This window comes from Quadrisphaera sp. KR29 (assembly GCF_052644995.1).
Window position 1 is genome coordinate 1 of sequence record NZ_JBQXXG010000004.1, and the last position, 56,313, is coordinate 56,313.

The 56,313-nt window shown below is 76.3% G+C and carries 56 protein-coding genes, 1 tRNA gene and 1 riboswitch (1 of these 58 only partly in view); of the genes, 18 read left to right on the forward strand and 39 right to left on the reverse strand.

Annotated elements, in window-relative coordinates; all coding sequences use genetic code 11:
- Positions 1-85: 85 nt before the first annotated feature.
- The 7 genes from ACUN9U_RS04560 to ACUN9U_RS04590 form a co-directional block, all read right to left on the reverse strand.
- On the reverse strand, positions 86-1,579 hold the full coding sequence (locus ACUN9U_RS04560; protein WP_445483955.1) for a dihydrolipoyl dehydrogenase family protein: 1,494 nt from the start codon (positions 1,577-1,579) through the stop codon (positions 86-88).
- A gap of 53 nt (positions 1,580-1,632) precedes the next feature.
- Complete coding sequence (locus ACUN9U_RS04565) at positions 1,633-2,580, reverse strand: phosphoribosylaminoimidazolesuccinocarboxamide synthase (RefSeq protein ID WP_445483742.1); 948 nt, start codon at positions 2,578-2,580, stop codon at positions 1,633-1,635.
- Entirely contained in the window at positions 2,577-3,701 is a 1,125-nt protein-coding gene (locus ACUN9U_RS04570) for a hypothetical protein (RefSeq protein WP_445483743.1), read from the reverse strand. The genes ACUN9U_RS04565 and ACUN9U_RS04570 overlap by 4 nt, the downstream gene beginning before the upstream one ends.
- Complete coding sequence (locus ACUN9U_RS04575) at positions 3,698-4,492, reverse strand: hypothetical protein (RefSeq protein ID WP_445483745.1); 795 nt, start codon at positions 4,490-4,492, stop codon at positions 3,698-3,700. The genes ACUN9U_RS04570 and ACUN9U_RS04575 overlap by 4 nt, the downstream gene beginning before the upstream one ends.
- A 107-nt stretch (positions 4,493-4,599) precedes the next feature.
- On the reverse strand, positions 4,600-5,895 hold the full coding sequence (purD, locus tag ACUN9U_RS04580) for a phosphoribosylamine--glycine ligase (RefSeq protein ID WP_445483746.1): 1,296 nt from the start codon (positions 5,893-5,895) through the stop codon (positions 4,600-4,602).
- Positions 5,892-7,355: an aspartate aminotransferase family protein gene (locus ACUN9U_RS04585; RefSeq protein WP_445483747.1), complete on the reverse strand. Its 1,464-nt coding sequence runs from the start codon at positions 7,353-7,355 to the stop codon at positions 5,892-5,894. Before ACUN9U_RS04585 ends, purD begins: the two co-directional genes overlap by 4 nt.
- A 5-nt stretch (positions 7,356-7,360) precedes the next feature.
- Complete coding sequence (locus ACUN9U_RS04590) at positions 7,361-8,650, reverse strand: adenylosuccinate synthase (RefSeq protein ID WP_445483748.1); 1,290 nt, start codon at positions 8,648-8,650, stop codon at positions 7,361-7,363.
- 91 nt (positions 8,651-8,741) lie between these two features.
- Here ACUN9U_RS04590 and ACUN9U_RS04595 point away from each other — a divergent pair, with 91 nt between their 5' ends.
- The gene (locus tag ACUN9U_RS04595; protein WP_445483749.1) at positions 8,742-9,701 is read left to right on the forward strand and encodes a diacylglycerol/lipid kinase family protein; all 960 of its coding nucleotides are present in this window, start codon (positions 8,742-8,744) and stop codon (positions 9,699-9,701) included.
- 44 nt (positions 9,702-9,745) lie between these two features.
- On the opposite strand, the gene ACUN9U_RS04600 is transcribed toward ACUN9U_RS04595, so the two are convergent.
- Together ACUN9U_RS04600 and ACUN9U_RS04605 are read right to left on the reverse strand one after the other, a co-directional pair.
- On the reverse strand, positions 9,746-10,777 hold the full coding sequence (locus ACUN9U_RS04600; RefSeq protein WP_445483750.1) for an NAD(P)/FAD-dependent oxidoreductase: 1,032 nt from the start codon (positions 10,775-10,777) through the stop codon (positions 9,746-9,748).
- Positions 10,774-11,247 (reverse strand): DUF3151 domain-containing protein, encoded by a 474-nt coding sequence (locus ACUN9U_RS04605; protein ID WP_445483751.1) that lies wholly within the window; start codon positions 11,245-11,247, stop codon positions 10,774-10,776. The genes ACUN9U_RS04600 and ACUN9U_RS04605 overlap by 4 nt, the downstream gene beginning before the upstream one ends.
- Positions 11,248-11,338: 91 nt before the next feature.
- Here ACUN9U_RS04605 and ACUN9U_RS04610 point away from each other — a divergent pair, with 91 nt between their 5' ends.
- Complete coding sequence (locus tag ACUN9U_RS04610) at positions 11,339-11,695, forward strand: STAS domain-containing protein (RefSeq protein WP_445483752.1); 357 nt, start codon at positions 11,339-11,341, stop codon at positions 11,693-11,695.
- Positions 11,696-11,842: 147 nt separating this feature from the next.
- Positions 11,843-12,253, forward strand: coding sequence for an STAS domain-containing protein (locus ACUN9U_RS04615; protein WP_445483753.1), 411 nt, complete (start codon positions 11,843-11,845; stop codon positions 12,251-12,253).
- Between the two features lie 74 nt (positions 12,254-12,327).
- On the opposite strand, the gene fbaA is transcribed toward ACUN9U_RS04615, so the two are convergent.
- The 4 genes from fbaA to ACUN9U_RS04635 all read right to left on the reverse strand — a co-directional run bounded on the left by fbaA (position 12,328) and on the right by ACUN9U_RS04635 (position 16,250).
- Positions 12,328-13,356 carry a class II fructose-bisphosphate aldolase gene (gene fbaA, locus ACUN9U_RS04620; protein WP_445483754.1) on the reverse strand — a complete coding sequence of 343 codons (1,029 nt, stop codon included), beginning with the start codon at positions 13,354-13,356 and terminating at the stop codon, positions 12,328-12,330.
- A 49-nt stretch (positions 13,357-13,405) separates the two neighbouring features.
- Entirely contained in the window at positions 13,406-15,097 is a 1,692-nt protein-coding gene (locus ACUN9U_RS04625) for a sodium:solute symporter family protein (protein WP_445483755.1), read from the reverse strand.
- Positions 15,094-15,411 carry a hypothetical protein gene (locus ACUN9U_RS04630; RefSeq protein ID WP_445483756.1) on the reverse strand — a complete coding sequence of 106 codons (318 nt, stop codon included), beginning with the start codon at positions 15,409-15,411 and terminating at the stop codon, positions 15,094-15,096. Before ACUN9U_RS04630 ends, ACUN9U_RS04625 begins: the two co-directional genes overlap by 4 nt.
- A 95-nt stretch (positions 15,412-15,506) precedes the next feature.
- Positions 15,507-16,250: a TrmH family RNA methyltransferase gene (locus ACUN9U_RS04635; RefSeq protein ID WP_445483757.1), complete on the reverse strand. Its 744-nt coding sequence runs from the start codon at positions 16,248-16,250 to the stop codon at positions 15,507-15,509.
- 93 nt (positions 16,251-16,343) lie between these two features.
- Here ACUN9U_RS04635 and ACUN9U_RS04640 point away from each other — a divergent pair, with 93 nt between their 5' ends.
- From ACUN9U_RS04640 to ACUN9U_RS04650, 3 genes are all read left to right on the forward strand, one after another.
- Entirely contained in the window at positions 16,344-17,342 is a 999-nt protein-coding gene (locus ACUN9U_RS04640) for an intradiol ring-cleavage dioxygenase (RefSeq protein ID WP_445483758.1), read from the forward strand.
- Positions 17,343-17,435: 93 nt separating this feature from the next.
- Entirely contained in the window at positions 17,436-18,176 is a 741-nt protein-coding gene (locus ACUN9U_RS04645) for an HAD-IIA family hydrolase (RefSeq protein ID WP_445483956.1), read from the forward strand.
- Between the two features lie 23 nt (positions 18,177-18,199).
- The gene (locus ACUN9U_RS04650) at positions 18,200-18,868 is read left to right on the forward strand and encodes a DedA family protein (RefSeq protein WP_445483759.1); all 669 of its coding nucleotides are present in this window, start codon (positions 18,200-18,202) and stop codon (positions 18,866-18,868) included.
- On the opposite strand, the gene pyrE is transcribed toward ACUN9U_RS04650, so the two are convergent.
- On the reverse strand, positions 18,841-19,440 hold the full coding sequence (gene pyrE, locus ACUN9U_RS04655) for an orotate phosphoribosyltransferase (RefSeq protein ID WP_445483760.1): 600 nt from the start codon (positions 19,438-19,440) through the stop codon (positions 18,841-18,843). The two genes, ACUN9U_RS04650 and pyrE, sit on opposite strands and share 28 nt — an antisense overlap.
- Before the next feature lie 178 nt (positions 19,441-19,618).
- On the opposite strand from pyrE, the gene ACUN9U_RS04660 reads away from it, so the two are divergent.
- From ACUN9U_RS04660 to ACUN9U_RS04670, 3 genes are all read left to right on the forward strand, one after another.
- Positions 19,619-21,067, forward strand: a complete 1,449-nt coding sequence (locus tag ACUN9U_RS04660) for a multidrug effflux MFS transporter (RefSeq protein WP_445483761.1) — start codon at positions 19,619-19,621, stop codon at positions 21,065-21,067.
- 66 nt (positions 21,068-21,133) lie between these two features.
- Positions 21,134-21,934 carry an exodeoxyribonuclease III gene (locus tag ACUN9U_RS04665; RefSeq protein ID WP_445483762.1) on the forward strand — a complete coding sequence of 267 codons (801 nt, stop codon included), beginning with the start codon at positions 21,134-21,136 and terminating at the stop codon, positions 21,932-21,934.
- Positions 21,935-22,078: 144 nt separating this feature from the next.
- On the forward strand, positions 22,079-23,044 hold the full coding sequence (locus tag ACUN9U_RS04670) for an alpha/beta fold hydrolase (RefSeq protein ID WP_445483763.1): 966 nt from the start codon (positions 22,079-22,081) through the stop codon (positions 23,042-23,044).
- Positions 23,045-23,169: 125 nt separating this feature from the next.
- Here ACUN9U_RS04670 and clpB read toward each other — a convergent pair whose 3' ends face one another.
- From clpB to ACUN9U_RS04700, 6 genes are all read right to left on the reverse strand, one after another.
- A complete protein-coding gene (gene clpB / locus ACUN9U_RS04675; RefSeq protein ID WP_445483764.1) occupies positions 23,170-25,884 on the reverse strand; it encodes an ATP-dependent chaperone ClpB in 2,715 nt (904 codons plus the stop codon).
- A gap of 158 nt (positions 25,885-26,042) precedes the next feature.
- The gene (locus ACUN9U_RS04680; RefSeq protein WP_445483765.1) at positions 26,043-27,038 is read right to left on the reverse strand and encodes a manganese catalase family protein; all 996 of its coding nucleotides are present in this window, start codon (positions 27,036-27,038) and stop codon (positions 26,043-26,045) included.
- 139 nt (positions 27,039-27,177) lie between these two features.
- Entirely contained in the window at positions 27,178-28,581 is a 1,404-nt protein-coding gene (locus tag ACUN9U_RS04685; protein WP_445483766.1) for a DUF2786 domain-containing protein, read from the reverse strand.
- Positions 28,582-28,824: 243 nt separating this feature from the next.
- The gene (gndA, locus tag ACUN9U_RS04690) at positions 28,825-30,327 is read right to left on the reverse strand and encodes an NADP-dependent phosphogluconate dehydrogenase (protein WP_445483767.1); all 1,503 of its coding nucleotides are present in this window, start codon (positions 30,325-30,327) and stop codon (positions 28,825-28,827) included.
- Between the two features lie 79 nt (positions 30,328-30,406).
- On the reverse strand, positions 30,407-31,192 hold the full coding sequence (locus ACUN9U_RS04695) for an isocitrate lyase/PEP mutase family protein (RefSeq protein WP_445483768.1): 786 nt from the start codon (positions 31,190-31,192) through the stop codon (positions 30,407-30,409).
- A 31-nt stretch (positions 31,193-31,223) separates the two neighbouring features.
- Entirely contained in the window at positions 31,224-32,042 is an 819-nt protein-coding gene (locus ACUN9U_RS04700) for an aldo/keto reductase (RefSeq protein ID WP_445483769.1), read from the reverse strand.
- An 85-nt stretch (positions 32,043-32,127) separates the two neighbouring features.
- On the opposite strand from ACUN9U_RS04700, the gene ACUN9U_RS04705 reads away from it, so the two are divergent.
- Positions 32,128-33,078: an aldo/keto reductase gene (locus tag ACUN9U_RS04705; RefSeq protein WP_445483770.1), complete on the forward strand. Its 951-nt coding sequence runs from the start codon at positions 32,128-32,130 to the stop codon at positions 33,076-33,078.
- A gap of 56 nt (positions 33,079-33,134) precedes the next feature.
- Here ACUN9U_RS04705 and ACUN9U_RS04710 read toward each other — a convergent pair whose 3' ends face one another.
- The 9 genes from ACUN9U_RS04710 to ACUN9U_RS04750 form a co-directional block, all read right to left on the reverse strand.
- The gene (locus tag ACUN9U_RS04710; RefSeq protein ID WP_445483771.1) at positions 33,135-33,623 is read right to left on the reverse strand and encodes a DUF4262 domain-containing protein; all 489 of its coding nucleotides are present in this window, start codon (positions 33,621-33,623) and stop codon (positions 33,135-33,137) included.
- Positions 33,624-33,871: 248 nt separating this feature from the next.
- A complete protein-coding gene (locus tag ACUN9U_RS04715) occupies positions 33,872-34,339 on the reverse strand; it encodes a heat shock protein transcriptional repressor HspR (RefSeq protein ID WP_445483772.1) in 468 nt (155 codons plus the stop codon).
- A gap of 6 nt (positions 34,340-34,345) precedes the next feature.
- Positions 34,346-35,395, reverse strand: a complete 1,050-nt coding sequence (locus tag ACUN9U_RS04720) for a DnaJ C-terminal domain-containing protein (protein WP_445483773.1) — start codon at positions 35,393-35,395, stop codon at positions 34,346-34,348.
- Positions 35,396-35,464: 69 nt separating this feature from the next.
- Entirely contained in the window at positions 35,465-36,106 is a 642-nt protein-coding gene (gene grpE / locus ACUN9U_RS04725) for a nucleotide exchange factor GrpE (protein ID WP_445483774.1), read from the reverse strand.
- Positions 36,103-37,974, reverse strand: coding sequence for a molecular chaperone DnaK (dnaK, locus tag ACUN9U_RS04730; protein ID WP_445483775.1), 1,872 nt, complete (start codon positions 37,972-37,974; stop codon positions 36,103-36,105). The genes grpE and dnaK overlap by 4 nt, the downstream gene beginning before the upstream one ends.
- Before the next feature lie 161 nt (positions 37,975-38,135).
- On the reverse strand, positions 38,136-38,789 hold the full coding sequence (locus tag ACUN9U_RS04735; RefSeq protein ID WP_445483776.1) for a GNAT family N-acetyltransferase: 654 nt from the start codon (positions 38,787-38,789) through the stop codon (positions 38,136-38,138).
- 170 nt (positions 38,790-38,959) lie between these two features.
- On the reverse strand, positions 38,960-39,766 hold the full coding sequence (locus tag ACUN9U_RS04740) for an energy-coupling factor transporter transmembrane component T family protein (protein WP_445483777.1): 807 nt from the start codon (positions 39,764-39,766) through the stop codon (positions 38,960-38,962).
- Positions 39,763-41,421, reverse strand: coding sequence for an ABC transporter ATP-binding protein (locus ACUN9U_RS04745; protein ID WP_445483778.1), 1,659 nt, complete (start codon positions 41,419-41,421; stop codon positions 39,763-39,765). Before ACUN9U_RS04745 ends, ACUN9U_RS04740 begins: the two co-directional genes overlap by 4 nt.
- Before the next feature lie 7 nt (positions 41,422-41,428).
- Complete coding sequence (locus tag ACUN9U_RS04750) at positions 41,429-42,226, reverse strand: ECF transporter S component (protein WP_445483779.1); 798 nt, start codon at positions 42,224-42,226, stop codon at positions 41,429-41,431.
- Positions 42,227-42,294: 68 nt separating this feature from the next.
- A riboswitch (TPP riboswitch) is annotated at positions 42,295-42,407 on the reverse strand.
- A 54-nt stretch (positions 42,408-42,461) separates the two neighbouring features.
- On the opposite strand from ACUN9U_RS04750, the gene ACUN9U_RS04755 reads away from it, so the two are divergent.
- Both ACUN9U_RS04755 and ACUN9U_RS04760 read left to right on the forward strand, forming a co-directional pair.
- On the forward strand, positions 42,462-42,743 hold the full coding sequence (locus tag ACUN9U_RS04755) for a DUF4235 domain-containing protein (protein WP_139711091.1): 282 nt from the start codon (positions 42,462-42,464) through the stop codon (positions 42,741-42,743).
- Positions 42,744-42,758: 15 nt separating this feature from the next.
- A complete protein-coding gene (locus ACUN9U_RS04760) occupies positions 42,759-42,926 on the forward strand; it encodes a hypothetical protein (protein ID WP_445483780.1) in 168 nt (55 codons plus the stop codon).
- A 52-nt stretch (positions 42,927-42,978) separates the two neighbouring features.
- Here ACUN9U_RS04760 and ACUN9U_RS04765 read toward each other — a convergent pair whose 3' ends face one another.
- Together ACUN9U_RS04765 and dcd are read right to left on the reverse strand one after the other, a co-directional pair.
- A complete protein-coding gene (locus tag ACUN9U_RS04765) occupies positions 42,979-43,986 on the reverse strand; it encodes a hypothetical protein (RefSeq protein WP_445483781.1) in 1,008 nt (335 codons plus the stop codon).
- A 12-nt stretch (positions 43,987-43,998) separates the two neighbouring features.
- Entirely contained in the window at positions 43,999-44,601 is a 603-nt protein-coding gene (dcd, locus tag ACUN9U_RS04770) for a dCTP deaminase (protein ID WP_445483782.1), read from the reverse strand.
- A 229-nt stretch (positions 44,602-44,830) separates the two neighbouring features.
- On the opposite strand from dcd, the gene ACUN9U_RS04775 reads away from it, so the two are divergent.
- On the forward strand, positions 44,831-46,240 hold the full coding sequence (locus ACUN9U_RS04775; protein WP_445483783.1) for a TonB-dependent receptor: 1,410 nt from the start codon (positions 44,831-44,833) through the stop codon (positions 46,238-46,240).
- A gap of 52 nt (positions 46,241-46,292) precedes the next feature.
- Positions 46,293-46,363: transfer RNA gene (locus ACUN9U_RS04780), tRNA-Gly, on the forward strand.
- A 68-nt stretch (positions 46,364-46,431) separates the two neighbouring features.
- On the opposite strand, the gene ACUN9U_RS04785 is transcribed toward ACUN9U_RS04780, so the two are convergent.
- From ACUN9U_RS04785 to ACUN9U_RS04805, 5 genes are all read right to left on the reverse strand, one after another.
- Positions 46,432-47,121, reverse strand: a complete 690-nt coding sequence (locus tag ACUN9U_RS04785) for a hypothetical protein (RefSeq protein ID WP_445483784.1) — start codon at positions 47,119-47,121, stop codon at positions 46,432-46,434.
- 88 nt (positions 47,122-47,209) lie between these two features.
- Positions 47,210-47,431: a DUF6458 family protein gene (locus ACUN9U_RS04790; RefSeq protein WP_445483785.1), complete on the reverse strand. Its 222-nt coding sequence runs from the start codon at positions 47,429-47,431 to the stop codon at positions 47,210-47,212.
- Positions 47,432-47,579: 148 nt separating this feature from the next.
- Positions 47,580-48,674, reverse strand: coding sequence for a DNA polymerase domain-containing protein (locus ACUN9U_RS04795; RefSeq protein WP_445483786.1), 1,095 nt, complete (start codon positions 48,672-48,674; stop codon positions 47,580-47,582).
- Between the two features lie 165 nt (positions 48,675-48,839).
- The gene (locus tag ACUN9U_RS04800) at positions 48,840-49,172 is read right to left on the reverse strand and encodes an AzlD domain-containing protein (RefSeq protein ID WP_445483787.1); all 333 of its coding nucleotides are present in this window, start codon (positions 49,170-49,172) and stop codon (positions 48,840-48,842) included.
- On the reverse strand, positions 49,169-49,882 hold the full coding sequence (locus ACUN9U_RS04805) for an AzlC family ABC transporter permease (RefSeq protein WP_445483788.1): 714 nt from the start codon (positions 49,880-49,882) through the stop codon (positions 49,169-49,171). The genes ACUN9U_RS04800 and ACUN9U_RS04805 overlap by 4 nt, the downstream gene beginning before the upstream one ends.
- A 76-nt stretch (positions 49,883-49,958) precedes the next feature.
- Here ACUN9U_RS04805 and ACUN9U_RS04810 point away from each other — a divergent pair, with 76 nt between their 5' ends.
- Positions 49,959-50,540 carry a helix-turn-helix domain-containing protein gene (locus tag ACUN9U_RS04810; protein ID WP_445483789.1) on the forward strand — a complete coding sequence of 194 codons (582 nt, stop codon included), beginning with the start codon at positions 49,959-49,961 and terminating at the stop codon, positions 50,538-50,540.
- Between the two features lie 20 nt (positions 50,541-50,560).
- On the opposite strand, the gene ACUN9U_RS04815 is transcribed toward ACUN9U_RS04810, so the two are convergent.
- Together ACUN9U_RS04815 and ACUN9U_RS04820 are read right to left on the reverse strand one after the other, a co-directional pair.
- Positions 50,561-51,199 (reverse strand): LysE family transporter, encoded by a 639-nt coding sequence (locus tag ACUN9U_RS04815; RefSeq protein ID WP_445483790.1) that lies wholly within the window; start codon positions 51,197-51,199, stop codon positions 50,561-50,563.
- A gap of 127 nt (positions 51,200-51,326) precedes the next feature.
- Entirely contained in the window at positions 51,327-51,761 is a 435-nt protein-coding gene (locus ACUN9U_RS04820) for a hypothetical protein (protein ID WP_445483791.1), read from the reverse strand.
- 189 nt (positions 51,762-51,950) lie between these two features.
- Between ACUN9U_RS04820 and ACUN9U_RS04825 the strand changes: the two genes are divergently transcribed.
- Entirely contained in the window at positions 51,951-52,658 is a 708-nt protein-coding gene (locus ACUN9U_RS04825) for a response regulator (protein ID WP_445483792.1), read from the forward strand.
- A 17-nt stretch (positions 52,659-52,675) separates the two neighbouring features.
- The gene (locus tag ACUN9U_RS04830; RefSeq protein ID WP_445483793.1) at positions 52,676-54,592 is read left to right on the forward strand and encodes a sensor histidine kinase; all 1,917 of its coding nucleotides are present in this window, start codon (positions 52,676-52,678) and stop codon (positions 54,590-54,592) included.
- On the opposite strand, the gene ACUN9U_RS04835 is transcribed toward ACUN9U_RS04830, so the two are convergent.
- A complete protein-coding gene (locus ACUN9U_RS04835; RefSeq protein ID WP_445483794.1) occupies positions 54,573-54,953 on the reverse strand; it encodes a hypothetical protein in 381 nt (126 codons plus the stop codon). The genes ACUN9U_RS04830 and ACUN9U_RS04835 overlap by 20 nt on opposite strands.
- Positions 54,954-55,098: 145 nt before the next feature.
- On the opposite strand from ACUN9U_RS04835, the gene ACUN9U_RS04840 reads away from it, so the two are divergent.
- A protein-coding gene (locus ACUN9U_RS04840) for a histidine kinase (RefSeq protein ID WP_445483795.1) crosses the window boundary here: on the forward strand, positions 55,099-56,313 show its 5' portion. Its footprint extends 879 nt past the window's final position; the window shows 1,215 of its 2,094 coding nt (coding positions 1-1,215); the start codon lies at positions 55,099-55,101; the stop codon falls past the right edge of the window.

The following is a 56,313-nucleotide window of genomic DNA, read 5'->3' on the forward strand; positions in this document are numbered from 1 at the left end:
GCCCGAGTTCCGCCCGCCCCGGCGGGGATCCTGGGCGCCCCCCCCCCCCCCGGGGGGGGCACGCCCATGATCACGGAGCGGGCGGCTACAGGCCGTAGGCCTCCAGCAGGCGCAGCCACACCTCGCTGATCGTCGGGTAGCTCGGCACGGCGTGCCACAGCCGCTCCAGCGGCACCTCCCCGACCACCGCGACGGTGGCCGAGTGCAGCAGCTCGGCGGTGTCCTGCCCCACGAAGGTCACGCCCACCACGACGCGGCGGTCCTCGTCGACCACCATGCGCGCCCACCCGGTGTACCCGTCAGCGGCCAGCGAGGACCCGGCCACGGCGATGTCGAGGTCGACCACGCGGGTGCGCAGCCCCGCCTCCTCCGCCGCCGCTGCGGTCAGGCCCACCGAGGTCACCTCCGGGTCGGTGAAGGTCACCTGCGTGACCGCGCGCTGCTGGGCGGTGGTGGCGTGGGCGCCCCAGGCGCCGTCGCGCACCGGCTCGCCCTTCGCGCGGGCGGCGATGACGTCGCCGACGGCGCGGCCGGCGTACTTGCCCATGTGCGTGAGCGGCGCGTCGCCGGTGACGTCGCCGGCGCCGTACAGCCACGGCTGGTCGCCCTGGTCCAGGCCCGTGGCCGCGCCGGTGGTGTCCACGGCGAGCGGGGCGTCGGTGGGCAGCCCCACGGTGTCGAGCCCGACGTCGCCCGTGGCGGGGCGGCGGCCCGTGGCCACGAGCAGCTCGTCGGCGGTCAGCGCGGTGCCGTCGGCCAGCACCAGCGTCACCGGCCCGGCGTCGCCGTCCCGGGTCACGGAGGCGGCCCGCGCGTGCAGGCGGACGTCCACGCCGTCCTCGCGCAGCGCCTCGGCCACCAGCTCGCCGGCCCGCGCCTCGGCCTTGCCGAGCAGCGTCGAGGACGCCACCAGCGTCACGCGGGAGCCGAGCCGCGCGAAGGCCTGCGCCAGCTCGCACCCGACCACTCCGGCGCCGAGCACCAGCAGGCTGGCGGGCACCTCGGTGGCGCTCGTGGCCTCCCGGCTGCCCCAGTGCGCGACGGGCGAGGGCCCGCGCAGCCCGTCCACCGGCGGGAGGGCCGGGGTTGAGCCGGTGGCGACGACGACGGCGCGGCGGGCGGTGATGGTCGTCGTCGAGCCGTCGCCGGAGCCGCCGGCGGCGGGCGCGCTGACCTCCACGCGCCGCTCGCCGGCCAGGCGCCCGTGCCCGCGGACCACGGTGATGTCGGCGCCGACGGCCCACTCCACCTGGCTGCCGTCGTCCCACCCGGAGGTGAAGGAGTCGCGGCGGGCCAGGACGGCGGCGGCGTCGACCTCGCCGGTGACCGCCTCGCGCGCTCCGGGGAGCCGGCGCGCGGCGGCCAGCGCCTGGGTGGGGCGGATGAGCGCCTTGGACGGCATGCACGCCCAGTAGGAGCACTCACCGCCCAGCAGCTCCGTCTCGACGACCACGGCGCTCAGTCCGCCGCGGACGGCGCGGGCGGCGACGTTCTCCCCGACGGGGCCGCCACCGATGACGACGACGTCGGTCTCGGTGACCTCGCCCGCGGGCGTCGTCTGCTGGTCGGAGGGGTGCAGGTCGTGGCTGTGCGAGGGCGTGGGCACCCCGCCACGGTGCCCGATGGCCGCCGTCAGTGCCAGCGCCGCCCGGTGATCCGCTCGAACGCCTCCACGTAGCGGTCGCGGGTGCGCTCGACCACCTCCTCGGGCAGCAGCGGCGGGGGCTCGGAGGAGGCCCGCGACCACCCCGAGGCCGGGGAGGTGAGCCAGTCGCGCACGTACTGCTTGTCGAAGCTGGGCTGGGCGCGCCCCGGCCGCCAGGCGTCGGCCGGCCAGAAGCGGGAGGAGTCGGGGGTCAGCAGCTCGTCGCCCAGCACGAGGGAGGCGGGGTCGTCGGGGTCGCCGTCGGGGTCCAGGCCGAACTCGACCTTGGTGTCGGCCAGCAGCACGCCGCGCTCGGCGGTCACGGCAGCGGCGCGCGCGTACAGCTGCACCGTCACCTCGCGCAGCTGGGCGCCCCGCTCGGCGCCCACCAGGGCCGCGACGCCCGCCTCGTTGACGGGCTCGTCGTGCAGGCCGACGGCGGCCTTGGTGGTGGGCGTGAACAGCGGGGCGCGCAGCTGGTCGCCGTCCTGCAGGCCCGGTGGCAGCTCCGCCCCGGCCAGGGAGCCGGTGGCCCGGTACTCCGCCAGCCCGGATCCGGTCAGGTACCCGCGGGCGATGCACTCCACCGGCAGCATGTCCAGGCGGCGCACCACCATCGCGCGCCCGGCCACCTGCCGCGGCACCCCGTGCTCCGGGCCGGCGCCGACCACGTGGTGGCGCACCAGGCCCCAGTCCTCCAGCTGCTCGAACCACCACAGGCTCAGCGCGGTGAGCAGCGCTCCCTTGTCGGGGATCGGCGTGGCGAGCACGTGGTCGAAGGCGCTGATCCTGTCGCTGGCGACGAGCAGCAGCAGGGAGGGGTCGTCGTGGGCGGTGTACAGCTGGCGCACCTTGCCCGCGTGCAGCGGGCGCCAGCCCGGCGTGGTGGGCGCGTCGGGCGCGCCGGGGCGACCGGCCTGCTCGGGGGTGCTCACCCGGAGAACCCTGGCAGGGGCGTGCCGCGCAGCGGCGCGGGGGTGGGCCTGCCGCGTGCCGCCTCGGCGGCCCAGCGCACCGCCAGGGAGGCCTGGTCGAGGCTGAGCAGCGGCACCGAGGCCGCGCTGCCGGGGCTGCCGACGGCGGTCGCGGCGATCGAGAAGGTCCACCGCTGCTCGACCAGCAGCACGGCCTGGTGCACCGTCACCACGCGCACGGGGGCGGCGTCACCGGGGCTGCCCAGCAGCCGCTGCCAGGAGCGGACCGCCACGACCTGCTCCTCGCCGGAGGGGCTGGTGGTGGTGCGCACCGAGCAGACCGGTGCCTCCTGGCCGTCGCGGCCGTCGGGGACGGGCAGCGCGCCCGGCACCGCGCACGGGTCGCTGACCTGCGGAGCGACCAGCGGCGTGGAGATGCGCCAGCTGACCGAGGTGGCCGGGGACGCACCGAGGGCCAGGCCCACGACCTGCGTGCCGGCCGCCGCGGGCACCGCGACCGCGGCCACGGGTCCCTCGCCGTCGCCGGGTCCGGCGGAGGCCGGCCTGGCGGTGCGCTGGGCGTCGACGAGCCGCGGTGAGCCGTCCCCGAGCCGCTGGGCGGTCGTGCGCACCGTGCGCGTCGTGGCGGTGGACCAGTCGAGGTCGGGCAGGCGCGGCGCCGCGCCCTCCAGCGCCTCGACCACCACGCGCTGCTCGCGGGCCAGGTCCCCGGGCAGCAGCGCCAGCGCCTCCACCTCGCGCCGCTCGTGCTCGCGCGAGCGCTCCTGCAGCTGCCGCCACGCGGCGGCACGGGCGTCGGCGCGAGCGGCCTGGGCCGCCGTCCGTGCGGCCAGCGCCAGCTCCTCCTGCTGCTGCTGCTGGCGCACGAGGGAGCCGGTGAGGACGAGGGCGACCGCGGCACCCGCCGCGAGGAGCCGGCCCCGGCGCCGGCGCCGGACCGGTGAGGCCCCGCCGGGTCCGTCGTCGTGGGCGCGGCCGGGGTGGGCGCGGCCGGGGTGGGCGCCGGCGACGCCGCCGGGGCCGTCGTCGAGGTCGTCGATGTCGCCGATGTCGAGGTCGAGGACGAGGTCGTCGGCACCACCGCGGGCACCCGCCTCCGGTCGGGTCCGCAGCCGGCTCACGACGGGCTCCCGGTGGCGAGCAGCGCCGCCGCGGCCGCGCCCAGCAGCGGCCCGTCCAGCGGCAGGGGAGCATCCCCGGTGCTCCACACCGCCACCGACGCCGCCCGTCCCTCGCTGACCAGCACCACCTCGCGCACCTGGACCCGGGAGGCGCCCTGCCCGGCGTCCCCGGTGCGCACGGCCGTCCCGCGGACCCCGGCGGCCATGACCGTGCAGCGCGGCTGCGCCCCACCGGCGCGGGCAGCGCTCCAGTCGCCGACGCGGACGGCGGGCACCTCGCACGGCGCCGCGCCGGTGCTCTGCGGCAGGCCCGTGACCAGGCGGTAGCCGATGCGCTGGACGCCCGCCGCCTCGGGCGCCTGCGGCCAGGTGCCGACCACCTGCAGGTCCACGGGCTCGTCGGTGTGGGCGGCCCGCGGCCCGAGGTCGGCGGGCCACCACTCCGGCTCCCCCAGGACGTCGGCGCCGCCGCCGGAGCCGCTGGTGACGACCGTGGTGACGGCCCGGTTGGCGGACCTGACCTGCTGCAGGCGGTGCTCGACGGCGTTGGCCCCGGCGCGGGCCGCGCGCTCCCGCTGCTGCTCGTCCGCGGCGCGCGCGGCGGCGCGCTGGTCGGCCACGGCGCTGCGGTGCTGCCACGCGCCGGTGGCCAGCAGCGCGAGCACCACGGCGGTCGCGGCGGGCGCGGCCGCGCGCCGGCGGGGCCGGCGGCGCGGCCCGCGTGGTGGGGCGGGGGCGTCGTCGGCCGCTGACAGGTCGACGAGCTCGACCTCGCCTGCGCTGGCGGCCACAGCGCATCATCACCCCGCGGACCCGGCGGGGCCACCCCCGCGCCGGCCGCTGCCGCGCGGCGCCGGTCCTCCGCCGGTGGACCTGCCGGCGACCGGCCGGGGTGGGGTCAGGACGCGGTGAGGGCGCCCTCGGCGGCGGCGCTGGCGACGTCCGTGCGCCACTGGGCGCCCTCGAGCCGGACCGCGGCGAGCCGGTCGTAGGCGGCGGTGCGCGCAGCGGCGAGGTCCTGCCCGGAGCCGACCACGGACAGCACGCGCCCGCCCGCGCTGACCAGGGCGCCGCTGGCGTCGAGGGCGGTGCCGGCGTGCAGCACCCACGCCGCCTCGTCGGCGCTGGCGTCGGCTCCGGTGATCACCCCGCCGGTCGTCGTCGCGGCCGGGTACCCCGGGGCCGCGAGGACGACGACGACGGCGGCCCCGCGCGACCAGCGCAGCGGACCGGTGTCGGCCAGGTGGGCGCCCAGGCGCCCGGTGGCGCAGGCGTGCAGCAGCCCGCCGAGCGGCGTGCGCAGCCGGGCGAGCACCACCTGGGTCTCCGGGTCGCCGAAGCGGGCGTTGAACTCCACCACCCGCACCCCGCGCGAGGTCAGCGCCAGCCCGCAGTACAGGACGCCGGCGAAGGGCGTGCCGCGGCGGCGCATCTCGTCCACGACCGGCTGGGCGACCCGCGCCACCACCTCCTCGACGAGCCCGGGCGGGGCCCAGGGCAGGGGGGAGTAGGCGCCCATGCCACCGGTGTTGGGGCCCTCGTCGCCGTCCAGGGCGCGCTTGAAGTCCTGCGCCGGGGCCAGCGGCACCACGTCGGTGCCGTCGGTGAGCACGAACAGGGAGACCTCGGGGCCGTCGAGGAACTCCTCGACCACGACCTGCGCGCCCTCGCGCGCCAGGCAGGCCGCGGCGTGCTCCAGGGCGTCGGCGCGCGAGGAGGTCACCACGACGCCCTTGCCGGCGGCCAGGCCGTCGTCCTTGACCACGTGCGGGGCGCCGAAGAGGTCGAGGGCCTCGGCCACCTCCTCGGCGGTGGTGCAGACGCGCGCCATGGCGGTGGGCACGCCGGCAGCGGCCATGACCTGCTTGGCGAAGGCCTTGCTGCCCTCCAGCTGCGCGGCGTCGGCCGAGGGGCCGAAGCAGGCGGTGCCGGAGGCCCGGACGGCGTCGGCGACACCCGCGACCAGGGGCGCCTCGGGACCCACGACGACCAGGTCGACGCCCAGCTCCTGCGCCAGCGCGGTGACCGCGTCGCCGTCGCAGGGGTCGACGGGCAGGCAGCCGAGCACGCCGGGCTCGGAGGCGGGCCCGGGGCCGCCCGGCGCCACCCAGACCGCGGTGACCGCGGGGTCGGAGGCCAGGGAGCGGGCGAGGGCGTGCTCGCGGGCGCCGGAGCCGACGACGAGCACCTTCACGAGCGGCTCCCGAACGCCTCGCCGAGCGCGGCGTCGAGCTGGTCCAGGCCCCAGCGGGCCTCCTCGTCGCTGGTGGAGCACGGCGGGACGACGTGGGTGCGGCTGCCGTTGACGAACGGCAGCAGGCCCCGCGACAAGCACGCACTCGTGAAGGCCGCCATGGGCGCGTTCGCCGCGCCGGTGGCACCGGCGGGCACCACGGGCTCGCGGGTCTCGCGGCTCTTCACGAGCTCCACGGCCCAGAACACGCCGGTGCCGCGGACCTCGCCGACGACGTCGTGCCGCTCGGCGATCTCGCGCAGCGCCGGGCCGATGACGTCCTGGCCGAGGTGGCGGGCGTGCTCGACGAGGCCCTCGTCCTCCATGGCGCGGATGGTGGCCACGGACGCGGCGCACGCCAGCGGGTGGCCGGAGTAGGTGAGCCCGCCGGGGAAGGCCCGCTCGTCGAAGGTGGCGGCCACCTCGTCGGAGAGCACCACGGCGCCCAGCGGCACGTACCCGGAGTTCACGCCCTTGGCGATGGTCACGAGGTCGGGGTCGACGCGCTCGCCGTCGCCGTGCACGTCGTAGCCGAACCAGGTACCGGTGCGCCCGAACCCGGCCATGACCTCGTCGAGCACGAGCAGGATGCCGTGGCGGCGGGTGATCTCGCGCACCCCGGCGAGGTAGCCCGGCGGCGGGACCATGATCCCGGCCGTGCCCGGCACCGACTCCAGGACCAGCGCGGCGATGGTGCTCGGGCCCTCGAGCGCGATGACCTGCTCGAGGTGCTCCAGCGCCCGCTCGCACTCCTCGGCCTCGGTGCTCGCGTGGAACACCGACCGGTACAGGTAGGGGCCGAAGAAGTGCACGACGCCCTCGGCGCCGGAGTCGTTGGCCCAGCGGCGCGGGTCGCCGGTGAGGTGGATCGCCGTCTGGGTGTTGCCGTGGTAGCTGCGGTAGCGGGCCAGCACCTTGCGGCGGCCGGTGTGCTGGCGGGCCGCGCGCACGGCGTTCTCGTTCGCCTCGGCGCCGCCGGTGGTGAAGAACACCTTGTTGAGGCGCTCCCCCGGCAGGTGGGAGGTGATGAGCCGGGCGGCCTCGCCGCGCACGTCGACGGCGTGCTGGGGCGCGACCGTGGCGAGCCGGGCGGCCTGCTCGCCGATCGCGGAGACCACCGCCGGGTGGGCGTGGCCGACGTTGGTGAACACCAGCTGGCTGGAGAAGTCGAGCAGCGGGCGGCCCTCGCCGTCGTAGACCCAGGAGCCCTCCGCGCCGGTGACGACCATCGGCGAGATGAGCTTCTGGGCCGACCAGGAGTGGAAGACGTGGGCGCGGTCCAGCTCGCGGGTGCGGGCGACGGCGGCTGCGTCGACGGGGCGGGCGGGCGGGACCACCGAGGCGGCCGCCGCCCCCGCGGTGGCCGCTGGGGCCCCGGCGGCGCTCGGTGCGGTGGCGCTCGGCACGGCGGTGCTCGGCATCGGGATCAGCCCTCCAGCAGGTCGGTGCGCACGACGATCTGGTCGCGGTCCGGGCCCACGCCCACCGCGCTGATGCGCACGCCGGAGAGGTCCTCCAGCGCCAGCACGTACTCCTGGGCGGCCTTCGGGAGGTCGGAGAACTCCCGGGCGCCGCTGATGTCCTCGTCCCAGCCCTCGAACTCCTCGTAGACCGGCACGGCGTGGTGGAAGTCGGTCTGCGTCAGGGGGATCTCGGTGTGCTTGACGCCGTCGACCTCGTAGGCCGTGCACACCGGGATGCGCTCGTAGCCGGTGAGCACGTCGAGCTTGGTGAGCACGAGGTCGGTCAGGCCGTTGACGCGCGAGGCGTAGCGGGCGATGAGGGCGTCGTACCAGCCGGTGCGCCGGGGGCGCCCGGTGGTCGTGCCGAACTCGCCGCCGGCGCGGCGCAGGCCCTCGCCGACGTCGTCGAGCAGCTCGGTGGGGAAGGGCCCCTCGCCCACGCGCGTGATGTAGGCCTTGGCCACCCCCACGATCCTGTCCACGCGGTTGGGCGGGATCCCCGAGCCGGTGCAGGCCCCGCCCGCCGTGGCGTTGGAGGAGGTCACGAACGGGTAGGTGCCGTGGTCGATGTCCAGCATCGTGGCCTGGCCGCCCTCGAAGAGCACCGTCTGCCCGGCGTCGAGCATGCGGGTCAGCTCCAGGCCGGTGTCGCGCACCATGGGCCGCAGCCGGTCGGCGTAGGACAGCAGCTCGTCGACGACCTCGTCGACGGTGATCGCGCGGCGGTTGAACACCTTCACCAGCAGCTGGTTGCGGGTCTCCAGGGCGCCCTCGACCTTCTGCGCGAGGATCTTCTCGTCGAAGAGGTCCTGCACGCGCAGGCCGATGCGGTTGACCTTGTCCGCGTAGGCGGGGCCGATGCCGCGCCCCGTCGTCCCGATGCGGCGCACCCCGAGGAAGCGCTCGGTGACCCTGTCGACGGTGCGGTGGTACGGCGCGATGAGGTGCGCGCTGGCGGAGACCAGCAGCTTCGAGCAGTCGACCCCGCGGGCGGTGAGGCCCTCGATCTCCTCGAAGAGCACGGAGGGGTCGATGACCACGCCGTTGCCGATGACCGGGGTCACGCCGGGGGTGAGGATGCCGGAGGGGAGCAGGTGCAGGGCGTACTTCTCGTCGCCGACGACGACGGTGTGACCGGCGTTGTTGCCGCCGTTGAACTTCACGACGGCCTCGACGCGGGAGCCGAGGACGTCGGTGGCCTTGCCCTTGCCCTCGTCTCCCCACTGGGCCCCGACGAGCACGATCGCGGGCATGCGGACCCTCCTGCGGGTCTCGGAGTCGTTACCGGCCGAGGCTAGCGGGTGAGGCGCCCCCGACCCGAATCCGTGCTGCCACCCTGGCCCGGTGAGCAGCCACGACCCCGACCAGCGACCGCAGGCGGCCCTCGCGGTGGTGAACGCCGGCGCCGGGTCCGCCCGCACGCCCGCCGCGCGGGACGCCCTCGCCGTCCTCGAGGCCTCCCTGCCCCCCGGCGGTCTGGAGGTCGCCCGCACCACCGGCCCCGAGGACCTGCGCCGCGCCCTCGCGGGGCTGGGGGGGCGCCGGCTGGTGGTCCTGGGCGGCGACGGGTCGGTCCACGCGGCGATCAGCGCCCTGCACGCCCTGGGCGGGCTGGAGGGGGTGCACGGCGCCGGGCCGGTCGGGGTGGTGCCGCTCGGCACCGGCAACGACCTCGCCCGCAGCCTGGGGCTGCAGGTCGGCGCCGCGACCCTCGCGGCGCGCACCGCCCTGGAGGGCAGGCCGTCACCGGTGGAGTTGGTGGTCTCCCTCGCCGACGACGGCACCGAGGACGGCGTCGTGGTCAACGCCGTGCACGCCGGCATCGGCGTCTCGGCCGCCAAGCGCGCGCGGACCGGCAAGCGGGTGCTGCGGCAGCTGGCCTACCCCGCCGGAGCGCTGGCCGCCGGCGTCGCCGCGCGCCCGTGGCACCTGCGGGTGGTGGTCGACGGCGAGGAGGTGCACGACGGGCGCTCCGGGGTGCTGCTCGTGGCGGTCAACCTCGGCAGCACCGTGGGCGGCGGCGCCCGCCTGTCGCCCGCCGCCACGCCCCACGACGGGCAGGTGGACGTCGTGGTCTCGGCGGCCACCGGACCGCTGGCGCGCGCCGGCTTCGCGGCGGCGATGGTGCGGGGGGAGCACGTGGAGCGGCGCGACACCGCCGCCGTGCGGGGCTGCGACGTGGTGGTCGAGTCCGTGGACGGGCGGCCCTTCGAGGTCAACGCCGACGGCGACCTGTCGCAGCCGCGCACCCGCTGGCACTGGCGCTGCGCGGGACGCGCCTGGCAGGTCCTCGTCCCCCGCTGACCCGCCCGGCGCGGGCGCGCGCCCGCGCGCCCGCGCGCGGCAGTTCAGGAGAGGCGCTCGGCCAGCTCCCTGCCCAGGTCGCGCCCGGAGCGCCAGGCCTGCTCCACGCGCGGCTTGCCGCTGGGCGTGGCGGCCCAGCCGTCACCGCACACGCCCAGCAGCCCCCCGGCCACGGCCGTGAGCAGGTGGGGCTGGTCGTGGGCCTGCTCCGGAGAGGCGAAGGACCAGCGGTGGGCCGCGGCGGTGCGCGGGGCGGGCACCGCGGCGGGGTCCGCGCCGAGCAGGTGCGGCAGCCGGGCCAGCACGGGCGCCACGAGGGAGTCCGGGTCTCCCAGGGCTCCGCGCGCGGCCTCCGGGGTGCTGTGCGCCACGAGCACCGGGGCGCCGTCACCGCGGCGCGACCCGTCGTCGGCCAGCAGGGACACCAGGTCGTCGTCGGCCACGAAGCCGGCGTCCAGCGAGGGCCACCAGGCCTCGTCCCAGCTGGCGTACACCGTGGTCACGGCGTTCCAGGGGCGTGAGAGCACGCGGCGGGCGGAGGCCAGGCCGGGTGAGGCGGCGACGTCGAGCAGGCGGCCGGCCTGCGGGTCGGGCATGGCGAGGACGACGGCGTCGACGCCCTCGCCGTCCACCGACGGCAGGCCGTCGACCACGCCGACGGACCGGACGGCGTGCTGGGACGTGACCTCCAGGCCGCGCGCGAGGTGCTCGACGAGGCCGCGCAGGGAGCCGGGCGCGCTCCACCGCTGGGGGCCGGTGGTCGAGCCGCGCGGCCCGTCCGGCCCCAGCAGGCTGAGGGTGTCGGTCCACGGCCGCGCCAGGCCCTCGGTGCTCCAGGCCGAGACCAGCGCGGCGAAGTCCTCGTCGGACACGGTGAAGTAGGCGGCTCCGGTGTCGACCACGTGCAGGGAGCCGTCGGCCAGCTCCACCCGGCGCGTGCCCAGGCGTCCGCCGGTGCGCCGGCCGCGGTCGAGCACGCGCACGGCGACGCCGGCGGCGGCCAGCGCCTGCGCGCAGGCGACGCCGGAGATGCCGGCACCGACCACGGTGGCGCGGCGGGCGGGCGCTGGGCTCACGGCGCCAGGTCCCCGCCGAGCCGGTCGACGGCGTCGGGGTCGCAGGCGGCGAGGAAGTCGGTGCAGCGCTGCGCCTCGTCGGCCTCGCCGATGGCACCGGCGGCGCGCCCGAGCCACGCCAGCGACCGCAGGAACCCGCGGTTGGGCTCGTGGTGCCACGGCACCGGCCCGGCCCCGCGCCAGCCCGCGCGGCGCAGGGCGTCGAGCCCGCGGTGGTAGCCGGTGCGCGCGTAGGCGTACGCCTCCACCGGGTTGCCGGAGGCGTAGGCGCGGGCGGCCAGCACCGACCAGGCCAGGCTGGAGGCCGGATGGGCGGCCGCGACGTCCGCGGGGTCGACGTCGTCGCGCAGCAGCGCCGCCGCGGCGACCTCCGGTCCGTCGTCGGGGAGCAGCGTGGAGGGCGGGCCCGGCACGGCTCCGCCGTGGCTCCCCGGGGCTCCGGGGGTCGGCAGGGACATCGGGGAGGACATGCCAGCATCCTGCCGCCGCGCGCCGCGACCGGCAGGGCGGGACGGGTGGCGGCCCGTGGGTGCTGCGCTGCGTCGGCTACCGTCGCTGTCCGTGATCGAGGCCACCGTGGCGGGGTCGACGCTGACCGTCAGCGCCGAGGGCGACCTCGACCTCGCCGAGCGGGCGCGCTTCCCCGAGCTCACCGCGCGCGCGGCGGGGCCGGAGGTCGCGCGGGTCGTCGTCGACCTGTGCTCGGTCGGCTTCGTCGACTCCGCCGGCGCGGCCTTCCTCATCGCGCTGGCCGAGACCGCCAAGCGGTCGGGAGCGCGCGCCGTGCTGCGCGGGGCCGACGAGCGGGTGGGCTTCGTGCTGGAGCTGTGCGGCGCGCTGGACGCCTACGAGGTCGACGCCGACCACCGCTGCGCCCCGGCCGCGGGCCCCGGCCCCTGGCGCCGCCCCTCCGCCTGAGCCCGGGGCCGGGACGCGCCGCGGGCGGGCCGCTGCCGCTGGGGGGCGACCACCCCGTATCGTCCGGGGAGCCGTGCGCTCCAGCGAGCGGGCGCAGCGGCCGCCGCGGGTGGGTGCGGTGACCAGCGGTGTGGAGGTGGGGTGCGGGTGGCAGGTCCGGAGCAGGATCAGGACGGCGGCGAGCCGGGGTCCGTGCACGTCATCCTCGGCAGTCGCAAGACGCGCGTCGTGCTGACCGGGGAGGTCGACGCCGAGCTCGGCCAGGAGCTCCTCGAGGCGTCGGCCGACGCGGAGGCCTCCGGGCTCCCGGTCGAGGTGGACGTCCGCAACGTGACCTTCATGGACTCCACGGGCGTGGCGTTCCTGGCGCGGCTGGCGTCGCGCAGCCCGTCCAAGCTCGTGCTGATCCGCCCGCCCGACCTGGTCCGCTTCCTCATCCAGGTGACGAGCATCAGCCAGGTCCTGCGCGTGGTCGAGGACGACCCGGGCATCGACCACACGCTCCCCGACGGCTCCGACGACGGCAGCGACGGCCCCGGCGGGGGCCTGGTCGCCTGACGCGAGCAGGTGCCCCGGCACCGCGAAGGCCCCCCGGCACCAGCCGGGGGGCCTTCGTCGTCGGGTGGGACCCGTCAGGCGCCCAGCGAGGTCCCGGCCGAGCGCAGGTGCTCGCAGGCCTCCTTGACGCGGGCGGCCATCCCGGCCTCGGCGATCTTGCCCCAGGCGCGCGGGTCGTACTGCTTCTTGTTGCCGACCTCGCCGTCGATCTTCAGCACGCCGTCGTAGTTCTTCAGCATGAAGTCGGCGACGGGACGCGTGTAGGCGTACTGCGTGTCGGTGTCGATGTTCATCTTCACGACGCCGAAGTCGACGGCCTGGCCGATCTCCTCGGCGGTGGAGCCGGAGCCGCCGTGGAAGACGAGCGCGAAGGGCTTGTCGCCGCCGCCGAACTCCTTCGAGACGGCGTCCTGCGCCGCCTTGAGCACCTCGGGTCGGAGCTTGACGTTGCCCGGCTTGTAGACGCCGTGCACGTTGCCGAAGGTCAGGGCCGTCAGGTAGTAGCCCTTCTCCCCGACCCCGAGGGCCTTCGCGGTGGCGATGGCGTCCTCGGGGGTGGAGTACAGCTGGTCGTTGATCTCGTTGGCGACGCCGTCCTCCTCGCCGCCGACGACGCCGACCTCGATCTCGAGGACGACCTTGGCCGCCGAGCAGCGCTCGAGCAGCTCGGTGGCGATGGAGAGGTTCTCGTCCAGCGGGACGGCGGAGCCGTCGAACATGTGCGACTGGAACAGCGGGTCGCGGCCGTTCTTGACGCGCTCCTCGCTGATGGCCAGCAGGGGCCGCACGTACTTGTCCAGCTTGTCGGCCGGGCAGTGGTCGGTGTGCAGCGCGATGTTCACGCCGTAGCCCTTGGCCACGTGGTGGGCGTACTCGGCGAGCGCCTCGGCCCCGCGGACCATGTCCTTGACCGTCGAGCCGGAGGCGTACTCCGCGCCGCCGGTGGAGACCTGGATGATGCCGTCGCTGCCGGCCTCCGCGAAGCCCTGGATGGCGGCGGTGATGGTCGACGAGCTCGTGATGTTGATCGCCGGGTAGGCGAAGGAGCCGGCCTTCGCCTTCTCCAGCATCTCCGCGTAGACCTCGGGGGTGGCGATGGGCATGCGTGGGTCCCTCCTCGTCGGGTGCTTCGCCGCCGATCCTCCCACCGGCTCAGATGACGGCGAACACCACGTACCCCGCTGTGGCCAGCGCGAGCGCCGACACCGAGAGCACCGCCGGCGAGCGCAGGACGCCCGGTTCGCGGGGCACCGCGCGCACCTCGCGGGGCGTCAGGGACCACACGAGCCCGCGCAGGTCCGCCTCCGGCCTCGGGCGGCCACCGAGGGAGACCAGGTAGCCGACCAGCACGGCGACCACCATCGCGACCCCGCCGCCCAGGAAGGCGGAGCCCTGCCCGGACAGGGTCAGCGCCCCGGTCTGGTTGAGCACGAAGACCACGACGGCACCGAGGGTGCCGCTGACCAGGCCCCAGAAGCCGGCCGAGCCGGTCATCCGCTTCCAGAACAGCCCGAAGACGAAGACCGCGAACAGGGGCACGTTGAAGAAGGAGAACAGGGTCTGGATGTAGTCCATGATGTTGGTGAATCCCGCGGCGATGAAGGCGGTGCCGATCGCCAGCGCGGTGCCGATGACGGTGACCGCGCGGCCCACCCGCAGGTAGTGCTGGTCGTCGCGCCCCGGACGCACCCAGTCCTGCCAGAGGTCGTAGGTGACCACGGTGTTGAAGGAGCTGACGTTGGCGGCCATGCCGGCCATGAAGGCGGCGATGAGGCCGGCGAGCGCGACGCCCAGGAAGCCGTTGGGCAGCAGCTCGTCCAGCAGCAGCGGCACGGCGTCGTTGTAGGTGGCGCCCCCGCCGTCGCCCCCGGTCTTGAGGTCGGCGATGCCGGGGACCAGCACCGCGGCGACCATGCCGGGGACGATGATGACCAGGGCGATGAGGACCTTGGGGAACGCCGCGATGAGCGGGGTGCGCTGCGCGGCGGAAGCGCTGCGCGCCGAGAACGCGCGCTGGACCTCGGTGAAGTTCGTGGTCCAGTAGCCGAAGGAGGTGACGAAGCCGAGGCCGAGGACCACCCCGATGGTCGAGCCGACGCCGCTGGCGATGCCGGTCAGGTCGTTGCCGGGGAAGGCCTGCAGCATCGAGCCGCTGCCCTGGTCGGTGAGCTGGCCGACCAGGCCGCCCCAGCCGCCCACCCGGTGCAGGCCGACCAGCGTGAGGGGCACCATCGTGGCGACGATGACGAAGAACTGGAGCACCTCGTTGTAGATGGCCGCGGACAGGCCGCCGAGGAAGGTGTAGGCCAGCACGATGACGCCGGCCAGCACGATGGCGAGCCAGGTGGGCAGCCCGAGCAGGGCGTTGACCACGATGGCCATGGCGTACAGGTTGACGCCGGCCAGCAGCACCGAGGCCAGGGCGAACAGCAGGCCCTGCAGCCGCTGGGTCTTGGCGTCGAAGCGGCGCCCGAGGAACTCGGGGACGCTGCGGACCTTCGAGCCGTAGTAGAAGGGCATCATCACCAGGCCGAGGAAGACCATGGCCGGGATGGCGCCGATCCAGTAGTAGTGGAAGGCCTGCTCCCCGAACTGCGCGCCGTTGGCGGCCTGCCCGAGCAGCTCGATGGCGCCGAGGTTGGCCGAGACGAACGCCAGGCCGGTGATCCAGGCCGGCAGCGACCTGCCCGACAGCAGGAAGTCGAGGCTGGAGGAGATGCGCCGGCGGGCCAGCAGCCCGATGCCCAGCACGACGACGAAGTACAGGGCGACCAGCACGTAGTCGCCCGCGCCGGCGTCGATGCGGGTGGCGCCGGTGGTGCCCGCGGCCAGCACGGCGCTCACCGCTGCTCCCCGCCGCGGGCGCCCTCGTCGTCGGCCTCCTGGAGGGCCTCGCGCACGGCGGGGTCGTCCTGGGTCAGCGGGCTGGTGACCACCCAGACGAGGAAGGCGGCGCCCATGAGGAGCATGCCGAGGCCGGCCCAGAGGTTGAGGTTGATCCCGCCGGTCTTCTCGGCCGCCTCGGCGGGGAAGGACACCAGCCCCCAGACGAGGCAGACCAGGCCGTAGACGACGAACAGGGCGCCGATGACCGACCGGATGTCGAAGGCGAGGTCGGCCAGGCGCCCCCGGGTCGGACGGGTGGGTGGCTGTGGCACGTCGCGCTCCTCACGGCCGGCGCCGCCGTCGGCGATGGCCGAGGTGAACGCTCAGACCGTTGCCGGCAGCACGCAAGTCGATCGAGGTCGGCGGCTCACGCCCGCGGTGGCACCTGGCCGAAGGCGTGGCGGCGCAGCCACGCGTGCACGGCCACCGCGGCCGCCGCGCCGGCGTTCATCGACCGGGTCGACCCGAACTGCGCGATCTCCACCAGCAGGGCGCTGGCGGCCACGACCTGGGCCGACAGGCCCGTCCCCTCGGAGCCGACCACGAGCAGGCAGCGGGCGGGCAGGTCCGCCGTCTCCAGGGGCGACGCCCCCGGCGCGTTGTCGAGGCCCACCAGCACCAGGTCGCGCGCGGCGGCCCACACCAGCAGGTCGGCGGCGCTCGCGTGGTGGTGCACGGCCAGGTACCTGTCGGTGGCCATGGCGCCGCGGCGGTTCCAGCGCCGGTCGGCGACCACGTGGAAGCCCGCGGCTCCAGCGGCGTTGGCCGTGCGGGCCACCGAGCCGACGTTCATGTCGTGCCGGAACCCCTCCACCGCCACGTGCAGCTCCGCGCCGGGCCAGTCGCGCGCGCGGCGCTCGGCGAGGTCGGCGCGGATCGCCGCCTCGCTCCAGTAGCGGTACCGGTCGACGACGTTGCGCCGGTCCCCCTCGCGCAGCAGCTGCGGGTCCAGGCGCGGGTCCTCGGGAGGCGTCCCGCCCCGCTCGTCCGCCCAGGGGCCGACGCCGACGGCGCGCACCCGCTCGTCGTCGTCCCCGGCTCCCTCCACCGCCGTCCGCTCCACCACGCACGACAGCCTGCCGCTGGGGCGCCCGGCCTCCACAGCGGGCACCTAGGAGGCTCCCAGCGACGCGTCCGGCGCCCGCCCGAACCTCGTGGCAGGTCGGTCCCGCGCAGCGCGGGGCCGCAGAGGGTGGGAGCGGTCATGGGCATCTTCGGGACCAGGCGCGGCGCGGACCGGCAGCTGCGCACCTACGAGGGGCGCGTCCTGCCGCGCCAGCACGAGGACGTCGACGACCAGGGCGCCGCCTTCGACGTGGCGACCCTGCTCGGCCGGCGCCGCCTGCTGCAGCTGGGCGGCGCTGGCGCGGCCGCCGGCCTGCTGGCCGCGTGCGGCAGCGCCGACGCGGCCAGCACGACCAGCACCTCGACGAGCGCCGCGACGACGACCTCGGGCCTGGCGGAGATCCCCGAGGAGACGGCCGGCCCCTACCCCGGGGACGGGTCCAACGGCCCGGACGCGCTGGAGGAGAGCGGGATCGTCAGGTCCGACATCCGCACCAGCTCCGGCACCTCCACCACCGCCGAGGGCGTCCCCATGACGCTCCAGCTGGACCTGGTGGACCTGGCTGACGGGGGCGCCGCCTACGAGGGCGCGGCCGTCTACGTCTGGCACTGCGACCGGAACGGGAAGTACTCGATGTACAGCGACGGCCTCACCGCGGAGGACTACCTGCGCGGGGTGCAGGTGGCGGACGCCTCGGGCCGGGTGCAGTTCACGAGCATCTTCCCCGCCTGCTACTCCGGGCGCTGGCCGCACATCCACTTCGAGGTCTACCCCGACGCCTCCTCGACCACGGACGCCAGCAACGCCATCGCCACCTCCCAGGTCGCCCTGCCGCAGGACGTCTGCGAGGCGGTCTACGCCACCAGCGGCTACGAGCAGTCGGTCACCAACCTGGCGCAGGTGAGCCTGGCCACCGACAACGTCTTCAGCGACGACCAGGGCGCCAGCCAGACCCCGGCGGTCACCGGTGACGCCGCCAGCGGGTACGTCGTGAACCTCAGGGTCGGTGTCGACGCCACGACGCAGGCCGCCACCGGGATGTCCGCCCCCGCGGGCGGCGGGCAGGGAGGGCCGGGCGGGACGCCGCCCGACGGCGCCCCCGGTGGTGCCCCGCCGGAGCAGTCGACGACGTCGTGAGGCCCGCCGCGGCGCACCGCGCGCCCGCGAGCACGACCGCCCTAGGGTGGGCTGGTGAGCGAGCGCGCGGCCCCGGTGACGTGGCTGACCGACATGGACGGGGTCCTGGTCCACGAGGGCTCCGCCATCCCGGGGGCGAGCGCCTTCCTCACGCGGCTGCAGGAGCGCGGGCGGCGCTTCCTCGTGCTCACCAACAACTCGATCTACACCCCGCGCGACCTGCGCGCACGCCTGCACGCCTCCGGGCTCGACGTGCCCGAGGGGGCGATCTACACCTCGGCGCTGGCGACCGCCACGTTCCTGGCCGAGCAGAACCCCGGGGGGTCGGCGTACGTCATCGGGGAGGCCGGGCTGACCACGGCGCTGCACGAGGCGGGCTACACCCTCACCGAGACCGACCCCGACTACGTGGTCCTGGGCGAGACGCGCACGTACTCCTTCTCGGCCATCACCCGAGCGGTGCGCCTGGTCGAGGGCGGTGCGCGCTTCATCGCCACCAACCCCGACGCCTCCGGGCCGTCGCTGGAGGGCAAGCTGCCGGCCACCGGCGCCGTCGCCGCGATGATCACCAAGATCACGGGCCGGGAGCCCTACTACGTCGGCAAGCCCAACCCCATGATGTTCCGCTCGGCGCTCAACGCCATCGACGCCCACTCCGAGACCACGGTGATGATCGGTGACCGGATGGACACCGACGTCGTCGCCGGCATCGAGGCGGGCCTGGAGACGATCCTCGTGCTGACGGGCTCCACCTCGCGCGCGGACGTCGAGCGCTTCCCCTTCCGCCCGCACCGCACCGTCGACTCGATCGCGGACGTCGTCGACCTCGTCTGAGGACGACGACCGGGCCCGCTGCCGTGCCAGACCTCGCCGACCTCTCCGCGGGAGCCCTCTACGCCGTCGTGTGGGGCCTGGTCTTCGTGGAGTCCGGGATCCTCGTGGCGTTCTGGATGCCCGGGGACACGGTGCTGTTCACGGCGGGCCTGGTGGCGCAGGCCTCCCCGGGGGTGAGCCTGTGGCTGCTGGCCGGCGGCACGGCCGTGACCGCGACCGCCGGCAACGCGGTGGGCTACTGGACGGGGGCTCGCTACGGGCGGCCGTGGCTGGAGCGGCGGCCCCCCAGGGTGCTGGCCCACCTGGAGCGGGCGGAGGCCTTCTACGAGCGCTTCGGCCCGGTGGCCCTGGTGGTGGCGCGCTTCATCCCCTGGGCGCGCACCTTCGTGCCGGTGCTGGCCGGGGTCTCGCGCATGCGGTACTCCCAGTTCCTGGCCGCCACGCTGGCCGGTGCCCTGGTGTGGGGCGCGGGCCTGATCGTGCTGGGCTACTACGCCGCCACCGTGCCGTGGCTGAAGACCGCGGCCTACGCGGTGGCGGGCACGGCGGTCGCGCTGTCCGTCGTGGTGCCGCTGGCCGCCGCCGCGCGGCGCCGCTGGCAGCGGCGCCGCGGCGACGGGCACGGGGTGCCCGGCGAGGGGTCGGCCGGGGGGCCGGCCGGGGGTCAGAGGCCGAGCTCGTCCACGGAGTAGGCGGCCAGGTAGGGCAGCCCCTGGGCCTCCACGACCTCCCGGGCGCCGGTCGCCCGGTCGAGGATCACGGCGACGGCCACCACCTCGGCGCCCGCCTCCCGCAGCGCCGTGACGGCGGTGAGCACCGAGCCGCCCGTGGTGGAGGTGTCCTCCACGGCCACCACGCGACGGCCCGCGACGTCGGGGCCCTCCACCCGGCGCTGCAGCCCGTGCGCCTTGGCCTCCTTGCGCACGACGAAGGCGTCCAGCGGCGCCGCCCCGCTGGCCCGGGCGGCGTGCAGCAGCGCGCACGCCACCGGGTCGGCGCCCATCGTCAGCCCCCCCACGGCGTCCACGCCCCCCAGGCCGCCGGGCAGCTGCTCGGACAGCAGGTCGAGGACCACCTGCCCGACGAGCGGGGCCGCCTCGTGGTGGAGCGTCACCCGGCGCAGGTCGACGTAGTAGTCCGCCTCGGCCCCCGAGGACAGCGTCACCCGGCCGCGCACGACGGCGAGCTCGGAGACGAGCTGCAGCAGGCGGGCGCGGGCGGCGCCGGGCGCGGGGGTCTGGTCGCTGGTGGCGTCGCTGGTCACGGGCGCAGGCTAGTGAGCCGCCACCCCGTGACCGGCGGGCGCCCCGCGGCCGGTTCCCGACCACCTCCTCGGGATTGGCCGTGACGAACGGCTTCCAACGTGAGAAACTGGGGGTGGCTGGTTGTCGTGAGCAATCGCCTGCCCTCACCCGACGTCCGACAGGACTGTGCCGACTCCCGTGTCGACCTCTGCCGCGCCCCGCACCGCCACCTCAGCCACCTCGGCCGCCCCGGCCGCCGTGCCCCGCGAGCGCGACTTCACCGCGCTCCCGCTGCGCCGCCGCGCCGCGTGGGTGGTGCTGCTCGGCAGCCTCGCCGCCCTGGGCGCCTTCACCATCGACCTGTACCTGCCGGCCTTCCCCCAGCTGGAGTCCGAGCTGGGGGCCTCGACCTCCCAGGTGCAGCTGACCCTGACCGGCACGATGGTCGGCGTCGCGCTCGGCATGCTGCTCGTGGGGCCGCTGTCCGACGCGGTCGGACGGCGCCGCCCGCTGCTGGCCGGCCTGGGCGTGCACGTGGTCGCCTCGCTGCTGTGCGCGCTCGCGCCCACGATCGAGGTGCTGTCCGCGCTGCGGGTGGTGCAGGGCCTGGGCACCGCCTCCGCGTCGGTCATCGCCCTGGCGGTGGTGCGCGACAAGTTCGAGGGGCGCGGCGCCGCGCGCCTGCAGGCGCGCCTCATGGTCATCGTCGGCGTCTCGCCGCTGTTCGCCCCGACCATCGGCGGGGTGCTGCTCGAGCTCTTCCACTGGCGCGGGCTGTTCGTGGCGCTCGCGGTCCTGTCGGCCGCGCTGGCCGTCGCCGTCGGCGTGCTGCTGCCCGAGACGGTGCCGGTGCGCCAGCGGCGCCGCTTCCGGCTGGCCCCCGCGCTGCGCGGGTACGCCGGCCTGCTGCGCGACCCCGCCCTCATCGGGATCGTCCTCGTGGCCGGCATGTCGATGTCCGCGATCTTCGGGTACGTGGCGCAGTCCTCCTTCGCCTTCCAGCAGCAGTACGGGCTGAGCGCCGCGGCCTTCGGCGTCGCCTTCGCCACCGGCGGCGGCATGCTCGTGCTGGGCACCCAGGTGAACGGCTCGCTGGTGCACCGCTTCTCCTCCCAAGGCCTGATGGTGACCGGTCTGGTCGCGGGCGCGGCCAGCGGCCTGCTGCTGCTGGCCGCCGCCACCACCGGGGCCGGCGGGCTGCTGGGCCTGCTGGTCCCCCTGTGGATGACGATGTTCTGCGTCGGCCTGGTGATGCCCAACAGCCCCGTGCTGGCCCTGGAGCGCCACGCCACCGCCGCCGGCGCGACCGCTGCGCTGCTGGGGGCCTCCCAGCACGGCGTCGCGGCCGCCGCCGCCCCCCTGGGCGGGGCGCTGCCGTTCGCGCCGGCGACCTCGATGGGACTGATCATGGCGGGCGCCCTCCTGGTGGCGCTGGCCGTGTACCTCGTCTTCACCCGCCGCGCCCTCGCCCGCCCGCCCGTGCTGCACGGTGAGGAGGCGCGCCTGGCCGCCGCCGTCGAGGCCGAGCGCGTCCGCGCGCTCGAGGACCAGGCCGCCGAGCTCGCCCGGGCGGGCCAGGACGAGGACGGCGACGTCGCCGCGCCCGCCGGTGCAGCCGCCTGCGGCACCTGCCGTCCCGAGCGCTGAGCGGCGCCCTGGCGGCCGGCCCCTCGCGCCGGGCCGCCCCCGGCGCCGTCGAGTAGCGTCGCGGGCGTGCGGATCGCCACCTGGAACGTCAACTCCGTGCGCGCCCGGGTCGACCGGGCCGTGGCCTGGCTGCAGCGCAGCGACGTCGACGTGGTGGCCCTGCAGGAGACCAAGTGCAAGGACTCCCAGTTCCCCCACGAGGCGTTCCGCGAGGTCGGCTACGAGGCGGCGCACGTCGGCCTGAACCAGTGGAACGGCGTGGCCGTGCTCTCCCGCGTGGGCCTGGAGGAGGTCGAGGTCGGCTTCCCCGGCCAGCCCGGCTGGTCCTCCTCCCCCGACGTCGAGGCCGCCGCCGAGGCGCGCGCCATCGGTGCCACGTGCGGCGGTGTGCGCGTGTGGAGCCTGTACGTGCCCAACGGACGGTCCCTGGAGGACCCGCACCTGCAGTACAAGCTCGAGTGGCTCGCCGCGCTGCGCGAGGCCGGGGCGGGCTGGCTCGCCGCCGACCCGCAGGCGCAGGTCGCCCTGTGCGGCGACTGGAACGTCGCGCCGCAGGACGAGGACGTGTGGGACATGAGCGTCTTCGAGGGCTCCACGCACGTGACGCCCGCGGAGCGGGAGGCGTTCTACGCGGTGGTCGACGCGGGCTTCGCCGACGTCGTCAGGCCCCACGCGCCGGGGCCGGGCACGTACACGTACTGGGACTACAAGCAGCTCCGCTTCCCCCGCCGCGAGGGCATGAGGATCGACTTCGCCCTGTGCTCCCCGGCCCTGGCCGGCCGGGTCACCGGGGCCTCGATCGACCGCGAGGAGCGCAAGGGCAAGGGCGCCTCCGACCACGCCCCGGTCGTCGTCGACCTCGCCTGAGCCACTCCGGTGAGAGCTGAGCGCCTCCCGTCTGCGCGACCGGGGCCGCAGCGGCGGCGGCGCTGGCGCGACGCCGGGCTCGCCGGGTCCTCGCGGCGGCTGGGGGGGCAGCGCCCGCACGGCTCCGCACGGTCCTCGCGGGCCGTGCTGCACGGGCTGGAGGGGGCGCCCGCCACCGCGACGACGAGCCAGGCCGAGGGACCCCGCGAGCCGGACGGCTGGGTGCTCGCCGACGACGGCGCCGCGCTGGCGACCTACGTCCACGAGCCGGCCAGGCCGCCCTCGGTGCGCTGGCGCGAGCGCCTGGCCGGCCGGCGGACGGCAGCGCCCACGGTGGTCCTCGTGCACGGGTGGACCCTCAGCGCGGTGGTGTGGGACCGCACGCTGGCCGTGCTCGCCGAGGAGCGCCCCGACGTGCGCGTGGTCCGCTACGACCAGCGCGGCCACGGCTCCTCGGCCGCCCGCGGCCCGCTGGCCCCCGCGGCGCGCTCCGTGGCCGCCATCAGCCGCCTCGCCGACGACCTCGCGGCCGTCGTGGACACCTGCGCCCCGGAGGGCCCCCTGGTGCTGGTCGGCCACTCGATGGGCGGCATGGCGCTGCTGTCGGCCAGCGCCCGCGCGCCGGGCCTGCTGGGCCCCCGCACCCGCGGGCTGGTGCTGGTGAGCACCTCGGCGGGAGGGCTGTCCTCGTCGGGGCGCCCGCTGGTGCCGCTCATGGCCGCCCTGGCCCGCCTGCCCCAGGACCTGCTCGTGCCGCGCGCGCCGAGGCTGCTCGCCCAGCGCACCAACTACGGGCCGGGCGTGGACCCGCAGCTGGTGGCCGCCACGATGCGCGCCATGGGCAGGGTCTCCGGACGCACGACGGGTGAGTGGTTCTCCGCGCTCATGGCCCACGACGAGAGCGCGGCGCTGCCGCTGCTGGCAGCGGCGGGCACGCCGGTGCGCGTGGTGGTGGGCGACCACGACAGGCTGACGCCCCCCGCGCACGCCCGCGCGCTGGTCGACGCCCTCCCGCAGGCGCGGATGCGCGTGGTGGCGGGCACCGGCCACATGATGCTGGTGGAGCGGCCCGACGCGATCGCCGCGGAGGTCAGCGCGCTGCTGGGCTGAGACCGCGTGGCGCCCGCCACCGGCCGAGCAGGCGCGCCGATGGACTGGACCGCCGGCCGGCGGGACGACGTCGAGGGCCGGGCGCCTGCAGCGCCCGGCCCCGCTGTCGTGCCCGGGTGGGCCGCTCAGGCGCTGGGCAGCGCCCTCAGCCCCTCGGGTCCGCCTGCGCCCTGCGACCCGCCGCCCGGGGCGGCGCCGGGGACCTGCTCCCCGGGAGCCAGGCGGCGCACGGTCAGGGCCCGCCGGTCGCGGCCGGTGCCCAGGGGGTCCGCGGAGGTGTCCACGAGCACCGCGTCACCGTCCTGGACGGCGCCGGAGAGCAGCTCGCGGGCCAGCGCGTCGCCGATCTCGCGCTGCACCAGGCGGCGCAGCGGCCGGGCCCCGTACGCCGGGTCCCACCCCTCCAGGGCGAGCAGCTCCCGCGCGGCCGGGGTGACGTGCAGCTGCAGGCGCCGGTCGGCCAGGCGCCGGGCGAGGGCGTCCACGTGCAGGTCGACGATGCGGGCCAGGTCCTCGGTGCTCAGGGCGTCGAAGAGCACCACCTCGTCGAGGCGGTTGAGGAACTCGGGCTTGAAGGCGGCGCGCACGGCCGCCATGACGCCCTCGCGCTGCTGCTCCGCGCTCAGCGACTGCTCCACGAGGAACTGGCTGCCGAGGTTGGAGGTCAGCACGAGGATCGTGCTGCGGAAGTCGACGGTGCGGCCCTGCCCGTCGGTCAGGCGGCCGTCGTCGAGGACCTGCAGCAGCACGTCGAAGACCTCGGGGTGCGCCTTCTCCACCTCGTCGAGCAGCACCACGCTGTAGGGGCGGCGCCGCACGGCCTCGGTCAGCTGGCCGCCCGCCTCGTAGCCCACGTACCCGGGGGGTGCGCCGACGAGCCGGGCGACGGAGTGCTTCTCCCCGTACTCCGACATGTCGATGCGCACCATGGCGCGCTCGTCGTCGAAGAGGAAGTCGGCCAGGGCCTTGGCCAGCTCGGTCTTGCCGACGCCGGTGGGCCCCAGGAAGAGGAAGGAGCCGGTGGGCCGGTCGGGGTCGGAGATGCCGGCGCGGGCGCGGCGCACGGCGTCGGAGACGGCGCGCACGGCCTCGTGCTGACCGACCAGGCGCTCGCCGAGGACCTCCTCCATGCGCAGCAGCTTGGCGGTCTCGCCCTCCAGCAGGCGGCCGACGGGGATGCCGGTCCAGGCGGCCACCACCGCGGCGATGTCGTCGGGGCCGACGCGCTCACCCACCAGCGGCTCGGCGCCGCCCGCGCTGCCGCCGCCCTGCTCGGCGGCCTGGGCCTCGGCCAGCTCGCGCTCCAGGTGCGGGATCTCCTCGTACTGGATGCGGGAGGCCGCGGCGTAGTCGAGGTCGCGGTAGGCGCGCTCGAAGCGCGAGCGGGCGTCGTCGAGCTGCCCCTTGAGCTCGCCCACCCGGTTGAGGCCGGCCTTCTGCTGCTCCCAGCGGGCGGTGAGGGCGGCCAGCTGCTCGGTGCGGTCGGCCAGGTCGGCGCGCAGGCGCTCGAGGCGCTCGAGGGAGGCGGGGTCGGTCTCGGCCGCGAGCGCCATCTCCTCCATGCGCAGCCGGTCGGTGGAGCGCCTCAGGGCGTCGATCTCCTCCGGGGAGGAGTCGATCTCCATGCGCAGGCGCGAGGCGGCCTCGTCGACCAGGTCGATGGCCTTGTCGGGCAGCTGGCGCCCGGTGATGTACCGGTCCGAGAGCGTCGCGGCGGCCACGAGGGCGGCGTCGGTGATCTCCACGCCGTGGTGGGCCTCGTAGCGCTCGTTGAGGCCGCGCAGGATCGCGACGGTGTCCTCCACGGACGGCTCGCCGACGAAGACCTGCTGGAAGCGCCGCTCCAGGGCGGCGTCCTTCTCGATGCGCTCGCGGTACTCGGCCAGCGTGGTGGCGCCCACCAGGCGCAGCTCCCCGCGGGCGAGCATGGGCTTGAGCATGTTGCCGGCGTCCAGGCCGCCCTCGCCGCCGGAGGCTCCGGCGCCGACGACGGTGTGCAGCTCGTCGATGAAGGTGATGACCTCGCCGTCGGAGCCCTTGATCTCGTCCAGCACCGACTTCAGGCGCTCCTCGAACTCCCCGCGGTACTTGGCGCCGGCCAGCATCGCGCCGAGGTCGAGGCTGATGAGGCGGCGCCCGCGCAGCGACTCCGGCACGTCGCCGTCGACGATGCGCTGCGCCAGGCCCTCGACCACGGCGGTCTTGCCGACGCCGGGCTCGCCGATGAGCACGGGGTTGTTCTTGGTGCGCCGCGCGAGGACCTGCACCACCCGGCGGATCTCCGCGTCGCGGCCGATGACGGGGTCGATCTTCCCCTCGCGGGCGCGGGCGGTGAGGTCGACCCCGTACTGCTCCAGGGCCTTGAACGTGCCCTCCGGGTCCGGTGAGGTGACCTGGGCGCCGCCGCGCACGCCGGGCAGGGCTGCGAGCAGCGCGTCGCGGGTGGCGCCGGCGCGGGCCAGCAGCGGGGCCACGGACTCCGGGCCCTCCACGCTGGCCAGGCCGACCAGCAGGTGGTCGGCGGAGACGAAGGAGTCACCGTGGGCCTCGCTGGCGGTGCGGGCGGCGGTGAGGGCCTGCAGCGCGGGCCGGGAGAGCTGGGGGGTGGCGACGGTGGCGCCGGACGCCGAGGGCAGGGCGGCCAGCTGGGCCCGCAGCTGCTCGCGCACGGGTGCGACCTCGGCGCCGGTGGCCGAGAGCAGGGCTGCCGCGACGCCGCCCTGCTCCAGCAGGGCGAGGGCCAGGTGGGCGGGCAGCACGTGGGCGTGGCCGGCCTCCACGGCGCTGGAGGCCGCAGCGGCCAGCGCCTCCTGGCTCTTGGTGGTGAGCTTGAGCTCCACGGGACCTCCGGGGTGGTGCGGGACTGACTTGAGCCTATGTGGCTCAACCCAGCCCGCACCACCCCTGTTCCCGCGCTCGGCCACCCGTGCACGACACCCGGCCGGCGACGGGAGGCGCGCCCGGACGCCGGAGCCGGTGGGAGCGCGGGTGCGCCGGGTCAGCCGCGCGCGGCGCTCTTCTCCTCGGCCGTCAGGTCGAGGTCGAGGGAGCCGAAGCTGTTCTCGATGTCGGCCACCTCGAGCTCCGCGGTCGCGGCGATGAGGTCCAGCAGCTCCTGGTCGACCCCGGGGGCGTACTCCTCGAAGCGCGGCGGGGCCACGGTGATCGGCTCGCCGCCCTCGGGCAGCTGGCGCGGCACCGACAGCTCCGTGCCGTCGTTGGACGGCGAGGGGCCGCGCAGGATCTTGCTGGCCTCGCTGAGCCCGGTGAGGTCGAAGGTGTAGTTGACGCTCTGCAGGCCCTTGTCGACGAGCTCCTTGACCTCGGGGAAGCGCTCCGCGTTGGTCTTCGGGATCGGCAGCGTCTTCCTCCAGTCCACCCCGAGCGTCTCGAGCGCCCTGGCGTAGGCGTTCTCGTGGGCCTGGTCGCGCACGATGAGGTACGCCACCGTGGACCGCGCGGTCTTGTTGGCCGTCATCTCGTAGATGCGGCTCTTCTGCAGGCGGCCCGTCGACTCGAGCATGAGGTTGTAGAGCAGGTCCAGCACGAGGTTGCCCGAGTTGTAGACGTACGAGCCGCTCCACGGGTTGCCCGCGGAGTCGACCGGCAGGGCGCCCTGCGCGCCCACGAGGTAGTGGTGGATGTTGCCCTCGGTGAGGGCGCTGGCCAGCGGCGTGGCCCCGCCGGCGCCGGGCACGTCCAGGTCGTCCGACTGCTCGCCCCGGTAGCGCGGGGAGCCGTCGGTGAGACGGGCGATGGTGGTGCCGATGAGCTCGACGTGGCTGATCTCCTCGGTGCCGATGCCCTGCATGAGGTCCTTGTAGGGCTTCGAGCGCGGGTCGCCGCGGAAGTTCATCGACTGGAACAGGTACTGCATCATCGTGCGCATCTCACCGAACTGACCGCCGAGCCCCTCCTGGAGGGCGTTGGCGGCCGCGGGGTCCGGCTCGTCCTGGGCGATCTCGTTGATGAGCTGCTGGACGTGGAGGTACACGGGAGGCTCCTCTGTTCGAGGCCTGCACCGGCGGCTGCTGCACCGGGTCGGGGCTGCCCTACCCCGCGGCCGGCGGCGCACGCGCCCGAGGGCGCACGGGAGCCCGCCGCCGGCCGGTCGACCGGCCTGAGGCCGCCGCTCAGCCGCCGGCTCCCGGCAGCGCGTGCCGGCTGCCGAGGGGCTGTCCGGCCTCCAGCGAGGCGAGCTCGGCGGCGGCCCACCCCGAGGCCCACCCCGCGCTGTCCAGCGTGCGCGGACCGCGGCGGCTCACGAGGTCGGGGAAGGCCTGCGCCACGGCGGCGTCGACGGCCGCGGCCCGGTCGGCCAGCACCAGGAGCAGCCGGCCGTCGGAGACCTCGGCGGCGTCGGCGCGCGCCGCCTCCTCCAGGCGCTGGCCGATGCGGCGCGCGAAGGACTCCAGGTAGGCCCTGCGGAACTCCGGGCGGCGGGCGCGAGCACCCGGCCTGACGTCGGCGCCGGCCGCGGTCATGACCCGCACCGCCTGCGTCAGCAGGGAGGTGAAGAGCACCTCCACCGCCGCGAGGTCGGCCGCGAAGCCGACCACGGCGGAGCAGCCCACGTGGCGCAACCACACCGCGCTGCACCGGTTCGCGCGGGCCACCGCCGCCAGCAGAGCCGCCTTCTGCCCCTCGTAGGGCGCCTCGACGCCGATCCTCGTGCCCACCGGCGCGGCGTCCCGACCGGTCCGCCCCGTCCCCGCGGCCAGGGCGGCCTGCAGGCTGTGCCGCGCGACGAGGCTCTGCGCGGCCGCGGTGAGCGCCTCGGCCTCGGCAGGGAAGGTGGTGGACTCGGCCTTGGCCAGCAGGAGCCGGACGCGCTCGAGCACCTTGGGGTCCACGCCCTCCAGCGCCGGAGCAGCTCCGGCAGCACCGCCGGCGGCACCGACCACCGGCAGCGGGGGCTGCCGGTCGAGGTCGAGAGCCAGCTCCAGGGCCTCCAGGGCCACGACGGACCAGGCCGGTGCCCACCGCGGCGCCCCGCGGTCCCACGAGCGCTGGCCAGCCCCGGCCTCGCGCAGGAAGCCCTGCGCGCCCTCGCGCAGCTCGACGCCGGCGCCCTCCAGCTGCTCGCGGAACCGGCGCGGCAGGTCTGCGCGGGAGCGGCGCGCCAGCTGCGCCCCCACCGCCAGCCCCGCCAGCGGCACGCGCTCGGCGCCCAGGTGCCGGCGCGTCCAGCGCAGCACGTCGGCGGGCTCCCACCCCGCGTCCCAGCGGCGCTGCAGCACCTCCAGCAGCAACGCGCTCACCGCGGCGACGACCTCGGGCTCGGCGCCCCCGGCCAGCACCTGCGCGGCGGTGGTGCGACCGCCCGTGCGCAGCGCGTCGCCGGCGTCGGCCAGCAGCTCCTCGACCGTGGGGGGCGGAGCCGGTGCTGAGCGCTCACCCGCCCAGCCGGGCTCGTCGTCGCCCGAGCCCTCGCACCCGTCGCACCCGTCGTACCCGTCGAACTCACTGCCGCAAGTGCCGTCACAGCCACCGCCGTCGCAGCAGCCGTCAGGGGTCTGCCCCAGCTGGCCCCGCACGTCCTGCCAGCCCTCGGAGGAACACCCCCCGCCCCAGCACGCACAGGCCGCCCTCCCGCACGAGCAGCCCGAGCCGTCCCACGGTCCCCGGTACAGCGATCCCACCTCGGCACCCACCTCGCTGCGGGTCGCCCGACCCGCTCGCCGACCAGGCTGGCGGCGGTCCCGGACAGCGGGGGGCGGGTGCCGCCGGGCCCTGTGGACGGACCGCGGCGGCACCCGCCTGTGGGCGGACGACGTGCGTCAGTGGGGGTTGTGGCTCCCCTGGCCCTGGCTGTCCTGGCGCTCCTCAGAGCCGTCCCCGGACCACAGGGTGTGGTAGGTGCCGGGCTTGTCGACGCGGCCGTAGGTGTGCGCCCCGAACAGGTCCCGCTGTCCCTGCACGAGCGCCGCACCGAGGCGCTCGCGGCGCAGGCCGTCGTAGTAGGCCAGCGCGCTGGAGAAGCCGGGCACGGGCACGCCCAGGCGCACCGCGGTGGCCACCACGCGGCGCCAGGAGTCCTGCGCGCTCGCCACCGCGGAGGCGAAGTAGTCGTCCAGCAGCAGCGAGGCCAGGTGGGCGTCCTTGTCGTACGCCTCCTTGATCCGGTTGAGGAACTGCGCCCGGATGATGCACCCGCCGCGCCAGATGGTGGCCATCGCGCCCTTGTCGACGTCCCAGCCGTACTGGGCCGACCCCGCCTCGATCATGTCGAAGCCCTGCGCGTAGGCGACCACCTTGGAGGCGTAGAGCGCGTCGCGGACGGCGTCGACGAAGCCCTCGGCCTCGGCGCCCTCGAGCGACCCGGAGGGACCGGTCAGCGAGCCCGCCGCCTGCACCGCCCTCCGCTGGTCGACCGAGCCGGACAGGGACCGCGCGAAGACGGCCTCGGCGATGCCCGTGACGGGGATGCCCAGCTCCAGGGCTGTCTGCACCGTCCAGCGGCCGGTGCCCTTCTGCTCGGCGGCGTCGACGATGACGTCGACCAGCGGGCCCCCGGTCTCGGCGTCGACCTTGGCGAGCACGGTGGCGGTGATCTCGATGAGGAAGGACTCCAGGTCGCCCTCGTTCCAGGTGCGGAAGACGTCGGCGAGCTCGGCGGGGCTCTTGCCCAGTCCCTGGCGCAGCAGGTCGTACGCCTCGGCGATGAGCTGCATGTCGGCGTACTCGATGCCGTTGTGCACCATCTTGACGAAGTGGCCGGCGCCGTCGGGGCCGACGTAGGTGCAGCAGGGGGTGCCGTCGACGTCGACGGCGATGGACTCCAGGATCGGGCCGAGCGCCTCGTAGGACTCCTTGGAGCCGCCGGGCATGATGCTCGGCCCGTTGAGGGCGCCCTCCTCGCCGCCGGAGACCCCGGTGCCGACGAAGTGCAGGCCCTTGGCGCGCAGCGCCTGCTCGCGCCGGCGGGTGTCCTCGAAGTGGGCGTTGCCGCCGTCGATGACGATGTCGCCCTCCTCCAGCAGGGGGACGAGCTCGTCGATGACGGCGTCGGTGGGAGCGCCGGCCTTCACCATGATCATCACTCGGCGGGGCCGCTTGAGGGAGGCCACGAAGGAGGCCAGGTCGGTGGAGGCGACGAAGTCGCCCTCGTCGCCGAAGGCCTCGACCAGCTCGTCCACGCGGGACTGGGTGCGGTTGTGCAGCGCGGTCACGTGTCCGTGACGGGCGAAGTTGCGGGCCAGGTTGCGGCCCATGACCGCCAGCCCGGTCACGCCGATGTCGGCGCGGGCGCTGGTGGTGGGGGTGGAGGACTCGTCTGCCATGGCCCGATCCTGCCGGGCGCTGCGAGCCGGCCGCCAGCCTGGTCGCCGCGGCGGCGGGCGCCGGCCGGCCGGACGCGGGTCAGTTGAGCGCGCGGGTGCCCGGCGGCAGCACGCCACCGGCGAGGAGCTCGGCGGTGGCGTCCTGCAGGGCCGTCAGCGCGACGCGCTGGGTGAAGGGTCCCGTGGACAGCCGCGCCACGCCGAGCTGCTCCAGCTCGCGCGCCGGCAGGGACACCCCGGGGATGGAGATCAGGGTGACCACGCCGCGGCCCAGCTCGGAGACCACCGCCTCGACGTGCTCGCGCTGCGCGAGGCGGGGGATGAAGACGACCGGCGCCCCCACCTCCAGGTAGGCCTTCGCGCGGCGCACCGCCTCGGCGAGGGTCTCCTCGACCGGCTGCCCCTGCGGGGCGCGGACGAAGGCGTCGGTGCGGGCGTTGAGGACGAAGTCGGGCACCCCGGCGTCGCGGGCCGCGCGGAGGCTGGCCTCCACCGCGGCGACGGACTCCTCCAGGGGCTTGAGGGCGTCCTCGAGGTTGCCGCCCACGGCGCCGGCGGCGATGGCGCGCCGCGTGGTCTCCCCGGCGTCGCCGTAGCCGGCCTCCATGTCCATGGTCACCGGCAGGGAGACGCCGCTGGCGATCCTCGCGACCATGTCCAGGTGCAGGTCGAGGGGGATCTGCTCGCCGTCCTCGTAGCCGAAGGTGGCCGCGATGCCGTGGCTGGGGGTGGCGATGGCCCGGGTGCCGTCCACTGCGGCGACCGCGCGCGCGGAGACGACGTCCCAGGCGTTGGCCAGCACCAGCAGCTCGGGGGCGCGGTGCAGGTCGAGCAGGGTGCGGGCCTTCGCGGCGAGGTCGGTCACGGCGTCGGACGCTAGCAGCGGCCGACGGCGGTCAGCGGCGGGTGGTCACGGCGTCGAGCTCGGCGACGTCCTCGGGGGACAGCGGCGCGTCGACGTCGGCGTTCTCCCGGATCCGCGAGGGCGTGGTCGACTTCGGCAGCGGCAGCACGTCCTTCTCGAGCAGGTAGCGGATGGCCACCTGGGCGGGGGTGCGCCCGGTGCGCTGCGCCACGCGGGCCAGCGCCTCGTCGTCCAGCAGACCGCCGGTGGCCAGCGGGGAGTAGCCCTCGACGAGCACGTCGTGGCTGCGGCACCAGGCGGTGGTCTCCTCCTGGGTGTTCCCGACGAACCAGCGCACCTGGTCCGCGTGCGGGACGACGTCGGTGCGGGAGGTGAGGTCCTCGAGGTCGTCGACGTCGAAGTTGCTCACCCCGATGGACCGCGTGCGCCCGGCGTCGAGCAGCTCCTCGAGCACCTTCCACACCTCGACGTTGCCGTCGCGGTGGTCAGAGCCCATGTCGTCCCACGGCCAGGGGGCGTGCACGAGGTAGAGGTCGACCACGCCGAGGTCGAGGGCCTTCTGCGAGGCGTCGAAGGCCTCCCGGGCACCGGCGGCGGTCTTGACCTCGGCGGGCAGCTTGGTGGTGAGGAAGACCTCGCCGCGGTCGACGCCGGAGTCGCGCACGGCCCTGCCGACGCTGGCCTCGTTGCCGTAGGCGCGGGCGGTGTCGATGTGGCGGTAGCCGACCCGCAGAGCCTCCAGCGTGGACTCGTAGGCGGGAGCGCCGTCGGGGATCTGCCAGGTGCCGAAGCCGACCTTGGGGATCGTGACGCCGTTGGACAGGGTGAACACGTCGGTGAGGGCGCTCATGGCGCCACCCTGCTCCTGGCGCTCCAGCCGCGCGAGCGCGGGCCGCCGGGAGGAGCGATCCCGTGGTGTCCGGTAGAACGGCCCCGTGAGCGACGTCGCCCGTCTCGGGCTGGGGCTGGCGGCGCTGGGGCGCCCGGCGTACATCACCGCGGGCCGCGACGGCGACCTGGGCGCCGACAGGTCGGTGGAGGCGATGCGCCGCCGCGCCGCCGAGGTGCTCGACGCCGCCTGGACGGCGGGGGTCCGCCACCTGGACGCGGCGCGCTCCTACGGGCTCGCGGAGGACTTCCTCGCGAGCTGGCTGGCCTCGCGCCCCGACGTCGCGGCGGACCCCGCGCTCGTCGTCGCCTCCAAGTGGGGCTACCGCTACGTGGGCGGGTGGCGGGTGGACGCCGACCAGCACGAGGTGAAGGACCACTCCCTGGGCGCCTTCCGCGAGCAGCTCGCGCTGACGCGCGGGCTCCTGGGAGACCACCTGCGCCTCCACCAGGTCCACTCGGTGACGCCGGAGAGCCCCGTGCTGCGCGACGGGCAGCTGCTGCGCGCGCTGGCCGAGGAGCGCTCACGGGGCCTGCGGATCGGCCTGTCGACCTCCGGGCCGCACCAGGGCGAGGTGCTGCGGGAGGCCCTGGGGGTCACCGTCGACGGCGAGCCGCTGTTCAGCTCGGTGCAGTCGACGTGGAACCCGCTGGAGCCCTCCGCCGGCCCGGCGCTGGCGGAGGCCGCGGACGCCGGGTGGCTGGTGGTGGTCAAGGAGGCGCTGGCCAACGGCCGGCTCGCACCCGGGGGTGACGCCGCAGCCGAGCGCACCGCGCACGAGGTGGGCGTGCCGCTCGACCGCCTCGCGCTGGCGAGCGCCCTGGCCCAGCCGTGGGCCGGGGTGGTGCTGTCGGGGGCCGTCACGCCCGAGCAGGTGGCCAGCGGTGTCGCGGCGGCGCGGCTCGACCTCGACGACGACGCCCTGGCCGCGCTGGAGCCGCTGGCGCGGGAACCGGCGGCCTACTGGGGCGAGAGGTCTGCGCGCGCCTGGCGCTGAGGCCCACTCGGCCAGCAGCGGTCCCCCCGCTCGTGCGCCGGCGCGGGTCCCCGGCGTCAGAGCTGACGCGGGGCGGCGATCTTGGGTGCGCGGGCGAACAGCTGCTGCTCCACGGCGCCGGCGGCTCCCGGGGTGCGCTGCGGGTCCCACGGCCAGCGGCCCGCCTCGTCGCACCAGACCACCTGCAGCGCGGGCACGGGGGTGTCGGCACCGGCGACGGCCTGCGCCACGACGAGGGCGTCGGGCGAGGTGACGCGCAGCAGGCGCAGGGGAGGCCACGGGTCGCGCCGGAGGGCGTCGCCGACGTGGAACCGGTGGCCCGCGAGCACCTCGTCCCCCAGCACGTCGAGCAGGTAGCGGGCCTCGGCGTGGCCGCGGCCGCTGACCAGGAGCTCGGGGTGGCCGAGCCGGGTCAGGCCCACGGTGTGGGAGAAGGGCAGCGCGCGGCGCCCGCCGCCGACGGAGACCACCGACCAGCCCTGCTCGTCGATGAGGCGGCGGTGCTCGTCCAGGGCCTCGACCGCCCGGTGGTCCACACGCGTCACAGGAGCCGCCTCCTCAGTCTTCGCCTGCTGGTGGAGCATAGATGACATCTGTGACAGACGTGACGAGCGTGACGTGCGTGACGACCCGCCACGAGCCCCTCACCTCCAGCGGCTCCCAACTTAGAACACGTGTTCGACATTCGCAGGCGTTCCCCGCTGCTCGTCCTGTCGGTCGAGCGCCTGGACGGCACCGCAGGGAGGGGCACCGACAGCCCGGCGTGCGACGCACGCCGCGCGGGGAGCCGGGCTCAGCGCGCCGGAGGCCGCCACACGACGAGCGCACCGGAGGGGCCGAAGGTCGGGGCGGGGCGGCGGGGCCGCCTGCCGCGCTCGACGGCCTCGACGTCCCCACCGGGACCGGCGGCGAAGACCCGCCGGGAGCGCTGCAGCGCCTCGTAGACGCGCTCGACCTCGGCGGTCAGCTCCTCCACGCGGGCCTGCAGGGCGCTGACCTGGTCCTCCAGCTCCAGGATGCGCTTGATGCCGGCGAGGTTGACGCCCTCCTCCTGGGACAGGCGCTGCACCTCGCGGAGCATGACCACGTCGCGCGGGGAGTAGCGCCTGCCGCGCCCGGAGGTGCGCGAGGGCGAGACCAGCCCCAGCCGGTCGTACTGGCGCAGGGTCTGGGGGTGCATCCCCGCCAGCTCCGCGGCCACGGAGATGACGAAGACGGCGGCGTCCGGGTGCAGTCCGGTGCGCTGGTCGCCGGGAGGCACCTCGGCTCACCTCCCCCCGGCGGCGCCGCGGACGCGGGCCAGGAGGTCCGCGCGGGGGTCGGCCCCGTCAGCGCCGGACACGGCGTCGCGGAAGGCCTCCACGGCCGCCCGCGCCGCGCCGTCCAGCCGCTGGGGCACCACCACCTGGGTGGTCACCAGCAGGTCCCCGGTGCTCTCCCCGCGGCGGACGCCGCGGCCCTTGACGCGCAGGGTGCGTCCCGAGGGGGTGCCCGGGGGGACCCTCAGCCGCACGGTGCTGCCGTCGAGCACCGGCGCGCTCACCTCCGCTCCCAGGGCCGCCTCGTCGAAGGTGACCGGCAGGGTGACCCGCAGGTCGTCGCCGTCGCGGGTGAAGACCGGGTGGGGCTCGACGTGCACGGTGATGAACAGGTCGCCGGGCTGGCCGCCGCGCGGGCCGGGGCGGCCCTTGCCGCGCAGCCGGATCCGCTGCCCGTCGCGCACTCCCGGCGGGATCCGGGTGGTCAGCGGCTGGCCGTCCACGCTGAGCGTCACCGTCGCGCCGCCCACGGCGTCGGCGAAGGGCAGCGTGGTCTCGGCGTCGAGGTCGACCCCGGCGCGGCGACCGCCGGCGCCACCGGGGGCCTGGAAGCCGGCGGGGCCGCCGCGCCCGGCATGGCCGCCGAACATGCTGGCCAGCAGGTCCTCGACGTCGGGACCGGCACCACCGGCGCCCGGGGCGCCGTAGCGGACGCGCTGGCCGCCTCCCGCGCCGCCGAACAGACCGCCGAAGAGGTCCTCGAACCCCGCCGCGCCGGCCCCGGCGGGGCCGCCGGACCCCGAGGAGAAGCGGGCCCGTCCCCCGGCCATGGCCCGCACCGCGTCGTACTGCTGGCGCTGCTCGGGGTCGTTGAGCACCGAGTACGCCTCGCCGACCTCCTTGAAGCGCGCCTCGGCGGAGGCGTCGCCGGGGTTGGCGTCGGGGTGCAGCGTGCGGGCGAGCTTGCGGTAGGCCTTGCGCACGTCGTCCTGCGAGGCGTCGCTGGAGACGCCGAGGGTGGAGTAGAAGTCCTTCTCGAGCCAGTCCTGGCCGGCCATGGGGTTCCTCCGGGAACGGCCCGACCCGCGCCCCGCCGGTGGCGGGGCGCGGGTCGGTCTGGTGGGTGGTCAGGCGGGGGAGGTCACGGCGACCCGGGCGGGACGCAGCACCTTCTCCCCCACCTTGTAGCCGGGCTGCAGCACGGTGGTCACCACCGTCTCGGTGACCTCCGCGCTCTCGGCGTGCATCAGCGCCTCGTGCACGGCGGGGTCGAACGGCTCGCCGACCTGCCCGTAGCGCGAGAGCCCGAAGCGGCCCAGGGCCGCCTCCAGCTTGTCGCTGATGGACGCGAACGGACCGCCCTGGAGGTCGCCGTGCTGGCGGGCCAGCTCCACGTCGTCCAGGACCGGCAGCAGCGCCTCCAGCAGGCTCGTGGTGGCCGTGCTGCGCGCCACGTCCCGGTCCCTGTCGACCCGGCGGCGGTAGTTGACGTACTCCGCCTGCAGGCGCTGCAGGTCGCCGAGGCGCTCCTCGGCCAGCGCCAGGGAGGCCGCGAGCTCGTCGGTGACGTCGGTGACGCCTTGCTGGTCCTCGCGCTCGACGGCCAGGTCCTCCTCGAGCCCGTCGGCGGCGGGGGCGCCCCCCGCGCCGGGGACCTGCGGGTCCCCGGCCGGGGTGCGCACCGCACCGGTCTCGGGGTCGAGGCGGCGCCTGTCGCGCACGACCACCGGCTCCTCGGGGTGCTGGGGCTGCTGGGCTCCAGCGGTCACTTGCGGCCCTCGCTGTCGTCGTCGACGACCTCGGCGTCCACCACGTCGTCCGCGGCGGCCGTCGAGGAGGTGCCCGCAGCGCCGGTGGAGGACCCGCCGGTCGCGCCGGCGTCCTCCTGGCTGTACAGGGCGGAGCCGAGCTCCTGGCTGACCCTGGCCAGCTCCTCCTGCTTGGCCTTGACCGCGGCGGTGTCGTCGCCCTCCAGCGCCGTCCTCAGCTCGGCGATGGCGGTGCGCACCTTGGTGACGCCCTCCTCGGGGAGCTTGTCGGTGTTGTCCGAGACGAACTTCTCGGTGGAGTAGGCCAGCTGCTCCGCGGAGTTGCGGACCTCGGCCTCCTCGCGGCGCTTGGCGTCCTCCTCGGCGTGGGCCTCGGCGTCCTTGACCATGCGCTCGATGTCCTCCTTGGACAGCGCGCTGCCCCCGGAGATCGTCATGCGCTGCTCCTTGCCGGTGCCGCGGTCCTTCGCCGAGACGTGCACGATGCCGTTGGCGTCGATGTCGAAGGTGACCTCGATCTGCGGCACGCCGCGAGGGGCGGGGGCGATGCCCGTCAGGTCGAAGGTGCCCAGCGCCTTGTTGTCGCGCACGAGCTGGCGCTCGCCCTGGTAGACCTGGATGAGCACCGACGGCTGGTTGTCGTCGGCGGTGGTGAAGACCTCCGACCGCTTGGTCGGGATGGCCGTGTTGCGCTCGATGAGCTTGGTCATCACCCCGCCCTTGGTCTCGATGCCCAGGCTCAGCGGCGTGACGTCGATGAGCAGGACGTCCTTGCGCTCGCCCTTGAGGACGCCGGCCTGCAGGGCGGCGCCGACGGCCACGACCTCGTCGGGGTTGACGCCGCGGTTGGGCTCCTTGCCGCCGGTCAGCTCGCGCACGACCTCGGCGACGGCGGGCATGCGGGTGGAGCCGCCGACCATGACCACGTGGTCGATGTCGCCGAGCTTGACGTCGGCGTCCTTGATGACCGCGTTGAACGGGGCCTTGGTGCGCTCCAGCAGGGAGCGCGTCATGTCCTCGAAGGCGGCGCGGGTGAGCTTCTCGTCGAGGTGGACCGGGCCGTTCTCGGTCATCGAGAGGTACTGCAGGCTGATGCTGGTGCTCGTCGCGGAGGAGAGCTCCTTCTTGGCCTGCTCGGCGGCCTCGCGCAGGCGCTGCATCGCGATCTTGTCCTTGGAGAGGTCGACGCCCTCCTTGTTCTTGACCTGCTTGACCAGCCAGTCGCGGATGGCGGCGTCCCAGTCGTCACCACCGAGGTGGTTGTCGCCGGAGGTGGCGCGCACCTGGATGGTGGAGAACCCGTCCTCGGCGTCCTTGCCCACCTCGAGCAGGGAGACGTCGAAGGTGCCGCCGCCGAGGTCGAAGACGAGGATGAGCTCGTCCTCCTTGCCCTTGTCCAGGCCGTAGGCCAGGGCCGCCGCGGTCGGCTCGTTGATGATGCGCAGCACGTTGAGGCCGGCGATCTCGCCCGCCTCCTTGGTGGCGGTGCGCTGGGCGTCGTTGAAGTACGCCGGCACGGTGATGACGGCGTCGGTCACCGGCTCGCCGAGGTACTCCTCGGCGTCGCGCTTGAGCTTCTGCAGCACGCGCGCGGAGATCTCCTGCGCCGTGTACTTCTTGTCGTCGACGGTCTGCGTCCAGCTCGTGCCCATGTGGCGCTTGACCGACGAGATCGTCCTGTCGACGTTGGTGACCGCCTGGCGCTTGGCGATCTCGCCGACCAGCGGCTCGCCGGACTTGGCGAACGCGACGACGGACGGCGTGGTGCGACCGCCCTCGGCGTTGGCGATGACGGTGGGCTCACCGCCCTCCAGCACCGCGACCACGGAGTTGGTGGTGCCGAGGTCGATGCCGACCGCTCGGGCCATGGTGGTTCCTCCTGAGAGCAGACTGCTGAGTGAGTGCCGCTCAAGTCTTGCGCGCCCGCTCCGCTCTGTCGAACGCGGGGTGCCGTACTTGAGCCTGCCTCACTCAACCCCCAGGGGGCGCCGTGTGTTCCCGATGACGCCGGGCTGCGCCGCAGCGGGCGTCAGCGGTAGGACAGCTCCCGCAGCGGGCCCAGGGAGTCGACGGCCGTGCGCGGCACGTGCACGCGCGGGCAGCGGCCGTGGGCGTGCCGCTGGCCGCGCACCCGGGCGCCCAGGCCCGACAGCAGCGCCTGGGCCGCCACCGGGTCGGCGTCGGGGTGCACCTGCAGCTCGGTGCGCCCGGAGACGAGCAGCGCCCCGGCGAAGTGGGCGACCAGGGCCGAGCCGATGCCGCGCCGCTGCCAGGAGTCCTGCACGAGCACCTCGACGGCGCCCGCGATGGGGTCGTCCTGGCCGGTGCAGGTGGCCGGTCGCAGCGCGCCCACGGCCACCGCACGGCCCGGGGAGGCCTCGACGACGACGGCGCCCGGCTCGCGCAGCCAGGCCTCCTGCTGGGCCAGGGGGAGCACCGTGCCGCCCCGGCCGGACCACCCCAGGCGGGTGGTCGGCGAGCAGCGCACCAGCAGGGAGGCCAGGACCGGCAGGTCCTGCGCGCGGGCCGGCCGGACCAGCAGGCGCTGACCGCCCGCCACGAAGGTCCACGGCTGCGCCAGCAGGGCCGCGCTCGGCGCCGCGCTCAGGGCCGGCTCGGGCGCGGCGGGGCGGGCGGCCGCCCGCAGGGCCGGCACTCGGGTCATCACGGTCTCTGCGCTCACAGGCAGGAGGTTGACCCGCGAGGTTTCCGGGGCGGTTGCGCGTGTGTGACGCGCGTGTGTCGTCGCCCCCGGCGGCCGTGGTAATGGCGCGCCCGACGGGATCGCCTGCGACAGGTCGCCTCGGGTCACGGTCTCATCACGGCGTCGCGCGGCCACGGCGCCACCGGCGGTCAGGTGAGCAGCAGCCGCCAGGTGCCCGCTGCGACCCCCGCCGCCGTGGCCAGCCCCGCGAGCAGCACCCCGCCCGCCACCACGGCCCAGTCGGCGCGGCGCATCCTGCTGGGGCGCGCCCAGGTGCGCTGGTCGGCCGGCCCCGCGCCGAAGCCGCGCGCCTCCATGGCCGTGGCCAGCACGGTCGCGCGGCGCACGGCGATGACCAGCAGCACAAACGTGCGGCCGGCGACGTCGCGCGCGCCGGCCACCGCACCGCCCCCGCCGAGCCCCCGAGCGCGCCGGGCCAGCGCCAGCTGCCGCCACTCCTCGCCCAGCACGTCCACCACGCGGAAGGCCGCCAGGGCCGCCAGCACGAACCGCGCGGGCAGGCGCAGCACCTGCGCGAGGGCGTCGCCGAGGTCGGTGGGGTCGGTGGTGGCGAGCAGGACCACGCCGGGCAGCGCGATCGCCACGACGCGCAGGCCGACGGCGGCGCCGGCCTCCAGGGAGCCGCTGGTCACGCTCAGCGGCCCGGCGGCCAGGAGCACCGGGCCGGAGTCGACCCCCACGAGCGCCGTCAGCACCGCCGTGGGCACCGCCGCCAGCGCCAGCAGCGCGCTGCGCTGCGCCAGCCCGGCGGCACCCAGGCCCACCAGGGGCAGGGCCAGCAGCTCCAGCGCCACGGCCGTGCCGGCCGTCACCACGTCCACCGACAGCAGCAGGACGACGGCGAGCACCGTGGCCACGGCCAGCTTCGCCACGGGGTTGGCGCGGCTCAGCGGCGTCGGCCGCACCGCCCCCGCGTCGAGCAGTCCCGCGCTCACGCGGCGCCCTCGGCGCGGCCGGTCCGTCCGGGCGCGCCCGCCGCACCGGACCGGCGCGGCTCGACGAGCACGCGACCGCCGCCCACCGACCACGTGGCGCCGGCCAGCGCCTCGCACAGCGCGTCGTCGTGGGTGGCGGCGAGCACCGCGGCGCCCTCGTCGCGGAGGGCCGCGAGCAGGGACACCAGCTCCGACCAGGTGCGGGCGTCCTGCCCGAAGGTCGGCTCGTCGAGCACGAGGAGGCGGGGGCGCGTGGCCAGGGCGGTGGCCACGGACAGGCGGCGCTGCTCCCCGCCGGACAGCGTGAAGGGGTTGGCGCGGGCGAGGTGGTCCAGGCGCAGGCGCCCCAGCAGCTCGTCGACGCGCCCGGCGACCTCGGGCTCGGGCAGGCCCAGGCGCCGGGGCCCGACGGCCAGCTCGTCGGCCACGGTCTGCGCCACGAACTGGTGGCGGGGGTCCTGGAAGACCGAGCCCACCCGGGCCACGAGGTCGCGCGGCGCCCAGCGGGCGGGGTCGTCCGCGGCCGGCGCGGTGCGGCGGTCGCGCCACCGGCGTCGCGCGGGTGCGGGTGGCGGGTCCCCGAGCAGCGCCGCCTCGGCGCGCACGCGGCCGGCCACCGGCGGCACGAGGCCGGCGACCGCCAGGGCCAGGGTCGACTTCCCCGCGCCGTTGGCCCCGCGCACCGCCGTCACAGTGCCGGCGCTGACCGTCGCGGTCACCCCGCTGAGCACCGGAGCGCCGCTCCTGCTCCGCCCCACCGCGACGTCGTCCAGGGACAGCAGGGGCACCCCCGCTCCAGGGGCGCCGCGGTGCCGGAGCCCCTGGTGGGCGCCGGCGGGTCGCGCCGGGGCGGGGGCCGCTGCGGGAGCGGGGTGGTGTCCCGGCACCCAGACGCCGCCTGCGGCCAGCTCGGCGCCGCGCTGCGCGAGGACGCGCGCGACCGCTCCGTCGGCGAGCACGCCGCCGCCGGGGGCCAGGACCACGACCCGGTCCACGAGGTCCACCCACAGGTCCACCCGGTGCTCGACCAGCAGGCACCCGGCGCCGGTGGCGGACAGCCGCTGGGCGACGACGTCGCGCAGCCGGGCAGCGCCCTCGGGGTCGAGCATGGCCGTCGGCTCGTCGAGCAGGAGCAGCTGCGGCTCCAGGGCGAGCACCCCGGCCAGCGCCAGGCGCTGGCGCTGGCCGCCGGACAGGTGCGCCGTGGGGTGCTGGCGAGGGAGGGAGAGCCCCACGCCGGCCAGCGCGGCCTCGACGCGCGGCCAGATCCTCTCAGCGGGCACGCCGTGGTTCTCCAGGCCGAAGGCGACGTCGTCGCCGACGCGGGCGAGGACGGTCTGGGCCTGCGGGTCCTGCAGCAGCAGACCGGTGCGGGCCCGCCCGGCGCCCGCCGAGACCGCCCGCAGGCGGGCCTCGGCGGTCGGGACGCCGTCCAGGAGCAGCTGGCCCTCGGCCTCACCGGTGCCGTCCGGCCCGCCGTCGAGCAGCCCCGCGACCCCGGCCAGCAGCGTGGACTTGCCGGCTCCGGACGCCCCGAGGAGCAGGACGCGCTCGCCCGCCTCGACGTCGAGGTCGAGGCCGCGCACCGCGTGGGCGCGGCGCGCGCCCCAGCGCCACCCCCAGCCGCGGGCGCGCAGCAGCGGGCCGGACGCCACCGGCGGGTCAGACGCGCTCGGCGCCGCGGCCCGACGCCAGCGGTGCCAGCGCCCCGGTGCGGGCGAGGGCCCGGGTCAGCGCCCAGCCGCCGAGCCCGGCGATGACGATCCCGGACACGACGGCGAAGGCCCCGTAGGCGACCTTCCAGCCGAGCACGAACTCCGGGTAGTAGAGGGTCGTGTCGAGGATGCCCACGACGACGCCGGCCCCGGCGCCGGCCTCGACCGCGGCGACCACGCCCCACTGGCGGTAGAGCAGCACGGCCAGCACGACCTCGGCGCCCAGGCCCTGCAGCAGGCCGTACCAGACGGTGGCGAAGCCCCACTGGTTGCCGACCAGCGCGGAGACCACGGCCGCGACCAGCTCCACGAAGAGCGCCGCGCCGGGCTTGCGGACCACGAGCCCGCCCACCACGCCGGCGCTCAGCCACACCCCGACCAGCAGCGCGGACGCCGGGGGGAAGAACGCCAGAGCGCCGGAGACCGGGGCCCAGCCGAGGTTCCACACGGTGAAGACCAGTCCCATGGCCACGCCGAGCACGGCGGCGACGACGATGTCGACCACGCGCCACGAGCGGCGCGGCGCGGTGCGCCAGCCCACCAGCGCCAGCAGGCCGAGCACGAGCGTGAGCACGCCGACCAGCGCGCCAGCGGTCGGGCCGCCGTCGGGGGAGGCGGCGACGCGCCACCACAGCAGGGCGGCCAGGACGACGACGGCGAGGCCGGCGGCGGCGGTGGGCAGGAGGCCGGCGCGGCGCGAGGGCGCGGGTCCGGCGGTGTGCAGGGACTTCTCGGCGGTGCTCATCGGGTGCCTCCCAGCTGGGTCGCGAGGAGGGGTGCCGGACCGGGCCGTCCGCGGGCGGACGGCTCGGAGCGGCAGAAAGCTCGACTCCCTACGCCGGTGCGAGCCGGATCAGGTTCGAGGGTCTGCGGTCACCCGCACTCTCAGCGCCTCCCGCGAGGTCGGCGCTCCCCTGTCGATCGGCGCAACCCTACGCCCTCCGCTGGACGGCTCCCAGCGCGCTTGGGAGGGTGGGGGCGTGGGAAACCTCGTGTGGACCGTGCTCGGCACGGGGAGCGGCCTGGCGGCGCAGTCGGCCGCGCGCTCCGTCATCAAGAAGCTCTGGGTGCTGGCCACCGGCAAGCAGCCCCCCGCCAACCCGCTGAGCCCTCAGGTGGCGCTGGCGGAGGCCGTGGGCTGGGCCGTCGTGTCCGGGGCCCTCGTGGGCGTGGTGCGCATGCTCGCCACCCGCCAGGCGGCGAAGTTCTACGAGAAGAGCGCGGGGCACCTGCCCAAGAAGCTGCAGGACGTCAGCGGCTGAGCGCCGCGGACCCGCGTGGACGGCTTGCTGAGGTCGCTGCGCGACCCCGGGGCTGGGCGCCCGTCGCTGCTGGCGCGCGCCGTCGCCGGGGTCGTCGTGCTGGGGATGCTGGGCGCCGCCGCGCCCGTCCTGGCACTGGTGGTCCGTCCTGTCCTGCGCTGGCTGGGCGAGGTGCTCCTGTGAGGGCGCCGGCGGCCGACCGCCGCTGAGCGGGGCGACGGCTCGGCCGTGGGGGTCAGGCCAGGGGGAAGCCGTCGGCGTCGACCACCACGCCGCCGACCTCCTGGGCGAGCGCGTCGGTGAGGGCCTCGATGACGGTGCCGGCGCGGGCCCTCGCGAGCCGCACGTCCGGAGCGGGCTGCTCGTGCTCGGCGGCGGCGGGGTCCTCGGGCCACCAGACGGCGCTGTAGGTGACCGCCGCGGCCGCCCAGGGCACCCCGTGCAGCACCGGCGGCGGCTCGGCGGCCCCCGCCACCTCCAGCTGCACCACCCCGCCGCCGGGCAGGGCGACCACGAGGGCGTAGGCGTCCAGCACGTCCGCGCTGGCGGCTGCTGCGGCGTCGCTGGCGTCCGCGGCGCGGTGCAGCGCCTCGCGCTCCCCGGGCGGCGGTGCGTCGTCCTCGGGGGTGGCCTCCAGGGCGAGCAGGGCCTCCGGCGGCAGGCCCTCCCACGCCGTCCCCTCCACCGCCAGCTCGGCCTCGGGCACGGCCCGGCGGGCCACCGCGAGCGCCTCCTCGGGCGCCACCCAGGTGGGGCTCAGGACGGTCCTGTCGACCCAGGACAGGGGGTCCGGGCGCAGCAGCGCCCAGCCCCGGCCGGAGGGCTGCGCCGCCACCCTCACGGCGCCCTCGAGCCGGCGCGCCAGGGCCAGGGCCAGGTCGAGCGCCCGGCGCTCGGCCAGGACGGGCAGGCCCTCATGGAAGGCGCGGTGCAGCCCCTCCCGGTCGGAGGTGCCGGGCAGCGGGGGCTCGCCGCGCTCCACGGGGCACTCGAGCACCCATGCGCAGCGCCACGGGTCGGGCACCGCCGACCCCGCGGCCGCGGCGGCGTCGAGCAGCAGCGGCCCGCGCAGCGTGGTCCAGCGGCCCAGCCGCCACGTGCCGCCGCCCACCGCGACGACGTCGGGGTGGCGCGCCCGCACGAGCGCCAGCACGACGGCCTCCGGCAGCTCCCCGGGCAGCAGGAGCAGGTGGTGCCCGGCCAGCGCGCGCCCGGCGTCGCGCCCGAGCACGAGGGAGGACACGGCGGGCGCCGGTCAGGCGCCGGCGGCGGGCGAGCCCGCGCTGACGTCCGTGAGGTGGAAGTTGAGGTAGGAGCGGGACGCCGTCGGTCCGCGCTGGCCCTGGTAGCGCGATCCGTAGCGGGCGCTGCCGTAGGGGTGCTCGGCCGGGCTCGACAGCCTGAAGAAGCAGAGCTGGCCGATCTTCATGCCGGGCCACAGCTTGATCGGCAGCGTGGCCACGTTGGCCAGCTCCAGCGTGATGTGCCCGGAGAAGCCCGGGTCGACGAAGCCCGCCGTGGAGTGGGTCACCAGACCCAGCCGCCCCGTGGAGCTCTTGCCCTCGACGCGCACCGCCAGGTCGTCGGGGACGGTGATCGCCTCGTAGGTCGAGGCGAGGACGAACTCCCCGGGGTGCAGGACGAAGGCCTCCCCGCGCTCCACCTCGACGAGCCGGGTGAGCTCCGGCTGCTCCTGGGAGGGGTCGATGACGGCGTACTTGTGGTTGTCGAAGAGGCGGAAGTAGCGGTCGAGGCGCACGTCGATGCTGGAGGGCTGCACCATCGCGGGGTCCCACGGCTCGAGCACGACACGACCGGCCTGGACCTCGGCGTGGAGGTCGCGGTCGGAGAGCAGCACCCGGACACGGTAGTGGGCCGCGACAGGGCTCCAGTCGCCGTCCCGACGCGCCGATGACACGGCCAGGGCACCGGACCGCCACCCCCGGATCCACTGGGAGAGGTGGTCGGGACGCCTCGGGCCCGCCATCATCGGTGCCGTCAGGTGCTGAGTCGATGGCGACCGCTCGCAGCGAGGTCCGGGTCCCAGCTGGGTCCCGGGGGACGGACGGGACGACGGGATGGGCGGCATGGACGTCGGGGAGGACACCCTCCAGAAGGCGCTGCGGATCAACCTGGACCCGCGCTGGTACGGGACGATCGCCGAGATCGGCGCCGGCCAGGAGGTCGCGCGGTGGTTCTTCCGCGCCGGTGGGGCCGCCGGCACCATCGCCAAGACCATGTCCGCGTACGACATGGCCGTCTCCGACGCCGTGTACGGACGCTCGGACCGCTACGTCTCCCTGGGCCGGCTCCAGGCGATGCTCGACCACGAGTACACGCTGAACGTCGAGCGCCTCTCCGAGGCCCGCGGCGACGACACCTGCTTCTTCGCCTTCGCCGACACCGTGGTGGCGCGCAGCTACCGCGGCGGCAACGAGTGCCACGGGTGGATGGGCGTGCGCTTCCAGGCCCACCCCGAGGACGAGCCCAACGAGATCGTCATCCACGTGCGGATGCTCGACGACGACGCCGCGCAGCAGCAGGAGGCCCTCGGCATCGTCGGGGTCAACCTCCTGCACGCCGCCTTCTTCGAGCGCGCCGAGCCCGACCAGGTCGTCTCCAGCCTGCTCGACCGCCTCAGCACGGGGCGGATCGAGGTCGACATGATCAAGTTCTCGGGCATCGAGTTCCGCAGCGTGGACAACCGCCTCATGGCCCTGCAGCTGGTCCACCTGGGCCTGTCCGGGGTGGCGATGTTCGGCGCCGACCGCGAGGTGCTCCAGCCCTCCGAGGCGCTGCGCAAGCGGCCCGTGCTCGTGGAGCGCGGCAGCTTCCGGCCGCCGACGCACGTCAACATCGACATGCTCGAGTGCGCCCGGCGCGAGTTCGCCAAGGACCCCGCCGTGGCCGGCAAGGAGGTCCTGGCCCTCACCGAGCTCACCATGAGCAACCTGCTGGCGGGCGGGTCCAAGGTGGACCGGCGCGACTTCCTGGCCCGCGCCGACCTGCTGTCGGCCACCGGCAGCACGGTGCTCATCTCCACCTTCGCCGACTACCACCGCCTGGCCGCCTACCTGCAGGCGCGCACGTCCGAGCGCATCGGCATGGTCATGGGGCTGCCCAGCCTGGAGGTGCTCTTCGACGAGAAGACGCACGCCCACCTGCCGGGCGGGCTGCTGGAGAGCTGGGGGCGGCTGCTCAAGAACGACCTCAAGCTCTTCGTCTACCCCAAGCGCGACCTCGAGACGGGCGAGGTCGTCACGGTGGAGGACGTGCAGGTGGGCGAGCAGCTGCAGCCGCTGTTCGACTACCTGTCGGGGCGCGGCAGCTTCGTGCACCTGGCCGACTTCAACCCCGACTACCTGTCCATCCTGTCCCGCGACGTGCTCAAGCGGATCGCGGCGCACGACGAGTCCTGGCAGGACATGGTGCCCACCGAGGTCGCGGAGCTCATCTGCAAGCGGTCGTTCTTCGGCTACAGGCGGGACGGCGTCTGAGGCCCGCGCCGGCGCTTGCTACCCTGGTGGCGGACGTTCCCCAGAGCGTCACGCGGACGTAGTTCAATGGTAGAACTTCAGCTTCCCAAGCTGATAGCGCGGGTTCGATTCCCGTCGTCCGCTCGTCAGCACCACGAAGGCCCCCGCTCGGTGAGCGGGGGCCTTCGCCGTCGTGGCGGGTGGCCGGCGGGTCAGATGTCGAAGTCGCCCCCGAAGTCGCCGCCGAAGTCGCCGCCGCCGTCGAAGCCCCCGCCGTCGAAGCCCCCGGAGCCCGCGTCGTCGTAGCCGCCGCCGTCGTACCCCTGGTCCCCGCCGTCAGCGGCCATGTCGGCCTGGGCGCCGTCCTCGAAGCCCTCGGCGTAGTCGTTCCCGTCGAAGGCGTCGAACATCGCGCCGGCCACGGCCGTGCCGATGAAGGCGCCCGCGACGCTGGCCAGCAGGCTGCCGCCGATGACGGCGCCCATGCCGGGACCGCGGCCGCCCGTCCCGCCGCCGGAGAAGCTGCGCTCGAGCGTGCCCGGCTGCCTCATCTCGGCGCGGGTGGCCATGCGGGCCAGGTCGCGCGGGTCGTCGGTGCGGGCCCGCTCGTGCGCGGGCACCTGGCTGCCGAGCTCGGCGAGGACCTGCCGGCGCTGCTGCGGCGTGAGCCGCGCGAAGGCCTCGGCGTGGGCCTGCTCGACCTGCTCGGGCGGCGCGGTGCGCAAGAGGTAGCGGTAGCGCTCCACCGCGCGCTCGTCCTCGCTCACCGGCGGCTGCTGCCGGCCGCCGGGCTGGCGGTGGCCGGGAGCCGGCGGGTAGGTCGTCGCGGGTCCGTACCCCGTCGCCGGGCGCCGGCCGGCGGAGCGGTCCTCGCGGCCGAGCAGGCGGTCCAGGAAGCCCATCGTGGTCACTCTCCTCGCGGGTGGTCGGGCGCACCGCCACGCTACGTGCGGGGCAGGCGGCCCGCCCGCCCGCGAGGCACCCGCGGGGTCAGGCCCCCGGCGGCACGCCGTCGTGGCGCTCGACGTAGGTGGTGCTCGCCGCGCGGGTGCGGCGCCGGCCCAGCGCCAGCACCAGGACGAGCGAGAGCGCGCCCGCGCCCATGCAGATCCAGCCGACGGCGGTGAGGTCGACCCCGCTCACGCCGTCGCGCACCGCGAACGCGAGGATCGCGCCGACGACCAGCAGGAAGATGCCCGTTCCGAGTCCCATGGGCTCGATGGTGGGGACGGCGCCGCGCACCGCGATCCGAGCCGGCCCCCCTCACCCGGACGGCCCTCCCCCGCACCGCAGCCGAGCGCCCGGTCGCCGTTCCAGCCCCCTCGGGAGCGCAGCCAGGCGCTCGGCTGCGGTCCAGGGCTCAGGTCCGGGAGGGGTCGTCCGGACCGCCCGGGCGGGCCCTGTCGCGGCTGGGCTGCACCCGCTTGGGCTCGCCCTCCTGCTTGGGGTGGTTGGGCGGGAACGGCATCTCGCCCTCGCCGGCCGCGGCGTCGCGCTCGGCCATCTCGAGCAGCGGGGTGAGGTCGTGGGCGACGTCGTCGAGGGCGCGCATCGGGTCGCCGCGGCGCGCCAGCAGGGCGGGGACCGTCGCCATCGTCAGGTCGTCCGGCTCGACGTCGGCCAGCTCCGCCCACGTCACCGGCGTGGACACGGTGGCCCGGGGCGTGCGCCGCACGGAGTACGCCGAGGCGATGGTGTGGTCGCGGGCGTTCTGGTTGTAGTCCACGAAGATCGCCTGCGTGCGCTGCTCCTTCCACCACGCGGTGGTGACGCGGCCGCCGGCGCGCCGCTCCACCTCGCGGGCGAGGGCGATGGCCGCCGTCCTGACCTGCTTGATCTCCCAGCGCGGCTCGATGCGCACGTAGACGTGCACGCCGCGGCCGCCGGAGGTCTTGGGGAACCCCGCGTACCCGAGCTCCTCGAGCAGGGGGTGGACGACGTCGAGCGCGACCGCGCGCGCCTCGGCGAAGCCGGTGCCGGGCTGGGGGTCGAGGTCGATGCGCAGCTCGTCGGGGTGCTCGACGGCGTCGGGGTCGGTGTCGGAGGCCCGCGTGGGCCAGGGGTGGAAGGTCACGGTGGACATCTGCGCCGCCCACACCACGGGCGCTGCGGCGTCGACGCGCATGGCGTCGGCGTGGCGCCCCGAGGGGAAGGTGACCCGGGTGGTGCGCACGTACGGCGGCGCGTGCGGAGGGACGCGCTTCTGGTAGACCTCCTCGCCGTCCACCCCGTCGGGGAAGCGCTGCACGTACGTCGGCCTGTCGAGCAGGGCGCGCACGAGGGGGCCGAGCTCGCCGTCCTCGCCGCGCTGCGCGACGGCGCGGTAGTAGTCCACGAGGTGCCGCTTGGTGCCGCCGCCCGCGCCCAGGGCGGGGAAGACGACCTTGTCGGGGCTGGTGAACCTCACGGCGACGCCGTCGACGTCGAGCTCTTCCGCCGCTGCCTTGGCTGCCACGCCTGCACTCTGCGCCGCCGGGCCGCCCCGCCGCACCCCTGACGCGCACTTTCCACCACACGTGCCCAACCCGCCCCCGCCCTTCTCGCGCTCTCCGAGGGGAGTGCGAGAAGGAGGGCCAGCGTTGGCGCACGTGCCGCGGGGAGCGCGGAGGGGCAGGGCGGGTCAGGGCAGGCCGAGCAGGCGCAGCAGCGCCGTGGCGGCGGTCGCGGCCAGCACCACCACGAGGAAGGGCGCCCTGCGCCAGACGAGCACGCCGGCGACGACGACGCCGAGCGGGCGCGCCCAGCCCGCGGCCTCGCGCCCGTCGAAGAGCGCCTGCGTGACCACCAGCCCGGCGAGCACGGCGACGGCGATCGCCGCGAGCAGCGCGTCGGTGCTCTCGGCCCTGGGCCCGCCGCGCAGCCGGGCGGCGAGCCACGGCCCGACCAGGCGCAGGGCGAGCGTCGCGACGGCGAGCACCCCCAGCGCCACCCAGTGCTGCGTCCCCCAGGTCACCGCCGCCCTCCGCGGGGAGCGGTGGTGCAGCCCGGGCGTCCCGCCAGCACGCCCAGCACCGCGGCGACGGCGGGCAGCCCCGCCGGCAGCACGGGCACGGCGGCCACCGCCACGACGGCTCCCGCCAGGGCGGTCCGCCGGTCGGCGGTGGTGCGCAGCGCGGGCGCCAGCAGCGCCAGCAGCACCGCGGGGAAGGCGGCGTCGAGCCCGAGGACGTCGGGGTCGACGCTGGCCAGCACGGTCCCCCCGAGCACGGCACCCGCGGCGACCCCGGCGTTCCACAGCACGAACAGCAGCCCGCCGGTGAGCCAGAACGCCGCCCGCCGCTCAGCCGGGTCGCTGCGCGGCAGGGTGAAGGCCGCCGACTCGTCGGTGAGCAGGTGCGCGGCCGCCAGGCGGCGCCAGCCCCGGCGGGGCACGACGTCGGCCACCCCCATTCCCAGCGGCACCAGGCGGGCGTTGAGCGCGACGCTGGTGACGGTGGCGACCAGCGGGGAGGTGCCGCCCGTGAGCAGGGCGACGAAGACGAACTGGCTGGCGCCGGCGAAGACGACCACGGACAGGAGCACCGGCACCCACAGCGGCACCCCGGAGGCGACCGCCACGGCGCCGAACGAGAGGCCGACCACGGCGTCCGCGGCGCAGACGAGGGCGACGTCGCGCAGGAGCCGGCGGTCGACGCCCCGCAGCCCCCGCTGGAGCCGGTCCACCGGTCCTTCCGTTCGGCATGACGAACACACGGTGCCAGGATGGGTGCATGGCACGCAGTTCGTCAAGGCGAACACCATGACCGACCAACCGAACAGGACGCCGGCGGCGACGGGCGCCCCGATCGCTGCCATCGCCGCTGCCCTGCGGCAGCACCGGCAGCGCTCGGGGCTGTCCATGGGGGACCTCGCCGCGCGCGCCGGCGTCGCCAAGTCGACGCTGTCGGCGCTGGAGTCGGGCTCGGCCAACCCCAGCGTGGAGACCCTGTGGTCGCTGGCCACCGCGCTCGGCGTGCCGTTCTCCGCCCTGGTCGACCCCCCGTCGCCCTCGGTGCGGGTGCTGCGCGCCGGCGAGGGGCCCACGCTGGCCTCCGAGAGCGCCCACTACCGCGCCACGCTGCTGGCCGCGAGCACGCCGGGCGTCAGCTTCGACGTGTACCGGATCACCGCTGAGCCCGGGCCCCCGCGCGACTCCGAGCCGCACGCCGCCGGCACCGTCGAGCACCTCGTCATCGCCTCGGGCCGCGCCCTGGCGGGCGTCCTGGACGACCCGGTGGAGCTGGGCCCCGGCGACTACGTCGCCTACCCGGGCGACCTGCCGCACACGTTCCACCCCCTGGAGCCGGGGACCACCGGGGTGATGGTCAGCCAGTACCGCTGAGCTGCTGGACCGCCGAGCTGCTACAGGGCGCCGACGGCCTGGGCGGCGAAGCGCAGCCCCACCGCGAGGACGACGGCGCCCGCCGCGCGCTCCAGCCAGCACCGCGCCCGCTCCACCAGGCGCGCCCTCACCGCCCGCAGCACCGCCACGAAGCCGGCCGTCCACAGCGCCAAGGCCGCGCACAGCCCGACCACCAGGGCCGGCAGGTCGGCCAGCCGGGTCGCGGCGACCAGGCCTCCGAACAGGAGCGAGGAGTCGAGCAGCGCCGAGGGGTTGAGCCAGGTCACCGCGAGCGCGCCCAGCACGAGGCGCCGCCGGCCCCAGCCCGCGGCGTCGCCCGCCGGCGCCGCCCCGACGAGGTGGCGCGGGCTCCGGCGCGGGCGGGTGCGCCACAGGATCTGCCCGCCCATGAGCAGGAGCACCGCCGCGCCGACGGCGAGGGCGGGCCCGCGCAGCCCGGGCGCCGCGGACAGCAGCCGCCCGGCCAGGGACGCGCCGGTGAGGGAGACCGACACGTCGAGCCCGACCACCAGGGCAGCGGCGCCCCACGCCCTGGCGGTCGGGAGCTGCAGCCCCACCTGCAGCAGGTAGGCGTTCTGCGGGCCGAGCGGGGCGGCGGAGGCCAGCCCGACGAGCAGGCCGAGCACGAGCGGGTCCACGGCGGGCTCCAGGGGGACGCAGGGAGGTGCTCGGTCGGCGACGAGGCTGGCCCCGCGGGGGCGACCGGCACCACGGGGCCAGCACCCGGGTGCAGCTCCGGACGGGCAGCGCCGGGCGCTGCGCGGGTCAGGCGCGGCGCGGGCGCACGAGCACGAGGACCACGGCGGCGACCGTCAGCAGGACCGTCACCGCGCCCCACACCACGAGCGCCGCGGGGACGCCACCGACGAAGAAGGCGGGGACGGCGGTGAGGGCCGAGAGGATCCGCGCCACCGCCGCCACCCGCGGCGCGGGCGTGCGCCACCGGCCGGCCCACGCGAGGGCGACACCGACGAGCGTGACGACGCCCATGGCGAAGGCGAACCACAGCACCTCCGCGGGCGGCCCGTTCTGCGCGCTGCTGCCGGAGGGCGGCTCGACGAGCAGGACGCCGCCGAGGTCGACCAGGGCCAGCAGGCCGGCCAGCGCCAGGCCGACGTGGTTGAGGGCACCCAGCGGGCGCGGCCTGCTGGCCCTGGTCACGGGAGGGGCACCGGAGCTGGTGGCGGGGTGGGTGGTCATGGCTCGTCCTCGTCGCGGGGGGGTGGGCGGGCTGCTGCCCGGCCGGCGTCCGGCCGGGTGCCTGACGAGGCTGGCCGACGGCGGGGTCCGCGGGCAGGGGGTGCGCCCCCACGCCGGCCAGGAACCCGCCCGGACGCCGCAGGAGCCAGACCCTGGTCCCGCGACCGCGGGGAGGCCATGCTCGGCGCCGTGACCGAGGACGCGGCGGCCCCGGGGCCCAGCGCGGCGGGTGCCCCGGCAGCGGTGCGCGTGCTCCTGGTGGACGACCACCCGGTCGTCCGCCGCGGCCTGCGGGCGCTGCTGTCCTCCCTGCCGGGCATCGAGGTCGCCGGTGAGGCCGCCAGCGGCGAGGACGCCGTCCGCGAGGCGCAGCTGCTGGCCGCCGACGTCGTCGTCATGGACGTCCAGCTGCCCGGCATGGACGGCGTCGCCGCCACCGCTCGGCTCACCGCCGCGGTGCCGGGGGCCGCCGTCCTCGTCCTGACGATGTTCGACGACGACGACACCGTGGTCGCCGCGCTGCGCGCCGGCGCCCGCGGCTACCTGCTCAAGGGCGCCGACGCCGACGAGATCGCCCGGGCGCTGCACGCCGTGCACGCCGGCCAGGTGGTCCTGGCCCCGGACGTCGCCGCCCGGCTCGTCCTGCGCCTGTCGGGGGCGCCCTCCCCGCCGCTGCGCCCCTTCCCCGAACTCACCGACCGCGAGCTGCAGGTGCTCGACGCGATCGCCTCCGGCCGCAGCAACAGCGCCATCGCCGCCGAGCTGGCCCTGGCGCCCAAGACGGTGGGCAACCACATCTCCTCGGTCTTCGCCAAGCTGCGGGTGGCCAGCCGCGCGGAGGCGATCGTCCTGGCCCGCGAGCACGGCCTGGGCGCCTCCCGGCCGGCCGACGGCTGAGCCGACGGGCCCCGCGGGTGAGCGCTGCGGTGGACCACCTGCCCGTGCTGGGCACCGCGGCGGCGTGCGCCGCCGCGGCCGCGCTCCTGCTGGCCGGACCGGGGGGCGCCCACGACGCCCCGGTCACCGACCGGCGGCGGGTCGCCGCAGCGCTGCTCGTCACCGCGGCCCTGTTCGCGGTGGCCGGTGCGGCCCGGCTGTCAGGGGCGGGTGGCGCAGCCGCGCAGCTGTCCAGGGCCGCGCTCGTCGTGGCCTGCTGCCTGGCCCTGCCGGCGGTCGTCGTGGTGGTCCCCCTGCGGTCCGGCCGGCGCGCGGACGCGCCCGCCGACAGGGGCTTCGCCGCGGTCGTGGCCGCGTGCGGCGCGGTGACCGCCACCGGAGTGCTCACCGGGTCGGTGCTGGGCGTGGTGGGCGGGGGCGCGCTGGTCGTGGCCCTCACGGCGCTCCTGTGGTGGCGCACCGAGCGCAGCAGCGAGGTGCAGCGCACGCGCTGGCTGTGGCTGGTGGCGGGCGCCGTCGGGCCGGCGCTCGTGGCGGTCCAGGTGCTGTTCGCCCTCGACGGGCCCCGCGACGCCCCCCTCGGAGCGTCGGCGGACGGCGGCTGGGAGGTGGTGGCGGCGCTGACCGTGCCGCTGGCGGGGGTGGCGGCCCTGGCGGCCCTCGTGGTCGGTCTGCGCGCCCCGCTGGTGGTGGACGTGCGGCACCTCATCGCCCAGCTGGCCGGGTACGCGGTCAGCGCCGAGGTGGCGCTGGCGCTCTTCTCGCTGGCGCAGGTCCTCGTGGAGGCGGCGACCGGGTCGCTCCCGGGCAAGGCCGGGACGGCCCTGCTCGCCGTCGGCGTCGCGGCCACCTTCCACCCCGTGAGCCTGCTGGTGCGGTGGCTCTTCGACGAGCTGCTCTTCGGCGGCCGGCGCGACCCCGTGGCGGTGATGAGCAACCTCGGCGTGCACCTGCGCGCGGCGAGCGACCCCACGGCGTGGGTGGCCTCCCTGCGCGCCGACCTGGGAGCGGCTCGGGTGGAGCTGTGGGACGCCGTCGAGCTGCTCGCCGCGGCCGGCCGGCGCCACGACCCGGACGGCGGCGGGCGGCCGGCGTCCGGCACGCCGGTGCGGGTGCCGCTGGCCGTCGGGGGGCAGCCCGTCGGGGCGCTCGTCGTCGTCGTCGACCTGCCCGACGAGCAGGCGGCCGGCCAGCTGCGGCGGCTGCTCGACCTGCTCGCCCCTCCCCTGGCCAGGGCGCTGCACGGCCTGGCGCTCAGCCGCCAGCTGGCCGTGGAGAGGTCCCAGGCCCTCGCGGCGCTGGAGGAGGAGCGGCGCCGGCTGCGGCGCGACCTGCACGACGGGCTCGGGCCGGTGCTCACGGGCATCGCCTACTCCGCGGACGCGGCGCGCAACCTCGTGCACGCCGACCCGGCGCGGGCCGACGGGCTGCTCGCGGACCTGCGCGAGGACGTGTCCGGGTCCATCGCCGAGGTCCGCAGGCTCGTGGTGGGGCTGCGGCCGCCCGCGCTGGACGAGCGCGGGCTCGTCGGCGCGGTGCGCCAGCAGGTGGCCCGGCTCGGGGCGGCGCACGCCGCCGCACTGCGGGTGGACGTCAGCGGCGAGGACCTGCCGCAGGCGCTGCCCGCGGCCGTGGAGGTGGCCGCCTACCGGGTGGCGGTGGAGGCGGTGACCAACGCCGCTCGCCACGCGCACGAGGCCCCCGACCGGGTGGGCGCCGGACTGCGCGTGCGAGTCCGCTTCACCGCCGAGGACGACGCGCTGGTCGTGGCGGTCGACGACGACGGCGCGCCGACGCCCGCGTGGGCGGCGGGCGTCGGCACGGCGTCGATGCGCGAGCGCTGCGAGCAGCTGCACGGCGCGCTGGAGGCCGGCCCGACGGACGGCGGCGGACGGGTCCGCGCGGTGCTGCCCCTCACGCCGGCGACGGCGTGAGCTGGCGGGCCGCGCGGCGCGCCGGGAGCACCAGGGCGACCCCCACGAGCGTGACCACCACCCCCGCCGCGATGGCCGCCTTGTAGCCGGCCGGGATGTCGGCGAAGAACGCCGGGACGGCGCTCAGGACGTTGAGGACCTGGCTGACCACGATGAGCCCGACGCCCAGGCGCACCCGGCCGCTGCGCCAGCGCCAGACGAGCACCACCCCGACGAGGGTGACGATGCCGAGCACCCCGGTGACGACGTTGATGACGACCGGAGCCGGTCCGGTGGTCGGCGAGACGAGGGTGGGAAGGCCCGAGAGCCCTGACAGGGCGTTGAGCACCAGACCGGTGACGAGGGCTGCTGACCGCTTCACGGGAGACCTCCGGAGGGGAGCGGGACGAGGTGGGCGCCGCCACGGTGGCGCCCTCGGTCGCGCCGGGTCTGCGGTGCGGCCACCTGACCCGCACCCCCGTGCTGGCCCCCTGTCCACGGGCGCTGCGCAGCCCTAGCGTTCCGCCGTGGCCACGGGTGAGCTGCACCTGGGAGCCCGGCCCGCGGCGTCGCTGGGGCCGGGCCTCGCCGGAGCGCTGGCGTGCGCGGCGGCGGCGCTGGCCTGCGTGGTCTGGAGCGCCCGCCTGGCCCTGCTCGAGCCCTCGCGCACCGAGCCGCTGGCCCTGGCGGCGGTGGACCTCGTGGGCCTGGCCTCGGTGGCCGTCGCGCTGCTCGTGGGCGTGCGGCGACCTCGCAGCCCCGTCGCGGTGCTCCTGGGCCTGCAGGGACTGGTGCCGTGCCTGGTCGGCGTCAGCGACACCTGGACGCTGCTGGTGACCGGGCCCTCGCCGGTGCTGGAGGCGACGCCCTGGGGCGCCGCGCTCGCAGAGGCCAGCTGGATGGCGTGGTTCGTGCCACCGGCGCTCCTGCTGCTCCTGTTCCCCTCCGGCCGCCTGCTCAGCCGCCGGTGGCTGCCGGTGGCGGTGGGCCTGGGCGCGGTCCCGCTCGCCCACCTCGCGGCGCTGCTCGTGGTGCCCGCCCCCGACAGCGTCTTCGCGGGCGTGCCGGCGCCCCTGCCCGTGGGGCCCGGTCCTGCCGCCGCGGCGGCCGCGGTGTGGACGGCGGCGCCCTTCGCGCTGCTGGGGCTGCTGTTCGCCTCCCTCGCCTCCGCGCTGCGCCGCTACCGGCGCAGCACCGGCGTGGCCCGCGCCCAGCTGACCTGGTTCCTCCTCGGCGCCACGCTCGTGCCGCTCACCCTGCTGCTGTGCTGGCTGTCCTACGTGGTCCTCGACGGGCCCGACCTCGTGGTGGTCGGGCTCGCCGGGATCGGCGTGGCGATCCCGGCGGCCACGGGGATCGCCGTCCTGCGGCACGACCTGTACGACGTGGACAGGGCGCTCGCGGCCACCACCACCTACGCCCTGCTGTCCGCCGTCCTGCTGGGCGTCTACACGCTCGCCGTCTTCGTGGGCGGGCTGTGGCTGGGGCGGGAGTCCCCGGTCCTGGCCGCCGCCACCACCGCGGTCTGCGCCGCGGTGCTCTCCCCGGTGCGCACGCGGCTGCGGCGGGTCGTCGACCGGCGGGTCGACCCCGTGCGCCAGCGCGTCCTGGGGGCCGTCGCGGCGCTGGAGGCGCAGGCCCACGCGGGGCTCGTCCGCCCGGAGCAGCTGCAGGCGGTGCTCAGCGAGGCGTTCAGCGCGCCGGTCCGCGTGGGCTACCGGCTCCCGGGCTCCGCCGCCGGA

Excerpts from the sequence above, each read along its gene's own strand:
- ACUN9U_RS04585 (WP_445483747.1), bottom strand. The coding sequence starts at position 7,355 with ATGCCGAGCACCGCCGTGCCGAGCGCCACCGCACCGAGCGCCGCCGGG.
- ACUN9U_RS04750 (WP_445483779.1), bottom strand. The coding sequence starts at position 42,226 with ATGAGCACCGCCGAGAAGTCCCTGCACACCGCCGGACCCGCGCCCTCG.
- gndA (WP_445483767.1), bottom strand. The coding sequence starts at position 30,327 with ATGGCAGACGAGTCCTCCACCCCCACCACCAGCGCCCGCGCCGACATC.
- ACUN9U_RS04590 (WP_445483748.1), bottom strand. The coding sequence starts at position 8,650 with ATGCCCGCGATCGTGCTCGTCGGGGCCCAGTGGGGAGACGAGGGCAAG.
- ACUN9U_RS04785 (WP_445483784.1), bottom strand. The coding sequence starts at position 47,121 with ATGGGCTTCCTGGACCGCCTGCTCGGCCGCGAGGACCGCTCCGCCGGC.
- ACUN9U_RS04775 (WP_445483783.1), top strand. The coding sequence starts at position 44,831 with ATGGACGTCGGGGAGGACACCCTCCAGAAGGCGCTGCGGATCAACCTG.
- dnaK (WP_445483775.1), bottom strand. The coding sequence starts at position 37,974 with ATGGCCCGAGCGGTCGGCATCGACCTCGGCACCACCAACTCCGTGGTC.
- ACUN9U_RS04720 (WP_445483773.1), bottom strand. The coding sequence starts at position 35,395 with ATGGCCGGCCAGGACTGGCTCGAGAAGGACTTCTACTCCACCCTCGGC.
- ACUN9U_RS04820 (WP_445483791.1), bottom strand. The coding sequence starts at position 51,761 with ATGACCACCCACCCCGCCACCAGCTCCGGTGCCCCTCCCGTGACCAGG.
- ACUN9U_RS04640 (WP_445483758.1), top strand. The coding sequence starts at position 16,344 with ATGGGCATCTTCGGGACCAGGCGCGGCGCGGACCGGCAGCTGCGCACC.
- ACUN9U_RS04605 (WP_445483751.1), bottom strand. The coding sequence starts at position 11,247 with ATGTCCTCCCCGATGTCCCTGCCGACCCCCGGAGCCCCGGGGAGCCAC.
- ACUN9U_RS04810 (WP_445483789.1), top strand. The coding sequence starts at position 49,959 with ATGACCGACCAACCGAACAGGACGCCGGCGGCGACGGGCGCCCCGATC.
- fbaA (WP_445483754.1), bottom strand. The coding sequence starts at position 13,356 with ATGCCCATCGCCACCCCCGAGGTCTACGCGGAGATGCTGGAGAAGGCG.
- ACUN9U_RS04700 (WP_445483769.1), bottom strand. The coding sequence starts at position 32,042 with ATGAGCGCCCTCACCGACGTGTTCACCCTGTCCAACGGCGTCACGATC.
- ACUN9U_RS04645 (WP_445483956.1), top strand. The coding sequence starts at position 17,436 with ATGGACGGGGTCCTGGTCCACGAGGGCTCCGCCATCCCGGGGGCGAGC.
- ACUN9U_RS04790 (WP_445483785.1), bottom strand. The coding sequence starts at position 47,431 with ATGGGACTCGGAACGGGCATCTTCCTGCTGGTCGTCGGCGCGATCCTC.